We start from the raw sequence: 57671 nt of genomic DNA on the forward strand, positions 1-57671 counted from the left end.
AGACATCACCCAGGAGATCAGTGAGATCGTCGGCGGTTCCGACGCGCTGGTCTCGGCGAACGCAGACGACTGATCCAGGCAGGAGAGCCACCCATGACCGTCACCGAGGACCGTCCGACCACCCAGGCGACCGGGCGCGTCGTCCGGGTCACCGGACCGGTCGTCGACGTCGAGTTCCCCCGCGACGCGATGCCCGACCTGTACAACGCCCTGGAGGTCGAGGTCACCCTCGCCGACCTGGGCAAGACGCTGACCCTCGAGGTCGCCCAGCACCTGGGTGACAACGTGGTCCGCACCATCTCCATGGCCCCGACCGACGGCCTGGTCCGCGGTGCCGTGGTGACCGACCTCGGCCGCCCGATCTCGGTGCCGGTCGGCGACGTCACCAAGGGCCACGTGTTCAACGCCCTCGGCGAGTGCCTGGACACCCCCGGCTACGGGGTCGACGCGCTGCACTGGGGGATCCACCGCAACCCGCCGCGGTTCGACCAGCTCGAGGGTCGTACCGAGATGCTCGAGACCGGCATCAAGGTCATCGACCTGCTCACGCCCTACGTGGCCGGCGGGAAGATCGGCCTGTTCGGTGGGGCCGGTGTGGGCAAGACGGTGCTCATCCAGGAGATGATCCGCCGCGTCGCCCAGGAGTTCGGTGGCGTGTCGGTGTTCGCCGGTGTCGGTGAGCGCACCCGTGAGGGCAACGACCTCATCGCGGAGATGACCGAGTCCGGCGTCATCGAGTCCACCGCCCTCGTCTTCGGTCAGATGGACGAGCCGCCGGGCACGCGCCTCCGGGTCGCGCTGTCGGCGCTGACGATGGCGGAGTACTTCCGCGACGAGCAGAACCAGGACGTGCTGCTCTTCATCGACAACATCTTCCGGTTCACCCAGGCCGGCTCCGAGGTCTCCACGCTGCTGGGCCGCATGCCCTCGGCCGTGGGCTACCAGCCGACCCTGGCCGACGAGATGGGTCAGCTGCAGGAGCGCATCACCTCGACCCGGGGCCGTTCCATCACCTCGCTGCAGGCGATCTACGTGCCCGCCGACGACATCACCGACCCGGCGCCGCACACCACCTTCGCGCACCTGGACGCCACGACGAACCTGTCGCGGCCGATCTCGGAGAAGGGCATCTACCCGGCCGTCGACCCGCTGGACTCCACCAGCCGGATCCTCGACCCGCAGTACGTCGGGCAGGACCACTACCAGATCGCCCAGCGCGTGAAGCAGATCCTCCAGCGCTACCAGGAGCTGCAGGACATCATCGCCATCCTCGGCATCGACGAGCTCGGCGAGGAGGACAAGGTCACGGTCAACCGGGCCCGGCGCATCGAGCGCTTCCTCTCGCAGAACATGTTCGTGGCCGAGGCCTTCACCGGTCAGCCCGGTTCCTTCGTGCCGCTGTCGGAGACCCTCGAGGCCTTCAAGGCGCTCACCGAGGGCACCTACGACCACCTGCCGGAGCAGGCCTTCTTCATGTGCGGTGGGCTCGAGGACCTCGAGCGCAACGCGGACAAACTCAAGAAGGCGTAAGGACCCCGCCGCCCCCCGCCGCTCGCAGGCTCGCACCGGGCCCCTGCGGCGGGGCCGGTGGTGGTCGGTCCCCAGCAATTCAACGACGAATACCGAGGAGTGACGTGGCGACCCTGCAGGTCGAGTTGGTGGCCGTCGAGCGGACGATCTGGTCCGGCGAGGCGACCATGGTCATCGCGCGCACCACCGAGGGCGAGCTCGGCGTCCTGCCCGGTCACGCGCCCCTGCTCGGCCAGCTGGCCGAGGGTGGCGTCGTCATCGTCCGCACCACCGAGGGCGAGGACCTGGTGGTCGCGGCACACGGCGGCTTCCTGTCCGTGTCGCCGCAGGGGGTCTCGATCCTCGCCGAGACGGCGGAGATCTCCGCCGAGATCGACGTCGAGCGGGCCCGCGAGGCACTGCGCCTCGCGAAGTCCGAGGGCGAGGGCCTCGAGGCACTCGCCGCCGCACGCCGGGCCGAGGGCCGGCTACGCGCCGCCGGCCAGGAGGCCTGAGCTCCCTGCCGGACGTCGCGCAGCACCCCCGGCTCCCGGAACGGACGCCATGACCACCGCCCTCCTGGTGCTGGTCGGGGTGCTGCTGCTCGTCCTCGTCGTCGCGTTCCTGCTGCGGCGGCGGTTCCTGCTCTCCGGCCTCGGCGCGGTCACGATGTGGCTGCGCCCGGGTGGGACGTCGCGCTGGTCGGTCGGCGTCGCCTGGTACGGCGGGGACGCGCTGCTCTGGTACCGCGCCATCTCGCTGTCGGTGCGCCCGCAGCACCGGTTGTGCCGCGCCGAGCTCGAGGTCCAGGGCCGGCGCGCGGCAACCCGGGACGACGTCGCGCTCCCCGAGGACGTCGTCGTCCTCTCCTGCCGGACCGCCGCCGGGCCCCGCGACCTGGCGATGGACCCCTCGACGGTGACCGGCTTCCTCTCCTGGGTGGAGTCGGCGCCCCGCGGGCGCTCGGGCTCCTAGCCCCTCAGGGCTCAGGCCTCGCGGTCCTGGCGCCCGCCGCCGGGCCGCCACAGGACGTCGCCGCCGGGGTTGGCGACCCGGGCGAGGATGAACAGCAGGTCCGACAGCCGGTTGAGGTAGCGCGCGGTCTCCGGGTTGGTGCGCTCCGGATCGGCCTCGAGCAGCGCCCACACGCTGCGCTCGGCCCGCCGCGCGACCGTCCGCGCCTGGTGCAGCAGCGCCGCCAGCGGGGTGCCGCCGGGGAGGATGAAGCTGGTCAGCGCCTCGAGCCGCTCGTTGTGCTCGTCGCAGGCCGCCTCCAGCCGCGCGGTGTACTCGACGGTGACCCGCAGCGGCGGGTGGGCCGGGTCGGCGACGATCGGCGTCGACAGGTCGGCACCGACGTCGAACAGGTCGTTCTGCACGCCGCGCAGCAGCGTCGCGAGGTCGTCGCCCGGACCGCCCAGCGCGAGCGCGACCCCGAGCACGCTGTTGGTCTCGTCCACGTCGGCGTAGGCCACCAGCCGCGGATCGGTCTTGGCGACCCGGCTCATGTCGCCCAGGTGGGTCTGCCCCGCGTCACCGGTGCGGGTGTAGATGCGGGTCAGCCGGACGGTCATGGGGAGAGCCTATGCGGGGCCCGACCGCCGGACCGGCTCGCCCGGGACGGCCGCCGTAGGGTGATCACGTGGAGTGCTTCGAGGTCACCGGTGGCACTGCTCTCGCCGGGCGGGTCCGCGTGACCGGGGCCAAGAACAGCGCCCTGAAGCTCATGGCGGCCGCGCTGCTCGCCCCCGGCCGGACGACGATCGACGAGGTCCCGGACATCCTCGACGTCTCGATCATGAGCGAGGTCCTGCGGCGGCTGGGCTGCGGCGTCACCTACGATCGCATCCCCGGCACCGGCGGCGGGGGCCGGGTGACCATCGACGTCCCGGAGCAGCCGGGCACCGAGACCGACTACGACCTCGTCCGCAAGATGCGCGCCTCGATCAGCGTGCTCGGGCCGCTCGTCGCCCGCTGCGGCAGCGCCCGCGTCGCGCTGCCCGGCGGGGACGCGATCGGTTCGCGCGGCCTGGACATGCACATCTCCGGCCTCGAGCGGCTCGGCGCCACCATCGACAGCGAGCACGGGTTCCTCGTCGCCACCGCGCCACGGCTCGTGGGGACGACGATCTGGCTCGACTTCCCCTCCGTCGGCGCGACCGAGAACCTGGTGATGGCCGCGGTATTGGCCCAGGGCACGACCGTGGTCGACAACGCCGCGCGCGAGCCCGAGATCGCCGACCTCTGCGCCATGCTCAACGCGATGGGCGCCCGCATCGACGGCGCCGGCACCTCGACGATCACCGTCGAGGGCGTGACCGCGATGCAGCCGGTCGCCTACACGACCGTCACCGACCGGATCGTGGCCGGCACGTGGGCGATCGGCGCGGTGATGACCCTCGGCGACGTCGTCATCGAGCGGGCGGTGCCCGAGCACCTCACGGTCGCGCTCGACAAGCTGACCGACGCCGGCGCGACGATCGAGGTGGTGCCCGAGGGGCTGCGCGTCGTCATGACCGAGCGGCCGAGGTGCGTGGACATCGTGACGCTGCCGTTCCCCGGGTTCCCGACCGACCTGCAGCCGATGGCGGTGGCGCTGGCGGCGGTGTCGTCAGGGACGGCGCTGATCACCGAGAACGTGTTCGAGGGCCGGTTCATGTTCGTCAACGAGCTGGTGCGGCTCGGCGCGCACGTGCGGATCGACGGCCACCACGCGGTCGTCCGCGGACGGGAGCGGCTGTCCAGCGCCCCGGTGCTCGCCACCGACATCCGTGCCGGCGCCGGGCTGGTGCTGGCGGGGCTGGTCTCCGACGGGGTCACCGAGGTGGCCGAGGTGCACCACGTCGACCGCGGCTACCCCGACTTCGTCGACCAGCTGCGCGGGCTCGGCGCCACGATCGAGCGGGTCCCCCGACCCGACTAGGCCCCCGGGAAGGTCGCGGCCAGGGCGCGCGCCCGCTCGGCGTCCTCGGGGAAGACCAGCACCTCGGCCCGGTGCGGCGCGGGGACGCGGACGGTCGAGCGGATGCCGGCGTCGGAGAGGACCGCCCGCAGGGCCAGCGCGGACTCCCGGCTGGAGGCGGTGGCCACGCGGAGCAGCAGCCCGTCGTCGGACGGCGTGGCCGGCCGGCGCCGGGAGTCGCCGGTGCCGAAGGCCCAGCGCAGGAACAGGGCGAGCAGCGCGAGGACGGCGAAGGCCACCACCGGCCCGACGGCGTAGTGCACACCCACCGTTCGAGTGTGCCACCGGACGCACTCCCCGGGGCGGGGATGCTACTGGCCGGTAACCGCCCTATCCTCCCTCCATGCCGTTCCCCTCGTCGCCGGAGGAGCGCGACCGCCCCTGGGTCATGCGCACCTACGCGGGTCACTCCTCGCCTGCCGAGTCCAACGCCCTCTACCGCCGCAACCTGGCCAAGGGCCAGACCGGTCTGTCGGTGGCCTTCGACCTCCCGACGCAGACCGGTTACGACCCCGACGACGAGCTCGCCGTCGGTGAGGTCGGCAAGGTCGGCGTCCCGGTCACGCACATCGGCGACATGCGGGCGCTGTTCGACGGCATCCCCCTGGACGAGATGAACACGTCCATGACGATCAACGCCACGGCCATGTGGCTGCTCGCGCTCTACCAGGCGGTCGCCGAGGAGCACGGGCACGACGTCAGCAAGCTGGCCGGCACGACGCAGAACGACATCATCAAGGAGTACCTGTCGCGCGGGACCTACGTCTTCCCGCCCGGGCCCTCGATGCGGCTGATCACCGACATGGTCGCGTACACGGTGACGGCCATGCCGAAGTGGAACCCGACCAACATCTGCAGCTACCACCTGCAGGAGGCCGGCGCGACGCCGGTGCAGGAGATCGCCTACGCGCTCTCCACCGCGATCGCCGTCCTCGACTCGGTGCGCGACTCCGGCCAGGTGCCGCAGGAGGCCTTCGGCGAGGTGGTCGCCCGCATCTCCTTCTTCGTGAACGCGGGTGTCCGCTTCGTGGAGGAGATGTGCAAGATGCGCGCCTTCACCCAGCTCTGGGACGAGCTGACGGAGGAGCGCTACGGCGTCGAGAACCCGAAGCACCGCCGGTTCCGCTACGGCGTCCAGGTCAACTCCCTCGGCCTCACCGAGGCGCAGCCGGAGAACAACGTCCAGCGCATCGTGCTGGAGATGCTCGCCGTGACCCTCTCCCGGGACTCCCGCGCCCGCGCCGTGCAGCTGCCGGCCTGGAACGAGGCGCTCGGCCTGCCCCGCCCGTGGGACCAGCAGTGGTCGCTGCGGCTGCAGCAGGTGCTCGCCTACGAGACCGACCTGCTGGAGTACGACGACCTGTTCACCGGCTCGGTCGTCGTGGAGCAGAAGGTCGCCGACCTCGTCGAGGGTGCCCGCGCCGAGATGGCGCGGGTCGAGGAGATGGGCGGCGCGGTGGCCGCGGTCGAGTCCGGTTACATGAAGGGCCAGCTCGTGGCCTCGCTGGCCGAGCGGCGGCGGCGGATGGAGAGCGGCGACGACGTCGTCGTCGGCGTCAACAAGTTCGACAGCACCGAGCCCAACCCGCTCACCGCCGACCTCGACGCCGCGATCATGGTCGTCGACCCGGCGGTCGAGAACGCGGCCCAGGAGGCCGTCCGGACGTGGCGCGCCGAGCGCGACCCGGAGCCGGTGGAGCGGGCGCTGGAGCGGCTGCGGCAGGCCGCCGGCACCGACGAGAACCTCATGGCGGCCACCCTCGAGTGCGCCCGGGCCGGCGTGACGACGGGGGAGTGGTCCGGGGTCCTGCGCGAGGTGTTCGGGGAGTACCGGGCGCCCACGGGCGTCTCGGCGGCATCCGGCGGCGGGGCGGGCGAGGGCCTGGCCGAGATCCGCGAGCGGGTGCGGTCCACCGGCGAGGAGCTGGGCGGCCGGCTGCGGTTCCTGGTCGGCAAGCCCGGCCTCGACGGCCACTCCAACGGCGCCGAGCAGATCGCGGTGCGGGCCCGGGACGCCGGCTTCGAGGTGGTCTACCAGGGCATCCGGCTCACGCCCGCCCAGATTGTGTCGGCCGCCGTGGAGGAGGACGTGCACGTCGTCGGCCTGTCGGTGCTGTCGGGCTCGCACCTGCAGGTGGTGCCTGCGGTGCTGCGCGGCCTGAAGGAGGCCGGGCTGGACGACGTCCCGGTCGTGGTCGGCGGGATCGTGCCCGACAGCGACGCCCGGCGGCTGCGCGAGCAGGGCGTGGCCCGGGTGTTCACCCCGAAGGACTTCGGGCTGACCGACATCATGGGCGAGATCGTCGACGTCGTCCGCGCCGCCAACGGCCTCCCCGCCCACCCCGACGACCGGGTGCCCGCGCCGGCATAGAGTCCCGAGTTTTCGTGCCGGAACGTGTGTGCACGGTGACGCTCAGCGGTTAGCCTGACCGGGATGGAGTCACCCCGCAGCGCCGTCGCCGACCCTGCCCGGCTCGCGGCTCTCGCCAGCTACCGGCTGGACGGCCACGCCGGGGACGACGACCTGGACGCGGTCGTCGCCCACATGGCGCGGGCCCTCGACGCGCCGATCGCGGTGATCAACCTGGTCGGCCCGGACCTGCAGTGCTACGCGGCCGAGATCGGCGTCGGGACGCCGTTCACCGAGGTGCCCGACGAGCTGTCGTTCTGCGCCTACGTGGTGGCCACCGGGGAGCCGCTCGCGGTCGACGACGCCCTGGCGCACCCGGTGTTCGCCGACAACCCGGCCGTGGCCGCCGGGGCGATCCGGTCCTACCTCGGCGTCCCGCTGGTCGATGCGGACGGCTTCGTGCTGGGCTCGCTGGGGGTCTTCGACGACGACGTCCGCACCTTCGTCGACGCGGACCTCGAGATCCTGCAGATCCAGGTCCGGCTGGTGCGCAGCGTGCTGTCGCTGCGCCGGCAGGTGGCCGCGCACCGGTGGGACGCTCGGCTGCTGGCACTGCAGAGCAGGGCGTTGGAGTCGGTCGCGACCGGCTGCCCGCTCGAGGAGGTCCTCGACCTGGTCGCCGCCACCGTGCGCGAGCTGGCCCCCGAGGCGGACGGGCAGCAGCGGCTGGCCCTGGACGACACCGTGGCGCGGCTGTCCGCGATCGCCATCGACGCCGACGGCTGGCGCGGGGCCCTCACCCGTACCGCGCGCCAGGACCCGCTGACGGGGCTGGCCAACCGTGGTCACCTGCTGGAGGCCGGCCAGGAGGCGCTGTCGCCGCGCGGGGGCGCCGTCCTCTTCGTCGACGTCGACCGGTTCAAGGAGGTCAACGACCGCGCCGGTCACGCCGTGGGCGACCAGTTGCTCGCCCGGCTGGCCGGGCGCCTGGAGTCGGGACTGGCCACGTTCCCCGGCGCGGTGGTCGGCCGGCTCGGCGGCGACGAGTTCGCGGTCGTGCTGCCCGGCCTGGGCTGGGACGACGCCGCCGCGGTCGGCGAGCGGCTGGTCAGCGAGCTGGTGGACCAGATCGAGGTGGGCCGGCGGACCGTGCGGGTCTCGGTGAGCATCGGGCTGGCCGTGGCCGAGCAGGGGACCACCTTCACCGACGTCCTGGCCGAGGCCGACCTGGCCATGTACGGCGCGAAGGCCCGCGGGCGGGGCCTGCTGCACGCGGGGAGCCGCGACGGCGGACTGCCGATGCCGCGGTCCGGCGGGTACGGCGTGCCGTCGCTGCCGTCGCTGCCGTCGCTGCCGGCGCAGGGTGCCCCGGGGCCCGGCACTCGCTAGCGTCGGAGCATGAGCGAGGGCGCACCCCGGGTCGAGCGCGACGGCGACGTCGTCACCCTCACGATGTGCCGGCCCGCCCGGCGCAACGCGCTGTCCCGCGAGCACCTCACCCAGCTCCTGGCGGCGGTCACCGACGTCGGGGGGACCGACGCCGCGGGGCTCGTGCTGGCCGCCGAGGGGCCGGTGTTCAGCGCCGGCCACGACTTCGCCGACGTCTCCGGGCGCCCGCTGCCGGAGGTGCGCAGCCTGCTGGCGCTGTGCACCGAGCTCATGCAGACGCTGCAGCAGGTGCCGCAGGTCGTGCTCGCCCGCGTGCACGGGCTGGCGACCGCGGCCGGCTGCCAGCTGGTCGCCTCCTGCGACCTCGCCGTCGCCGCCGAGTCGGCCGGGTTCGCCGCTCCCGGCGGGAAGGGCGGCTGGTTCTGCCACACCCCGATGGTCGCGATCTCCCGCAACGTCGGCCGCAAGCGCGCCATGGAGCTGGCGCTGACCGGGGACGTGATCGACGCGCGGACCGCGCTGGAGTGGGGACTGGTCAACCGGGTCGTGCCCGACGGCGAGCTCGACGCCGCGGTCGCCGACCTGATGGCCCGGGCCACCCGCGGTTCCCGGGCCAGCAAGGCGTGGGGCCGGTCGACGATGTACGCCCAGCTGGACCGCCCCGAGCGCGACGCCTACGACGTCGCCGTCGAGGTGATGGCGGCGGCGAGCCAGTTGGACGGCGCCCGTGAGGGGATGGCCGCCTTCCTGGAGAAGCGCCCGCCGGTCTGGACCGACTGACGCGGGACCCTCGTGCCCGGCCGGGTCCGCTCGGACGTCGTCGGATAGAAAGTGCCGGTGACCGACGTGACCGAGTCCGACACCGGCTGGCTCTCCCCGGAGGAGATGGACGCCGCCCGTCAGCGGCTGCCGATCCTCTACGTGGACGCGGTGCCCGTGCGGGTGGACGCGCAGGGGACGGTCACCGCCGTCGGGCTGCTGCTGCGGATGGGCGAGGACGGCCAGGTCAAGCGGGCCCTGGTGTCCGGCCGCGTGCTGTACCACGAGCGGGTGCGCTCGGCGCTGCTGCGCCACCTGGAGAAGGACCTCGGTCCGCTGGCGCTGCCGAGGGTCCCGCCGGCGCCGCAGCCGTTCACGATCGCGGAGTACTTCCCGACGCCCGGGGTGACGCCCTTCCACGACCCGCGGCAGCACGCGGTGTCGCTGGCCTACGTCGTCCCGGTCGAGGGCGACTGCGCGCCGCAGCAGGACGCGCTCGAGCTGACCTGGTTCACCCCGGACGAGGTGCGGGACCCGGCCGTGCTGGCCGAGCTGGCCGGCGGGCAGGGCACCCTGCTGCTCCAGGCGCTGGCCCACCTCGGCGCCTGAGCGGGAGGGGCGGGGTCAGCCGCCGAGGTCGGCGCAGCCGGTCTCGTGCGGCAGGAGGGGGCGGAAGGTCAGCGCCCAGCGGGAGCCGTCCGCCGCGAGCCAGCCCGTGCGTGCGTTCGCACTGGCCGCCGCCTCCAGCACCGGTGCGAGGTCGGTGCCGGTCACGGTCAGGCAGGACAGGCCGAGCCCGGCCGCCAGCGGCTCGCCGGGAAGGGGCGGCCCGGGCCACGTGACGTCGGGCTGCGGCAGCTCCGGGTCGACGTCGCCGTCGGTCCACGGGCGGGTCACCACGGCCATGGTGGCGGGGGCGTAGGACTCGGCCGCCGCGTCGGTGGTCGCGGTCAGCGCGTCGAGCAGCTCCTGCAGCGCGGCGCGGCCCGCCCGCTGCTCGGGGGTCAGGCCGTCGTCGGCGCCGACGGACTCGGCGAGGGTGTAGACCTCGCGCACGTACGTGCCCTCGCCGGTGACCAGCGTGAAGCGGGTGGACGGCGCGTCCGCGATCGGCGGTGAGCCGAGGTCGGCGGTCTCCGCGACCCCGGCGGCCAGCGCCTGCTCGGCCAGCTGCTGGACGGTCTCCCCGGGGATCGGTGTCACCTGCACGTTGGGCAGCGCGGGTCCCGGGTAGATCGCGATGACCGGGCCCTCGGTGACGACCCGGCCGTCGGAGTAGACGCCGACCAGCGGCAGCCGGGAGGCCGTGGTGTCCGGGGTGACGAAGCCCCCGGTGTGCTCGACCAGGAGCACCAGGCTGCCGGCGGGCGGCAGGGACACCGGCGGGGACGACGACCCGGGGGACGCCGCGTCGCCGTCGTCGTCGGCCGGCCGGTCGGCGCAGGCGGCCAGCGCGAGCAGGGCGAGCACTGTGAGCGCCGCGCGCAGTGGGGTCCGGGTCACACCCGCAGGACGTCCACCGGCGCGTCCGGGTTCCCGCGGCGTCCCGGCCGCCCCGGGCGTCCCGTACCGTCGCTCCCCGTGCGTCTGGTCATCGCCCGCTGCTCGGTCGACTACATCGGGCGGCTCACCGCCCACCTCCCCATGGCCTCGCGGCTGCTGCTGGTCAAGGCCGACGGCTCGGTGTCGGTGCACGCCGACGACCGCGCCTACAAGCCGTTGAACTGGATGAGCCCGCCGTGCTCCCTGCGCGAGGAGCTCGCCGACGGGGCCGGCACCTGGACGGTCACGAACAAGGCCGGCGAGCAGCTGGTCATCACCATCGAGTCGGTGGAGCACGACTCCTCGCACGAGCTGGGCGTCGACCCGGGCCTGCAGAAGGACGGCGTGGAGGCCGAGCTGCAACGCCTGCTGGCGCTGCACGTCGAGACCTTCGGTGACGGCTGGTCGCTGGTCCGCCGGGAGTTCCCGACGGCGATCGGCCCGGTCGACCTGCTCTGCCGGGACGCGAGCGGAGCGACGGTCGCCGTGGAGATCAAACGGCGGGGCGAGATCGACGGCGTCGAGCAGCTGACCCGCTACCTCGAGCTGCTCAACCGCGATCCGCTGCTCGCGCCGGTGAAGGGCGTCTTCGCCGCGCAGGAGATCAAGCCCCAGGCCCGCGTCCTCGCCGCCGACCGTGGCATCGACTGCGTGACCGTCGACTACGCCGTCCTCAAGGGGACCGACGACCCCTCCCAGCGGCTGTTCTAGCCGCGAGGACCCCGAGCACCCGGTCGGCCACGTCGGCCACCGGTGCGCGGGTGTCGACCTCCGCGTCCGCCGTGGCCCGGAGCCGTGGCTCCACGACGGCGAGGTCGGCCAGGACGCGTCGCCGCTCGCCCGCCGTCCGCCCGAAGTCGTTGGTGGTCCGCGTGGCCAGCCGCTCCAGCAGCACCTCGACCGGCGCGCTCAGCAGGACGACGGCCGCGAAGCGGGAGCGGAAGACCCCCTGGTTGGAGACGCAGCCGGACACGAACAGCGGCTCGTCCGGCAGCTCCTGCTCGTGCCGGGTGAGCAGCGCGTCGATGCGGTCCTCGCGCCACACGGTCTCCGGCTGCGACTCCTCCGCGCACCACCGCTCGGTGCTGTAGCCGTCGTCGTCGGTGTCGACGACGCGGAAGCCGCGCGCGGCCAGCTCGGCGAGCACCGTGGTCTTGCCGGCACCGGACATGCCCGTGAGGAGGACGGCGACCACCCGCGCACCGTAGCCAGGCAGACGGGTCGGTGCTCGGGCCGGGACGCTCGTTACTCGCCAGTAACCCCGGTGAGCGGCGGGCTGCCCAGGGTGGGAGACTCCCGTCGATCAACGATCGGGAGGAGATGGCAGCGTGGCCAGAGAACTGACCGAGGTCGGCGTCGTCGGCCTGGGGACCATGGGCGCCGGGATCAGTGAGGTGCTCGCCCGCGCGGGCCTGTCGGTGACCGCCGTGGACGTCGACGACGACGCGGTCGCCCGCGGCCGGGGGCACGTCGAGCAGTCCACCGGGCGCGCGGTCAGCCGGGGCAAGCTGGAGGCGGCCGACCGGGACGAGATCCTGGGCCGCATCCGGTTCAGCACGTCGCTGGAGGACCTGGCGGAGGCCGAACTGGTCATCGAGGCCGTCCCCGAGCGGATGGAGCTGAAGACCGAGGTCTTCGGCAAGCTCGACGCGATCTGCCCGCCGGACACGATCCTGGCCACCAACACGTCCAGCCTCTCGGTCACCGAGCTGTCGGTGGCCACCGCCCGGCCCGGCCGCGTGATCGGGATGCACTTCTTCAACCCGGCGCCGGTGATGAAGCTCGTCGAGGTGGTGCGCACCGTCGTCACCGAGCCGTCGGTGGTCGAGGACGTCGAGGCGCTGGCCATCCGCCTGGACAAGGTCGACGTCACCATCGGCGACCGTGCCGGCTTCATCGCCAACGCGCTGCTGTTCGGCTACCTCAACCACGCGGTCTCCATGTACGAGGCCCGGTACGCCTCCCGCGAGGACATCGACGCGGCCATGCGGCTGGGCTGCGGCCTGCCGATGGGCCCGCTGGCGCTGATGGACCTGATCGGGATCGACACCGCCTACGAGATCCTCGACACGATGTACAAGCAGTCGCGCAACCGGCTGCACGCGCCCTCACCCGTCATCAAGCAGATGATGACGGCGGGGCTGCTGGGCCGGAAGTCCGGCCGGGGCTTCTACACCTACGCGCAGCGGGACTCCGCCGAGGTCGTCGCCGACGCGCTGACCCCGACGCCGGGCGGGGCCGCCGAGGGTGCACGGCCGGTGCAGCTGGTCGGCGTCATCGGCTCCGGGACCATGGCCACCGGCATCATCGAGGTCGTCGCCAAGGGCGGCTTCGACGTGGTCTTCCACGCCCGCTCGGCGGAGAAGGTCGCCGCCGTCGTCACGGCGCTGACCAAGTCGCTGGACAAGCAGGTCCAGCGCGGCCGTCTCGACGAGGCCGCCCGCGACGAGGCCCTGGGCCGGGTGCGGGGGACCACCGTCCTCGACGACATGGCCGACCGCGACCTCGTCATCGAGGCCGTCGTCGAGTCGCTGCCGGTCAAGGAGGCGCTGTTCGCCAACCTCGGCGAGATCGCCAAGCCCGGTGCCGTGCTCGCCACGACCACCTCGAGCCTGCCGGTCATCGAGTGCGCCCGGGCCAGCGGTCGCCCGGCCGACGTCGTCGGCATGCACTTCTTCAACCCGGCGCAGGTCATGAAGCTGGTCGAGGTCGTGTCCACGATCTCCACGGCGCCGGACGTGGCCGCCACCGTGCACGCGGTCTCGGCGAAGCTCAACAAGCACGCGGTCTCGTGCACCGACCGCGCCGGGTTCATCGTCAACGCGCTGCTGTTCCCGTACCTGAACGACGCGGTGAAGATGCTCGAGGCGCACTACGCGACCGCCGACGACATCGACGCCGCCATGAAGGTGGGCTGCGGGTACCCGATGGGGCCGTTCGAGCTCCTCGACGTCGTCGGCCTCGACGTCTCGCTGGCGATCGAGCGGGAGCTCTACACCGAGTTCCGCGAGCCCGGGTTCGCCCCGGCCCCGCTGCTCGAGCACCTGGTCACCGCGGGCTACCTCGGCCGCAAGACCGGGCGCGGCTTCCGCGACCACGCCAGCCGCTGACCCGTGCCCCGACGGCGCGCACGGGCCGGGTCCCGTCCTGCCCGGACGGACCCGGCCCGGCGTGCCGAACGGGTGGAGGAGGCCGCCGACGGTGACTGGGTCGTCCGCTCGCTCACCGGGGCGGCCAGCACCAAGAGCTACCGCTGCCCGGGGTGCGACCAGGAGATCCGGCCCGCGACGCCGCACCTGGTGACCTGGCCGGCCTACGCCCGTGACTCCGACCTGGACCCGTGGGACACCGACTCGGCCGCGGACACCCGCCGGCACTGGCACACCGCCTGCTGGCGCGCCCGGGACCGCCGCCGCTGACTCAGGTGGCGGAGGCGAAGACGACGACGTTGTCCCGGTAGCTGCGCACCGAGCGGTCGAAGTCGCCGCCGCAGGTGATGAGCCGCAGCTCCGCTCCGGTCGTGGGTCCGTACACCTCGTCGGTGGGGAACGCGTCCTTGGGGTGGCGCTCGACGCGGGTCACGGTGAACCGTCCCGTCGTCCCGTCCGCGCGGTCGACGAACACCTCGTCGCCGGGGACCAGGTCACGGAGCCGCCAGAAGACCGCGGGACCGCGGGTGGAGTCCACGTGCCCGGCCAGCACCGCCGGCCCCACGTCGCCGGGAGCCGGCCCGCCGGTGAACCAGCCGGCCAGGTCGTAGTCGGCGGGGGTCTGCAACGCGCCGCTGCCGTCGATGCCCAACCGCTCCAGCGGGCTGTCGACGCCGATGCCCGGGACGCGGACCCGCACCGGCTCGGCGACCGCCCGGGTGGTCACCGCCGAGAGGACCACCGGCGGACCCGGCCGGGCTCCCGCGGCGGCCGGCTCCTCCGGGGTACCGGCGGGGGAGGGGCCGGGGGCGAGCAGCGCGACCGCACCGGCCACCACGGCGACCACGGCGAGCAGCAGGCGCACGGTCGCCGGCCGCCGCCAGCGCGGCACCCGGTGCCGGGACGCCGGCCGGCGGTGCCGCGCGGACGCCCGCACCCGGCGCCTCAGGAGCCGGTCGAGTGCCGGCCGGCCGGAACGCGGCGGCCGGTCCGGCCGGCGAGCGCCAGCAGACCGGTGACGACGGCGAGCGCGACCAGGAGACCCGTCCCGATCAGTGGCCACGGCGACGTGGCCGCGGCGCCTCCGGCACCGGCCTCCACGCCCCCGGCCGGCACGGCCTCCGTGCCGGCGGCGTCGAGCGTGGGCCGGACGGTCAGGCCGCCGTCGGGGGAGTCGAGGACGAGGACGCTGTAGACCGAGCCGCCGGCGACGTCCACCGGCAGGGAGACGGGCTGGCCGCCCGCCGGGGTCACCTGCAGCGTCGAGGCACCGGCGGGCACCTCGACGTAGTCGCTGGTGTCGGCGAACGCCAGGTCGCCGGCCACGGACGTGCCGTCGGCGAGGGTGACCCCCAGCTGCTCGGCCGATGCCGCGGCGGCCACCACGCGCACGCGGGCCGTGCCGGGCGGCGGCGGGGTCAGGTCGTCCTCGAGCACCTCCAGGCCGAGGCTGGCGAACGGTCCGACACCGGCGACGGTGCGCGCCTGGCCGGCGTCGACCTCGACCGTGGTGGAGAGCACCGGCGGGCTGCCCGGGTCGGCGCCGGCCTGCCGCATGCTGACCGCATACGTGCCGGGCGGCACCTGCTGGTAGTCCGAGACGGTGCCGTAGCCGACCCCGGGGAAGGTCTGGCCCGCGCCCGGCGAGGACACCGAGTCGACGTACACGTCGACCTCGGGGGTGTCCGGCGAGAGGTGGGCGAGCCGCAGCAGCCCGGTGTCGGCGGCCTGCGCCGTGGTCAGTGGCAGGGCGGTGCACAGCGCCGCGAGCAGCGCGACGACGACGGCACGGGTGATCCGCACGATGAGTTCCCCCTGGAGATGGTCCCGGCCCCCGTGACCGCTGCGGTGCCGTGGCGTCCGCTGCCCAGGACAACGTGTACCCGCACGACGGCCGGTCCGCACGGCGACGGTCACGGGGTGACCGCCGCGACGACGGCGTCCGGGCCCGGGACGTAGTCGAACGCGATCAGGACGCCGTCCCCGGTGACCTCCACGACGTCCGGGGCGAAGGGGGGCAGCTGCGCGTCGAGCCAGGCCACCAGGCGCTGGGTGGCCGCCCCGTCGGCCGGGACCGGCTGCCCGCCCACGGAGTCGACGACGACCCGACGGGCGGGGGCGGCCCCCGGCTCCTCGCCCGGGAGCGGGGGGAAGGCCCACAGGCCGACGCCGTCCTGGGCGGTCAGGCCGGCGACGAGGGCCAGGAGGCGGGCATCGACGTCGGCGGTCTCCAGGACGGAGCGGGCGTTCCCCTCGACGCGCGTCGTGGGGTTCGCGAGCACGGCCGCGGCCAGGGTCTGCCGGCGCTCGAGCTGGTCGGCCGTCGGCTCGACGGGCGCCGGGTCGACGAGCAGCAACGGATCGGCCGACCCGTCCCCGGCGAAGCGGGCCAGGAGCCGGCTGCCCTCCGGTTGGGTCGTCGTCAGGGCCAGCGCCGGGGTGCCCGCGTCCCCGCGGCTGCCTGACTCCGGCAGGACGGTGGGGTCCACGCCCGCCTGCACGAGCGCTGCGCGCACGTCCGGCTCGGCCGTGACGGTGCCCCCGGAGGGCAGCTCGGTGGCCAGCCAGTCCGTCAGCTCCACCGGGGGGCCGCCCGCGGCGGGCGCGGGGGAGGACCCGCCGTCGTCGTCCCGGACGAGGCTCACGACCAGCACCACCGCGAGGGCGACCACGGCGGCGACCACGGCGGCGAGCAGCGCCCAGCGACCGCGGCCGGCTCCGGAGCCGCCGCGGCGGTGGCGTGTCGACCGGCTCCCGGAGGGCGTGCCCGGGCTCTGCCACGCGACGGCACCCGCCGGGAGCTCCTCGGGCGCCGCGTGCCGGGGCCCGGGAGGGCGGGGGGTCCCCGGCTGTGGCGCCGGTGCGGCCCCGGAGGGGTCGTGCACGGTTCCTCCGTACCGCACCGGCTCCGTCGGGGCGCGGTGGAGCTGGGGTGCCCGGCCGGACGGCCGGAACGGGTCAGCGACGAGCGGCGGGCGCGGAGGCGTCGTTCTCGGCGCCCTCGGTGCGGGTGGCACCGGCGGCGGGCTCCTCCGTGCGCTTCGCCGCGTCGGCGGCGACGTCGGCAGCCGAGACGGCCGGCTGGACGAGCGTCTGCGGCTCGGCCGGGCGCGAGGTCCCGGTGCCCGGCTGGGGGCGCACGACCGGCTGCGGGCCGCTGACCGGGCGGATGACCTGGGTCTGCTGGGCCGGGGGAGTGCTGACGTGGTCGCCGCTGACCGTCTGCATGGCGACCTGCGTGGTCGGCCCCTGCGGGGTGACGGCGGGCTGCGCACCGGTCTGCGTGCGGTGCGCTCCGGTGCGCTGGACGGCGGGCTGCGCCGGCGGTGCGGGCGGACGGACGGGCTGACGTGCGGCGGCGGCCTCACCGGCTCCGGTGGCGGGCCCGCGGGCCGGTGCCGGCTGGTCCGGGGTCGCCTGCGCCGGAGCCCCCTGCTGGGGAGCCGTCTGCTGCGGGGGCGTCGGGGTGGGGGAGGTCTGGTGGGGGCGGGTCTGGTCACCGCTCGGGCGGGCCGGCTGCGGGGTCTGCTCGGCCGGGCGGTCACCGAGATCGGGCAGCGAGCCCAGCAGCCGGCGGGCCTCGAGCAGCCGGCCGGTCAGCTCGTCGCGGACGTTCCGGATGGCCTGGGCCGCGGCCTCGGCCTCGGCGACCATCTGGGCCGCGTGCTGCTCGGCAGCGGCCACCCGCTGGCGGGCGGCCTCGGTCGAGGCGCGGTCGCGCTCCTCCTCCAGGCGGGCGGCCTCCGTACGGCGCGCACGCTGGGTGAGCTCGAAGTCCTCCTCGACCTTGGCGCGGCGGGCCTGGGACTCGGCGTCCAGCCGGGCGACCTTCTCCTGCGCCTTGGCGACGAGCTCGTCGGCCCGGATCTGGGCCTTGGTGGCGATCTGCTCGGCGTTGTGCCGGGCCTCCGACAGCAGCCGCTCGACCTCGGCCTGCCCGGCGGCGTGCCGCTCGAGCATGGCGCGCTCCTCGGCGGCGGTCTGCTCGCGCAGTGCCTGGGCCTCCTGGGTGGCGGCCTGCCGGATCTCCGCGGCCTCCTCCTCGGCCAGCCGGAGCATGTGCGAGATCCGCTCGCTCATGTTCTCGAACGTCGTGGGACCGGCGCTCGCGGCCTTGCGGCGCAGCTGGTCGATCTCGCCGTGCATCGCCTGGAGCTGGCCGGCGAGGTCCGTCGAGCGGGTCATCGCCGCGTCGCGGTCGGCGAGCGCGACCCGGATGTCGGCCTCGAGCCGCTCGATCGTCTCCGCCACCTGGTGGCGGTCGAAGCCCCGCAGGACCACGTCGAACGAGTGCTGGGCCTCGCGCATCAGGTCGCGGCGGGGATCGGTCATGCGGTCATCCTCGCAGAGTCTTCGGTGCTGGGCGGCGTGTCGGTCCGGGCCCGGCCCGGTCGCCGTGCCTCGACGATAGAACGTGGAACTGTGAGGGGAGGTGCTCCCGGAGGAGCACCTCCCCCTTCGTCACACGCCGCGGAAGCGGTTGATCGCGTCGATGTGCTTCTCGCGCTTCTCTGCGTCCTTGACGCCCAGGCCCTCCTCGGGGGCGAGGGTCAGGACGCCGACCTTGCCCTGGTGGGCGTTGCGGTGGACGTCGAGGGCGGCCTGGCCGACCTGCTCCATCGGGTAGACCTTCGACAGGGTCGGGTGGACGAGGCCCTTGTCGATGAGCCGGTTGGCCTCCCACGCCTCCTTGTAGTTGGCGAAGTGCGAGGAGAGGATCTTCTTGAGGTTCATCCAGAGGTAGCGGTTGTCGTACTGGTGCATGTAGCCGGTCGTGGACGCGCAGGTGACGATCGTGCCGCCCTTCTTGGCGACGTAGACGCTCGCGCCGAAGGTCTCCCGGCCGGGGTGCTCGAAGACGATGTCGACGTCCTCGCCGCCGGTCAGCTCACGGATCTTCTTCCCCAGCCGCTGCCACTCCTTGGGGTCCTGGGTGTTCTCGTCCTTCCAGAACTTGTACTGCTCCGCCGACCGGTCGATGACCAGCTCGGCGCCCATCGTGCGGACGATCTCGGCCTTCTCCGGGCTGGAGACCACGCAGACGGGGATGGCGCCGCCGTTGAGGGCCATCTGAGTGGCGTAGGACCCCAGGCCACCGGAGGCACCCCAGATCAGGACGGTGTCGCCCTGCTTCATGTTGGCGCCGTTGCGGCTGACCAGCTGCCGGTAGGCGGTGGAGTTCACCAGCCCGGGCGCGGCCGCCTCCTCCCAGGACAGGTGGGCGGGCTTGGGCATCAGCTGGTTGGACTTCACCAGGGCCAGCTCGGCCAGCCCGCCGAAGTTGGTCTCGAAGCCCCAGATCCGCTGCTGCGGGTCCATCATCGTGTCGTCGTGGCCGGCCGGGTCCTCCAGCTCCACCGACAGGCAGTGGGCGACGACCTCGTCACCGGGCTTCCACTTGTTCACGCCCGGGCCCACGCGCAGCACGACACCGGCCAGGTCGGAGCCGACGACGTGGTAGGGCAGGTCGTGCTTCTTGGTGAGCTCGGAGACCCGGCCGTAGCGCTCCAGGAACCCGAACGTGGAGACCGGCTCGAAGATCGACGTCCACACGGTGTTGTAGTTCACCGAGGACGCCATGACGGCCACGATCGCCTCGCCCGGGCCCAGCTCCGGGGTCGGCACCTCCTCGACGTGCAGCGACTTGCGCGGGTCCTTGTCCTTGGTGGCCAGCCCCTCGAACATGTCCTGCTCGTCCTTGCGGACGAGGACGGCACGGTAGGACTCCGGTACGGCCAGCCCTCCGATGTCGCTCAGCTGGTCGGCGAGGATGGCGTCCCTGATCTGGTCCACGGTGTCTCCCGGGTCTTCGTCGGCTCGGAGGAGGGGGTGCGGTGGGGGCAGATGTTACTGACGGGTAGCGAGCGGGGCGAGACGAGTCCTCGCGACCTTCGCCACTGGGCGGGCGGACCGGGTCCCTACGCTGCGCCCGTGGACACGGCCGCGGTGAGCCAGGACCAGGTCGAGCAGTTCGCCCGCGACGGGGTGGTCTGCGTGCGCGGGGTGTTCGACCCTGCCGAGGTGGCGCGTGCCGAGGCGGCGATCGAGGAGGTGCTGCGCCGGCCGGGCGACCTGGCCCTGGTCGCCAGCGGCGAGGACGACCCCGGCCGCTTCGTCGAGGACTTCCGCCGCTGGACCGACGTCCCGGGGATCGAGCAGCTGGCGCGGCACTCGCGGGTCCCGGAGATCGCCGCCGCGCTGCTGCGCAGCCCGCGGGTGCGGCTCTACCACGACCACGTGCTGGTCAAGGAGGGTCGGACGGCGCAGCGGACGCCGTGGCACCAGGACCAGCCGTACTACGACGTCGACGGGCGCGGCGTGAGCGCCTGGATCCCGGTCGACCCGGTGCCGGCGGCCGGCAGTCTGGAGCTGCTGGCAGGCACTCACGCCGGACCCTGGCTGATGCCCCGGACGTTCCTGACCGGCGAGGCCCGCTGGTTCCCCGAGGGGTCGCTGGAGGAACTGCCCGACGTCGAGGCCGACCGTGCGGCGTTCGACATCCGGGCCTACGAGCTGGAGCCCGGCGACGCGGTGTTCTTCGACTTCCTCACCGTGCACGGCGCTCCCGGTTTCCCGTTCCCCGGCCGCCGTCGGGTGCTGTCGCTGCGCTACCTCTCCGACGAGGCGCGGCATGCGCCGCGGTCGTGGCGGACGTCGCCGCCGTTCGAGGAGCTGGCCGGGCAGCTGCCCGCCGGGGCGGAGCTGGACCACCCGCTGTTCCCGGTGGTCTGGCCGCGCTGACCCGGCGGGCGAGCGGTGCGTCAGTGCGCCGGCGTCGCAGCGGGCTGGACCAGCTCCACGAGCACGCCGCCGGCGTCCTTGGGGTGCACGAAGTTGACCCGGCTGTTCGAGGTGCCGCGCTTGGGGGCGTCGTAGAGCAGGCGCATCCCGCGCTCGCGCAGGGTCTGGCTCACCGCCTCGACGTCCTCCACGCGGAACGCCAGCTGCTGCAGCCCGGGGCCGGAGCGCCCGATGAACTTGGCGATCGTCGACTCCGGCGTCAGCGGCGCGAGCAACTGGATGCGGGTGTCGCCGTCGCCGACGGCGAGCATGGCCTCGCGGACGCCCTGCTCCTCGTTCACCTCCTCGTGCACGGAGTGCACGCCGAAGGTCTTCGCGTAGAAGGCCAGGGCCTCGTCCAGGTCGGGGACGGCGATGCCCACGTGGTCGATCGTGGTGAACAGCTCCGCGGGCAGGCCGGTCTGGGTCTCGGTCACGGCGGCATCCTCCCGCAGGACGTCCCGGACGTCAGGTCCGGGTGACCGGAGGGCCGCCCGGACGGGTGTGGCGCAGGCGACAGTGGCCGTCCGCCCGGTCCCCTCGTTGCATCGGGCGTCCTATTCTGTCCGTCAGCCCACCCGGTTCGCGGCGGCATCGGCCGCTCCACCGGATCGCACCGACCCGGTCGCCAGCGTCGGCGCCCGGCGCACCTGGAGGCCCTCATGAGCCAGCCCACCCAGTCCCGTTCGGTCATCGTGTCCGGAGCCCGCACGCCGATGGGTCGGCTGCTCGGCGGCCTCAAGGACTTCTCGGCCGCCGACCTCGGCGGTGTCGCGATCAAGGCCGCGCTCGAGCGGGCCGGCATCTCCGGCGACCAGGTCGACTACGTGATCATGGGTCAGGTCATCCAGGCCGGTGCCGGCCAGAACCCGGCGCGTCCGGCCGCGGTCGCCGGCGGCATCCCGATGTCGGTGCCCTCGTTGACCATCAACAAGGTCTGCCTCTCGGGTCTGTCCGCGATCGCGATGGCCGACCAGCTGATCCGCGCCGGGGAGTACGACGTCGTCGTCGCCGGGGGCATGGAGTCGATGACCCAGGCCCCGCACCTGCTGGCGAACGGGCGCACCGGCACCAAGTTCGGCAACTCGACGCTGATCGACTCGATGGCCCACGACGGCCTGTCCGACACCTTCGACCAGGTGGCGATGGGCGAGCTGACCGAGCAGGCGAACTCCCGCTACGACCTGACCCGCGAGGAGCAGGACGAGTTCGCCGCCGGCAGCCACCAGAAGGCCGCCCGCGCCCACAAGGACGGCATCTTCGCCGAGGCGATCACCCCGGTGCTGATCCCGCAGCGCAAGGGCGACCCGATCGAGTTCACCGACGACGAGGGCATCCGCCCCGACACGACCGCGGCGAGCCTGGCCAAGCTCAAGCCGGCGTTCGCCAAGGACGGCACCATCACCGCCGGCACCGCGTCGCAGATCTCCGACGGGGCCTGCGCGGTCGTCGTCATGAGCGCGGCCAAGGCCGCGGAGCTCGGCATCACCCCGATCGCCGAGATCGGCGCCCACGGTGTCGTCGCCGGGCCGGACGCCACGCTGCAGTCCCAGCCGTCGCGGGCCATCCAGAAGGCCTGCGAGCGCGAGGGCATCGACCCCAAGGAGCTCGACCTGGTCGAGCTCAACGAGGCGTTCGCCGCCGTCGCGCTGGTCTCCACCCGCGAGTTGGGCATCGACCCGGAGAAGGTCAACCCCAACGGTGGTGCCATCGCCCTGGGTCACCCGGTCGGCATGAGCGGCGCCCGCGTGGTGCTCGACGTCGCGCTGGAGCTGCGCCGCCGCGGTGGCGGCGTGGGCGCCGCCGCGCTGTGCGGTGGCGGTGGCCAGGGCGACGCCCTGATCCTGCACGTGCCCGCGCCCGCAGCGTGACCTCGGGGGACCTCGGGGGAACCGCGGTCCAGACGCCCGGCCCCGCCGCCCCCTCGGGGAGGCGGGGCCGGCGTGCTGTCGACGTCCCCGCACTGGTCGACGGCGCCCGCGCGGGGGACCCGCGGTCGGTCGCGCGGCTGATCTCGCTCGTCGAGGACGCGAGCCCGGCGCTGCGCGAGGTGGCTGCCGCGCTGGCGCCGCACACCGGCTCGGCCCGCGTGGTCGGGCTCACCGGCTCCCCGGGCGTCGGGAAGTCGACGACGACGACGGCGCTGGTGACGGCGCTGCGGGCCCGCGACCTGCGGGTGGGCGTGCTGGCCGTCGACCCGTCCTCGCCGTTCTCCGGCGGTGCGCTGCTCGGCGACCGCGTGCGGATGCAGGACCACGCCGGCGACCGCGGGGTCTACATCCGCTCCATGGCCTCCCGGGGCCACCTCGGCGGGCTGTCGTGGGCGACGCCGCAGGCGCTGCGGGTGCTGGACGCCGCCGGCTGCGACGTGGTGCTCATCGAGACGGTCGGTGTCGGGCAGTCCGAGCTCGAGATCGCCTCGCTGGCCGACACCACGGTGGTGCTCGTCGCGCCCGGGATGGGCGACGGCATCCAGGCGGCGAAGGCCGGCATCCTCGAGATCGCCGACCTCTTCGTCGTCAACAAGGCCGACCGGGACGGCGCCGCGCAGACCGCGCGCGACCTGCGCGCGATGCAGTCGCTGGGCGGCCGGCACGACCGGCCCGGCTGGTGGCGCCCGCCGATCTGCCGCACGGTGGCCAGCCGGGACGTCGACAACGGCATCGACGAGGTGGTCGAGCAGCTGGACCGGCACGCCGAGTGGCTGGAGTCCTCCGGCGAGGGGCCGCGCCGGCGCACCGAGCGGGCGGCCCGCGAGATCGAGGCGATCGCGCTGGCGGGGCTGCGCGAGCGGATCGGCGACGTGCGCGGTTCCGCGGCGCTGGATGCCCTGGCCGCGCGCGTGGTGGCGGGGCAGAGCGATCCGTTCCGCGCGGCGGACGAACTCCTCGCGCAGCTCTGACCCGACTCGGCGAGACTGGGCCGATGTCAGGCAAGCCGGACGCCGTCGTCGTCGGAGCGGGACCCAACGGACTGGCCGCCGCCCTGCGGCTGTCGGCCGCCGGACTGCGCGTGCAGCTCGTCGAGGCCGCCGACCGCCCGGGCGGGGGCATGCGCACCGAGGAGCTGATCACCTCCGGCGTCCGGCACGACGTCTGTTCCACCGTGCACCCGATGGCAGCGGTCTCGCCGTTCTTCCGCGAGTTCGACCTGGCCAGCCGCGGGGTGAACCTGGTCCACCCCGAGGTCCAGTACGCCCATCCGCTCGACGGCGGCCGGGCGGCGGTCGCCCGCCGCTCCCTGGAGGAGACGGCGGCCGGCCTGGGCGATGACGCGGCCGCCTACCGCCGGCTCTTCGAGCCGCTGGTCGAGCACCGCGAGGACGTCGTCGACTTCTTCCTCTCGAGCATGCTGCGCCGGCTGCCCCTGCACAGCCCCGTCCAGGTGGCGCGGTTCGGGCTGACCGGGCTGCCGAACGTGCGGTGGCTGGCCCGGCGGAACTTCTCCACCGAGGAGGGGCAGGCGCTGCTGGCCGGGGCGGCCGCGCACGGGATGCTCGACCTGTCCCGCCCGCTGACGTCGGCCCTCGGCATGCTCCTCGGGATGCTGGCCCACCACGGCGGCTGGCCGCTGGTCGAGGGCGGGTCGCAGGAGCTGGCCGACGCCATGGTGCGGGCCTTCGAGCAGCAGGGCGGCGAGCTGGTCACCGGGCACGAGGTGACCGACCTGCGCGAGTTCGAGGGCGTGCCCGCGGTCCTGCTCGACACCACCCCGCGGGCGTTCGTGCGCATGGCCGGGGACCGGGTGAACGACGGCTACCGGCGCTGGGTGTCGCGCTACAAGCACGGGCCGGGCGTCTTCAAGATCGACTGGATCCTCTCCGAGCCGGTGCCGTGGACCAACCCCGACGTCCGCCGCGCGGGCACCATCCACGTCGCCGGCAACCTGGAGGAGACCATCGCCGGCGAGGACGGCCCTGCCCACGGCCGGCCCGCGGAGAAGCCCTACGTCCTCGCGGTCCAGCCGACGGTCGTCGACCGCACGCGGGCGCCCGGCGGGGAGCACGTGTTCTGGGCCTACGTGCACGTGCCGCACGGCTCCGACGTCGACATGACCGAGGCGATCGAGGCACAGGTCGAGCGGTTCGCGCCCGGCTTCCGGGACACGATCGTGGCGCGCGTGACGAAGGACGCCGGTCAGATGGAGCAGTGGAACCCCAACCACATCGGTGGGGACATCTCCAACGGCGAGGCGTCGCTGCGGCAGATGCTCGCCCGGCCGGTGCCGCGGTGGAACACGTACAAGACCCCGGTCGAGGGCACCTACCTCGCGTCGGCGGCGACCCCGCCCGGCCCCGCGGTGCACGGGATGTGCGGCGACAACGCCGCCAAGCTGGCGCTGCGCGAGGTGTTCGGCCTGCGCTCGGTCCCGGCGCTACGCCCCGCCCCGGTCGCCTAGCCTGCCCGCTCGGCCCCCGTACCGCGGCACTGCCGCGCCACGGTGCCCGGTGCCGCGCTGCAGCGCGGCACCCGGCTCACCACGGCGGCACTTCCGCGGCGCGTCACGCGGCGGCGGGGACGGCGGTGTGGGGACGGCGGTGTGGGGGACCGAGGGCACCCGCCGCCACGCCCGCGGCCAGGGTGGGATCATCGGGGGCATGCAGCCCACTCGCCCCGGACGCCCCGACCCGCGCGCGCAGGCCCAGCAGGCACAGCTGGCCGCCGCGATGTCCGGCGCCGTCGACCTCGCCGCCGTCAAGGCCCGGTCCGACGCCGCCGCCCGCGCCCAGGCCGCCCCGCCGCCGAATGCCACCGCACCGGCCGGCGCCCCGGGAGCAGCCGTCGTCGACGTCACCGAGGAGACCTTCCAGAGCGAGGTCCTGGACCGGTCGTTCCAGGTCCCGGTCGTGCTCGACCTGTGGGCCGAGTGGTGCGGCCCGTGCAAGCAGCTGTCCCCGGTGCTGGAGCGACTGGCCGGCGAGGGCGGCGGCTCCTGGGTGCTGGCGAAGGTCGACGTCGACGCCAACCCGGCGCTCGCCCAGGGGCTGCGGGTGCAGGGCATCCCCGCGGTGAAGGCCGTGTGGCAGGGGCAGCTCGTCGCCGAGTTCACCGGCGCGATCCCCGAGGACCAGGCCCGCCAGTTCGTCGCCGAGCTCGTCCGCGCCACCACCGGCGGCGGCGTCCCCGGCGAGGGGGAGGCCGCCGAGCCGGAGGCCGAGGACCCGCGGCTCGATGCCGCCGAGGCGGCGCTCGAGCAGGGCGACCTGGCCGGCGCCGAGGCGGCCTACCAGGCGATCCTCGACGTCGAGCCCGACCACCCGGTCGCGGGCCTGGCGCTGCGGCAGGTGCAGCTGTTCCAGCGCGCCGAGGCCGCGGGCCCGGATGCGCTCGCCCTCGCCGACGCCGCTCCCGAGGACGTCGCCGCCCAGACCCGGGCGGCGGACTTCCTCCTCGGGATGGGCGACATCGAGGGTGCCTTCGCCCGGCTGGTCGACACCGTCCGGCGCACCGCGGGCGACGACCGGGACGCCGCGCGCCAGCACCTCGTGGAGCTGTTCGCCGTCGTCGGGGACGACGACCCCCGCGTGGCCGCCGCCCGCCGCCAGCTGATGATCGCGCTCTACTAGAGGACTACGCGCCCACGCTGCAGGCGGAGGCGCCCTCGAGGAAGCCGGCGCGGAAGAGGTCGACCAGCTCGAAGCCGGAGATGTCGAGGCCCGGGAGCACCGCCTCGTCCCGCGCCCGGGTGAGCAGGAACTGGACGCTCTCGTCGACGTCGCCCGGGGAGATGACGATCCCGGACAGCTCGCCGTCGGCCACCGCGGCGGCGTACCAGCCGGTCAGGCAGATCGCCGAGCGCCGGGCGTCGTCGTCGTCCGTGGAGAGGCCCAGCTGGTCGCGGGCGACCAGCGCGTACGGGAGCGAGACGGCGGTCAGCACGGCGAAGTCGCCGATCTCGTCGTAGAGCGGCCGGGCGAGATCGGTGTCGTCGTAGCCGACCACCCCCTCGCCCGGGCACGCGACGAGGTCCAGGTCGGGGTCGTCGGCGCAGGCGGGCGGGCTGCCGTCGAAGGGCTCGAGGGCCGGCGGGTCGAACTCGCCGTCGAGCACCTCGTCGAACGCGCGCGTCCAGAACTCCGGCAGCGATGAGGCCGCCAGCGTCCCGACCTCGGGGTAGGGCGCGTCCCCGCCGGAGGCGAGGTCCTCGTCGCGGAGGAACTCGGCCTGCGTGAAGGGGCGGGTGGGTCCGAAGTCGTCCCGGCACGCCTCGGTGCCCGCGTCGAACCCCTCCTGGAACGCCGAGACCCGGTCGAAGAAGGAGCCGTGGGCCTGGTCGTTGCGCTGCCCGGTGCCGACCGGGTCGCGCAGTTGCAGGTAGCCGCCGAGCACCTGGTCCAGCTCGGACTCCCGGATGCGGGTGTGCTCGGCCTCGCCGTCGGCGACCCACGCGGTCCACGCCCCGGCCAGGCAGTCGGCCTGCGTCTCGGTCAGGATCGACGTCCGCGGGTAGCCGACCCGCGACTGGATCGCGTGGCCGAACTCGTGGGCCATCACCAGTGCCGGCAGGAACCGGCCGGACCCGTCGGCGAGCTCGGCGAGGAAGGCGCGGTCCCAGCTGATCGAGTCCGAGTTCGCGACGCCCTCGGCCTGGCAGTAGAAGGCGTTGTCCTCCACGTCGCGCGGATCGGTGCCGCAGCCGGCCCCCTGCGGGTAGACGGCCGGGTCGACGTCGTCGGGGTCCACGCTGAAGAAGCCGCCGCTCAGCGGCTCGAAGTCGCTGCCGAAGACCTGGGGCAGCTGCTCGTCCCAGAAGTCCTGGAGGTCGGCGAGCGCGTTGGCGGCCAGCTGGTCGACCTCGCCGCCGTCGCTGCCCATCACCTCCACCACCCCGGCGCGGACGTCGGAGCGGGGCGGTTCGGCGGTGCTGGGCACCCCGCCGACGGACACGACGCAGCCCGCCGACAGGAGGGCGCCGATCAGCGCGCAGGTCGCTCCGTAGGTGCGTCGTCCCACCGGTGCGGGGTGCCCGCACCGGGAGGACGGCAACCGCGGGTCAGCCGCTGATGCCGCACTCCGGCGCGCCGGCCCCCTGGAGGAAACCGGCCCGGAAGGCGCCGACCAGCTCGAAGCCGGTGGCCGTCGTGTTCGGCAGCACGCTGTCGGTCTGCCCGTAGCTGAGCAGGAAGAGGATCGCCTCGTCGACGTCGCCCGGGCTCAGCTGCACGCCGCCGTCGTCGGTCGTGAAGTCGCCGTTGAAGAAGGCGGCCGCGTAGCTGCCGGTCAGGCAGACGCTGGACACGGTCGACTCGTCGTCGTTCGTGGAGAGCCCGAGGCTGGCCCGCGCCGCCTCGGCGTAGGGCAGCGCGATCGCCGTCGCCACGGCGAAGTCGCCGATCTCGTCGTACGCCGGCTGCAGCAGGTCGGTCTCGTCGGCGTAGACCGTGTCGTCGTCGGCGCAGAACCCCACGTCGCGGTTCTCCGCGCCCATGTCGCCGCAGCCGGGCGCGGTGCCGTCGAAGAGCTCGACGGAGGGCTGCTCGAAGCCCTCCAGCCAGTCGCCCTCGTAGAACAGCGGCAGCGACTGGTCGATGATGCTGAAGATCTCCTCGTAGGACGCGTTGCCCTCGTTCTGGTAGTCCTCCTCGGTGGTGAACTCGTCGACGGTGAACACCCGGTCGGCGCCGAAGTCGTCGCGGCAGCTGCCGACCCCGCCGCTGTAGCCCTCGTAGAAGCCCGACGCCCGGTCGAAGCCCGAGCCGTGCGCGCCCTCGACGTCGGTGTCGGTCTCCCCGACAGGGTCGCGGAGCTGGATGAACGCGGCGAGCACGTTGTCGAGGTCCTGGATCCGCAGGGTGGTGTGGGGCGCGTTGCCGTCGGCGACCCAGCGGGTGAAGGCGCCGGCGAAGCAGTCGGCCTGCGTCTCGTCGCGGATGGTCACCTCGCTGAACCCGAAGCGGCCCTGCATCGCGTGGCCGAACTCGTGGGCCATGACCGCCGGCCCGCTGAACGAGCCGGTCTCCTCGGTCAGCTGCCGCAGCAGGGCGGTGTCGTAGACGATGACGTCGCAGTCCTGCTGGTAGAACGCGTTGCCCTCGACCTCGGCCGGGTCGATCGGCAGCTCCTCGCAGCCCACACCCGTGTCGGACGGGTAGAGGTCGTAGTCGAGGTCCTCGGTGTCCACCGACCAGTAGCCGCCCGCCAGTGGGGTGAAGTCCTCGCCGTAGAACTCCGGGTAGGCCGCCGACCAGAAGTCGTTGAGGTCGGCCAGGGCGTTCCGGGCGAGCCGGTCGACGTCGCTGTCGGTGGCGCCCGTGATCGGGAACTGGTCGGCCGCCACGTCGGAGACCGGGGGAGCGGGGGTTCCGTCGATGCTGGTGGTGCAGCCGGTGAGCAGCGCGCTGCCCACCGCTGCCGCGACGACCGCGCGGCGCGAGACGTGCCTCATGGAGCGTGGTTCCTCGTCTGCTGGTGGCGCCGCCCGTGCGGCCGTCCGGAGCCGGGCCATGATGCACGGTCGATGCGGACCGGGGAACCGGGACGCGCGCGCCTCCTCCGGGAAGGGGAGGAGGCGCGCGGCGTGGTCATCCCTCGTGCAGCAGCCAGACGGTCCCGAGCGGCGGAGCGGAGAGCGTCACCGAGAACGGCTGGCCGTGCCACGGCTGCTCCTCGGCGACCACCGCCCCGGCGTTGCCGACCCCGGAGCCGCCGTAACCCTCGGCGTCGGTGTTCAGCACCTCGCGCCAGGTGCCACCGCGGGGCAGGCCGATCCGGTACCCGTGGTGCGGCTGGCCGGCGAAGTTGGTGACGACGGCGAGCGCTTGGCCCGCCGTCCCGTCGCCGCCCGGCCGCCCGAAGCGCAGGAAGCTCAGCACGTTGCCGGTGGCGTCGTTGGCGTCGATCCACTGGAAGCCGGCCGGGTCGACGTCCAGCGACCACAGCGCCTCGAGCTCGCGGTACCGGCCGTTGAGGTCGGTCACCAGCTGCAGGATGCCGCGGTGCGCCGGGTCGTCGAGGTGCCACCAGTCCAGCGACCGGCTCTCGGCCCACTCGGAGTCCTGCGCGAACTCCGACCCCATGAACAGCAGCTGCTTGCCCGGGTGGGACCACATGTAGCCGAGGTAGGCGCGCAGGTTGGCCAGCTGCTGCCACCGGTCGCCGGGCATCTTCCGCAGCAGCGAGCCCTTGCCGTAGACGACCTCGTCGTGGCTGATCGGCAGCACGTAGTTCTCGGAGTAGGCGTAGATCATCGAGAACGTCATCTGGCCGTGGTGGTAGCTGCGGTGCACGGGCTGCTTGCTCATGTACTCGAGCGAGTCGTGCATCCAGCCCATGTTCCACTTGAACCCGAAACCCAGGCCCCCGAGGTGGGTGGGCCGGGTGACGCCCGGCCACGCGGTGGACTCCTCGGCGATGGTGACGACGCCCGGAACCTCTCGGTAGACGGTCGCATTCATCTCCTGCAGGAAGGCCACGGCCTCGAGGTTCTCCCGGCCGCCGTGCACGTTCGGCGCCCACTCGCCGTCCTTGCGCGAGTAGTCGAGGTAGAGCATGGAGGCGACCGCGTCGACGCGGATGCCGTCGATGTGGAACTCCTTGCACCAGAACAGCGCGTTCGCGACCAGGAAGTTGCGCACCTCGGTCCGGCCGAAGTCGAAGACGTAGGTGCCCCAGTCCGGCTGCTCCCCGCGACGGGGGTCGGGGTGCTCGTACAGCGGCGTGCCGTCGAACCGGGCCAGGGCCCAGTCGTCCTTGGGGAAGTGCGCCGGGACCCAGTCGACGATGACGCCGATGCCGGCCTGGTGCGCCTTGTCGACCAGGTAGCGGAAGTCGTCGGGGCTGCCGAAGCGGGACGTCGGGGCGTAATAGCTGGTGACCTGGTAGCCCCAGGACCCGCCGAAGGGGTGCTCGGCGACGGGCATGCACTCGATGTGGGTGAACCCGGCGGCCGCGACGTAGTCGACCAGCTCGTCGGCCAGCTGCCGGTAGGACAGGCCCTGCCGCCAGGAGCCGAGGTGCACCTCGTAGACGCTCATCGGCCGCTCGTGCCAGTTGCCGGCCGCCCGGTCGGTGAGCCACGCCTCGTCGGCCCACTCGTGGGTGGACTCGGTGACGACGGAGGCGTTCAGCGGTGGCACCTCGGTGGCGAAGGCGAGGGGGTCGGACTTCTCCCGCCACGTCCCGTCGGCACCCAGCACGTGGTAGCGGTACCGGCTGCCGGCCTGCACGCCGGGGATGTAGATCTCCCAGACGCCGGAGGAGCCCAGCGCCCGCATCGGGTACGCGCGCGCCTCCCAGTAGTCGAAGTCGCCGGTCACCTTGACCCCGCGGGCGTTGGGTGCCCAGACGGCGAACGAGACGCCCTCGACCGGGCCCCGGGGGGTGTCGTAGCGGCGGACGTGCGCGCCGAGCACCTGCCACAGCTGCTCGTGCCGGCCCTCGCGGATGAGGTACTGGTCGAGCTCACCGACGGTGGGCAGCCAGCGGTAGGGGTCGTCGACGGTGAAGGTGTTGGTGCCCCCGGCGCCGTCGCCGTAGGTCACCTCGATGCGGTAGTCCCCGGGCTGCTCCGGCAGCAGGGCCTCGTAGATGCCGCCGCCGTGCAGCTGGCGCGCCTCGTAGCGGCTGCCGTCCTCGTCGGTGACGGCGACGGAGACGGCCTCGGGCCGCAGGGTCCGGACCGCCCAGCCGTGCGCCGTCTCGTGGGCACCGAGCACGGCGTGCGGGTCGTGCGACCAGCCCTCGACGACCGCGCGGAGGTCGTCCCCGCCGACGTCGCGCGGCGCGGTGTCCCCGGAGGGAGGAGTGGGCGTCGGCGCCGCGGCGGTGGTCTCCGCCGGCGCCTGCGGCTCGTCCGCTGCCGCCGGGTCGGGGTCCGGGGCCTGCGGCTGACCGGCCGGGGCACCCGACGGGGAGCCGGGCTCGGCGATGGGCGCCGGCGCGACCACCGGCGTCGCGGTGCCGCCCTGCTCGGCGATGACGTCGGCCTGCGGCTCGGCGGTCGCCGCGGGGGCCGCCTTCTTGCGCGGCGCGCGCTTGGCCGGCGCCTTCTTCGCCGCCGCCGGGGCGCCGGGGACCGGGGCGTTCTGCGCGGACACCGCGTCGGCGTCGGCAGCGGGCTCCACCTCGGCCACGGCACCCTGCGCGGCCACCGTCTTCTTGGTCGCCTTCCGGGTGGCCTTCTTCGCCGGGGCGCCGTCGCTGCCCGCGGCCGCCTTCTTCGCGGGAGCCTTCTTCGCCGCCGGCGCGCGCTTGCGGGCCGGCGCGGCGTTGACGACCGGCTCGGCCTCGGCGGCCCGGGCCTGCTCGGCCATCGCGTCGACCGCCTGCTCCAGCTCCTCGCGCGTGGCCGGGCTGTCGGGCGTCTCGGGGGTGGGGGGGCCTTCGGGGGTGGTCATCGCGTCGTCGTCCTCTTCATGGCGTGGGGTGCGGGCTGGGGGAGCCGGGCCGTCATCAGCCGGCGGCCGCGAGCCGCGCCAGCGACTGCAGCGGGATCATCAGCCAGTGGGGGCGGTTGCGCGCCTCGTAGAGGCACTCGTAGACGGCCTTGTCCGCCTCGAACGCGCGCAGCACGGGGGAGCCGGCGCACGGGTCCAGCCCGCTGGCCGCGGAGTACCCGGCGCAGAAGGCACTGCGGTTGCGCTCGGCCCACTCCTGCGCGCGGTAGGCGCGCTGGGTGTCCTCCGGCTGCTCGACCAGCATGTGCCGGGCGGCGTAGTCGAAGCTGCGGAGCATGCCGGCCACGTCGCGCATCGGGCTGTCCAGCTGCCGGCGGGCGGCGAGGGGGCGGGCCGGCTCGCCCTCGAAGTCGAGGATGATCCAGCCGGTCGCGGTGCGCAGCACCTGACCGAGGTGCAGGTCGCCGTGCACCCGCTGGCGGGTGACCGGCTCCTCGGCCTCGGCCAGCCCGGCGTAGAGCCGGCGCAGCCCCTCGGCGTGCTCCTCCAGCTGCGGGACCGCCGGCAGGGCCGCCTCCAGCCGGCCGGTCATCTCCTCGGCCGCGGCGGCGAACCACTCGCGGTCGGCGGGCCGGGTCGGCAGCACCCGGGCGAGGTCGCCGTGCACCGACGCGGTCGCCGCGCCCAGCCGCTCGCTGTCCGCGGCGAAGTCACCACCCACCTCGTCGGCGTGCAGGTCGCCCTCGGCGTAGAGGTCGCGCACGCTCGCGGTGGCCAGGCGCCAGCCGTCGCTGGCGTTGGGCACGAACGTCTGCAGCATCGCGACCGTGGCCGGGTCGTTCGCCGGGTCGAGGTCGTTGATCTCGATGTGCCCGAGCAGCGGGGCGATGTGCTCGTTCCGGGCCTCGCTGAGCGCCGCGTGGATCTCCACGTCCGGGTTGAGGCCGGGCTCGAGCCGCCGGAACAGCTTGAGGATCGCCTCCTGGCCGTAGACCAGGGAGGTGTTGCTCTGCTCGGTGGAGACGATGTCGCCGGGCACGCCCTCGGGGATCGGGGCGATGCCGGCGGGGTGGAAGTGCATCGGCCCGACCGTGTCGGCCGCGACGAGGTGCACCAGCCAGGGCGGCGTGGCGTCCCGGTCGCGCAGGGCGTCGTAGGCGTAGTTCTCGCGGTCACCGCTGGACACCGCGCCGACGAACGCCGAGGAGAGCTCCTCGTTCGCGTGGTCGCGCCACGACAGCGGTACGAGGTAGGTGTCGCTGCCGCCGTCGGCGTAGGTCACCCGCACCCGGTGCACCGACAGCGCCGGGTCCGACCGCTCGAGGAAGAAGCCGTCCTCCTCGACGCCGGACCACTCCCGGCCCTTGCCGCCGAACCACCGCTGGTGCGGCATCCACTCCCGCAGGATGTCGGTGAGCGCGCTCATCGTTGCCCTCCCCGGTCGGAGACGTCCGTGCCGATGTCGTGGGCCTGGCTGACCACACCCGCGGCCAACAGGGAGTCGGCCACCGCGCTGCTCGGCTCCAGCTCCTCGGCCTCGGCCGGCTCGGTGTGCGGAACGGCCGGCTTGGCGAGCTCGAACCAGTAGAAGCCGTGCCCGGGGAGCGTGAGCATGTAGGGCAGGACGCCGATCTGCGGGAACTCCACCCGGCCGGTGAGCTCGATCGGCGTGTAGCCCTCGAAGCGGCGCAGGTCCAGCTCCACCGGCTGCGGGAAGCGCGAGAGGTTGTTGACGCAGAGCACGATGTCGTCGCCGAACTCGCGCACGAACGACAGCACCGTGGGGTTGCGGGAGCCGATCTCGGCGTAGCTGCCCAGGCCGAACGTCGGGTGCTGGCCGCGGACGCGGAGCATCTCCCGGATCCAGTGCAGCAGCGAGTTCGTGTTGCGCAGCTGCGACTCGACGTTGGTGACCTGGTAGCCGTAGACCGGGTCCTGGTTCAGCGGCAGGTTCATCCGCTGCGGGTCGGCGGTGGAGAAGCCGCCGTTGCGGTCCGGCGTCCACTGCATCGGCGTCCGGACGCCGTCGCGGTCACCGAGCCAGATGTTGTCGCCCATGCCGATCTCGTCGCCGTAGTACAGGACCGGCGAGCCGGGCAGGCTCAGCAGCAGGGCGTTGAACAGCTCGAGGGTGTCGATGTCGTTGTCCAGCAACGGCGCCAGCCGGCGGCGGATGCCGATGTTGGCCTTCATGCGGGGGTCCTTGGCGTACTCGCCCCACATGTAGTCGCGTTCCTCGTCGGTGACCATCTCGAGGGTCAGCTCGTCGTGGTTGCGGAGGAAGACGCCCCACTGGCAGTTGTCGGGGATGTCCGGCGTCTGGGCCATGATCTCCGAGATCGGGAAGCGCTGCTCCCGCCGGACGGCCATGAACAACCGCGGCATGACCGGGAAGTGGAACGCCATCTGGCACTCGTCGCCGTTCTCGCCGAAGTACTCGACGACGTCGGCCGGCCACTGGTTGGCCTCGCACAGCAGCACCCGGTCGGGGTAGTCGCGGTCGACCACCTTGCGGACCTGCTTGAGCAGCTCGTGGGTCCGGGGGAGGTTCTCGCAGTTGGTCCCCTCCTCCTCGAACAGGTAGGGGACGGCGTCCAGGCGGAAGCCGTCGATGCCCAGGTCCAGCCAGAACCGCAGCGCGTCGAGGACGGCCTCGACCACCGCCGGGTTCTCGAAGTTCAGGTCGGGCTGGTGGGAGAAGAAGCGGTGCCAGAAGTACTGCTTGCGCACCGGGTCGAACGTCCAGTTCGAGGACTCGGTGTCGACGAAGATGATCCGCGCGTCCGGGTAGCCGGTGTCGTCGTCGGCCCACACGTAGAAGTCGCCGTAGGGCCCGTCGGGGTCGCTGCGGCTGGCCTGGAACCAGGGGTGCTGGTCCGAGGTGTGGTTCATGACGAAGTCGATGATCAGCCGCATGCCGCGGGAGTGCGCCTCGTTGAGCAGCTCGCGGAAGTCCTCGATGTCACCGAACTCCGGCAGCACCGCGGTGTAGTCGCTGACGTCGTACCCGCCGTCGCGCAGCGGCGAGGCGAAGAACGGCGGCAGCCACAGGCAGTCGACGCCGAGCCACTGCAGGTAGTCGAGCTTGTCGATCATGCCGCGCAGGTCGCCGACGCCGTCGGCGTTGCTGTCGGCGAAGCCGCGCACCAGGACCTCGTAGAAGACCGCGCGCTTGTACCACTCGGGGTCGGTGCCGGGCGGCGGGAGCGCGGAGCGGCGCGGGTGGTCGGGAACCGGAACGGTCATCGGGAGGAGTGCCCCTCGGTAGTGCTGTACGGGTGGCGGGTCACGTGCGCGGGAGGGGAGCTCAGGGAACCGGCGGCGGCCAGCTGACCGGCCGGGGGAACGTGAGCGAGAAGACGTGCGCCGGCTCGTGGTACGGGTCGAGCTCGACGTAGTTGAACTGGCCCCAGTCGTACTCGGCGCCGGAGAGCTCGTCGCGGACGGCGAAGCGCTCGTGCCAGTCGAGGCCGAAGACGCCCAGGTCCAGCGCCGTCGTCCCGATCTGCCGGTTGTGGCTCTCCAGGGCGACCACCACGAGGACGGCGTCCTGGGAGCCGGGGTCGGTCTTGGAGAAGCAGATCAGGTTCGGGTTGTCGACCGGGTGGAAGCGCAGCGTGCGCAGCTGCTGCAGCGCCGGGTGCGCGCGGCGGATCTCGTTGAGCCGCGTCAGGTACGGCGCGAGGCTGCGGCCCGAGGCCTCGGCGGCGGCCCAGTCCCGCGGCCGCAGCTGGAACTTCTCGGTGTCGAGGTACTCCTCGCTGCCGGGCCGGACGGCCACGTGCTCGAACAGCTCGTAGCCGGAGTAGACGCCCCACGTCGGGCTCATCATCGAGGCGAGCACCGCGCGGATCTTGAACATCGGCGGGCCGCCGAACTGCAGCGACGCGTGCAGGATGTCCGGGGTGTTCACGAAGAAGTTGGGCCGCATGTAGTGCGCCGTGGACGCGAGGTCGCGGCCGTACTCCTCGAGCTCGCCGCGCTCGGTCCGCCACGTGAAGTACGTGTAGCTCTGCGTGAACCCGACGCGGGCCAGCTGGTGCATCATCGCCGGCCGGGTGAAGGCCTCGGCGAGGAACAGGACGTCGGGGTGGCTCTGCTTGACGTCCCAGATCAGCCAGTGCCAGAAGTTCAGCGCCTTGGTGTGCGGGTTGTCGACGCGGAAGACCTTCACCCCCGCGTCGATCCAGACCTGGAGCACCCGCCGGCACTCGGCGTAGATGCCCTCGGGGTCGTTGTCGAAGTTGATCGGGTAGATGTCCTGGTACTTCTTCGGCGGGTTCTCCGCGTAGGCGATCGTGCCGTCGGGCCGGGTGGTGAACCACTCCGGGTGCGACTGCACCCACGGGTGGTCGGGTGCGGCCTGCAGCGCGAAGTCCAGCGCCACCTCCATGCCGAGGGAGCGGGTGCGGTCGACGAAGGCGCGGAAGTCCTCCATCGTGCCCAGCTGCGGGTGGACGGCGTCGTGGCCGCCCTCGGCGGAGCCGATCGCCCACGGCGAGCCGACGTCGTCGGGCTCGGGGGTCAGCGTGTTGTTGCGGCCCTTGCGGTTCACGGTGCCGATCGGGTGGATCGGCGGCAGGTAGACGACGTCGAAGCCCATGTCGGCCACCGCGGGCAGCCGGTCGGCCGCCGTGGTGAACGTGCCGTGCGTCGGGACGCCGCCCACGACCGGGCCGGTGGAGCGCGGGAAGAACTCGTACCAGGAGCCGTAGAGCGCGCGCGGGCGGTCGACCCACACCTCGTACTCGGGGGATGCCGTGACCAGCTCCCGGACCGGGTGGTCGTGCAGGTACTCCTGCACGGCCGGGGCCAGAGCGGGGGCGACGCGGGTGGTGAGCTCCAGGCCCGTGTCGCGCAGTGCCGCCGCGGCGTCGGTCAGGCGGGGGCGCCACTCCCCGTCGGAGTCGGCGGCGACCCGCTCGATCAGCCGCGCACCCTCCTCCAGGTCGTTGGCCAGCTCCTCGGCGCCCTGCCCGGCCTCGATCTTGACCTCGACGGCGTGGTGCCACGTGGCCAGCGGATCGCTCCAGGCCTCGACACGGAAGGTCCAGCGGCCCTCCCGGTCGGGGACGACCGTGGCCAGCCAGCGGTCGGGCTCCTGGCTGTAGGGCGCCATGCGGGTGACGTCGGACTCGGTGCCGTCCGGGCCGACGAACACGACGTCCGCGGCGACGGCGTCGTGGCCCTCGCGGAACACGGTGGCGGTGATCGGCAGGTGCTCACCGACCACGGCGCGGGCCGAGAAGGACCCGCAGGACACGACGGGGGCGACATCGGTGATGCCGAGGCGGAGGTCAGCGCGGCCAGTCATCACGATCACGCTAGCGAGATCACCCAGGTCGGGCATGTCGGAGCAGGGGGACGTCAGCCACACGGGTTGCTCTCCGGAGCCCGACTGCGGTGCGTGAGGAGGGGCGCACGGACGGGCTCCCGTCGCTAGGGTCGCTCCGTGCGTGCTCTCCGACGGTTCACTGTCCGGGCATCGCTCCCCGAGGAGCTGATGCCGCTCGCCCAACTCGTGATGAACCTCCGGTGGTCCTGGCACCCGGAGACGCGGGACCTCTTCGAGGCTCTCGACCCCGACCTGTGGCAGACCTGCGGGGGTGACCCGGTCAAGGTCCTCGGCGAGGTCTCGGCCGCCCGGCTGGCCACGCTGGCCAAGGACCGGCGCTTCGTGCGCCGCATGCAGGACGTCGTCGAGGACCTCGACGACTACTTGTCCGCGCCGCACTGGTACCAGTCGCTCGGCGAGGAGGCCCCCGCCTCGATCGCCTACTTCAGCGCGGAGTTCGGCATCACCGAGGTGCTGCCGCAGTACTCCGGCGGCCTCGGCATCCTCGCCGGGGACCACCTCAAGGCCGCCTCCGACCTCGGCGTCCCGCTGATCGGCGTCGGGCTGCTCTACCGGGCCGGCTACTTCGAGCAGGGCCTCTCGGCCGACGGCTGGCAGCTCGAGCACTACCCGGCGCTGGACCCCAACGGCCTGCCGGTGAAGCTGCTCCGCCAGTCCGACGGGACGGCGGTCGTGATCTCCGTGCCGCTGCCCGAGGGCCGCACCCTGTACGCCCACGTCTGGCGGGCCCAGGTGGGCCGGGTGTCGCTGCTGCTGCTCGACAGCGACATCGAGGAGAACGCGCCGGCCGAGCGCGGTGTCACCGACCGGCTCTACGGCGGCGACGAGGACCACCGGCTGCGCCAGGAGATGCTGCTGGGCATCGGCGGCGTGCGGGCGCTGCGGGCGTACTGCCAGCTCAGCGGCACCCCGGCACCCGAGGTCTTCCACGCCAACGAGGGCCACGCCGGCTTCCAGGGCGTCGAGCGGATCCGCGAGCTCACCGAGTCGCACGGGCTGTCGTTCCCCGAGGCGCTGCAGGCGGTGCGCGCCGGCACGGTGTTCACCACCCACACGCCGGTGCCGGCCGGCATCGACCGGTTCCCGCGGGCGCTGATCGAGCGCTACTTCGCCGGGTTCGGCGTCCCGCTCGAGCACCTGATCCCGCTCGGTGCCGAGGCGGACGCGACCAAGTTCAACATGGCCCACATGGGGCTGCGGCTGGGTCAGCGCGCCAACGGGGTCAGCCAGCTGCACGGCCACGTCAGCCGGGGCATGTTCAGCTACCTGTGGCCCGGGTTCGACGAGGACGACGTCCCGATCTCCTCGATCACCAACGGCGTGCACGCACCCACCTGGACCGCCCGGGAGCTGGTCGACCTCGGCACCCAGAGCTCGCGCAACGGCGACCCGTTCTCCGCCGAGCAGCCGGTCTCCTTCGACGGCGTCGACCGGATCAGCGCCGGGGAACTGTGGGGCATCCGGCGGATGCTGCGCGTCCGGCTGGTCGAGGAGGTGCGCCGCCGGCTGCGGGAGACCGCGCTGTCGCGTGGTGCCGCCCCGGCCGAGGTCGGCTGGACCGACGCGGCCTTCGACCCCGACGTGCTCACCATCGGGTTCGCCCGGCGGGTGCCCAGCTACAAGCGGCTGACGCTGATGCTGCGCGACCCGGAGCGGCTGCGGGCGCTGCTGCTGGATCCCGACCGGCCCGTCCAGCTGATCATCGCCGGCAAGAGCCACCCGGCCGACGACGGCGGCAAGCAGCTGATCCAGCAGATGGTGAAGTTCGCCGACGACCCGGCCGTCCGGCACCGCATCGCGTTCCTGCCCGGCTACGACATCGGCATGGCCCGCTACCTCTACTGGGGCTGCGACGTCTGGCTCAACAACCCGCTGCGCCCGCTCGAGGCGTGCGGCACGTCGGGCATGAAGGCCGCGCTCAACGGCGGGCTGAACCTCTCCATCCGCGACGGCTGGTGGGACGAGTGGTTCGACGGCCAGAACGGCTGGGCCATCCCCACCGCCGACGGCGTCGCCGACCCCGACCGCCGCGACGACGTCGAGGCCCACGCGATCTACGACCTGCTGGGCACCCAGGTGATCCCGCGCTTCTACGAGACCGACCGCGACGGCATCCCCAGCCGCTGGGTCGAGATGGTGCGGCACACCCTCCGCGAGACCGGGCCGAAGGTGCTGGCCACGCGGATGGTCCGCGACTACGTGCAGCGCCTCTACGTGCCCGCCGCCGGCTCGGCCCGGGACATGGCCCAGAGCGGTTACGCACCCGCCCGCGACGAGTCGGCCTGGCGGGCCCGCGTGCAGGAGCGCTGGAGCAGCATCCGGGTCGCCCACGTGGAGGCCACCGGCGCGGGGGACACCCCGGAGATCGGCACCACGCTCGCCCTGCGCGCCGAGGTGGAGCTGCCCGGTCTGGCGCCGGACGACGTCCAGGTGCAGGCGGCCTACGGACGGGTCGACGACGCCGACGGGTTGCACGACGTCACGACGGTGCCGATGACCCACGAGCAGGCGGACGGGTCCCGGCACTGGTTCACCGCGACCGTCCCGCTGGAGCGCACGGGCGCGTTCGGCTACACCGTGCGGGTGCTGCCGCAGTCGGCGCACCTGGCCGATCCGGCCGAGCTGGGTCTGGTCGCCAGCGCCTGACCGCCGCCCTCCCGGGCTCGCCGCGGAGCCCGGGAGGAGGCGGCCGGTACCCCACCCGTCACGCCCTGCTCACCTCTCCCTGCAGGTCAGAGCGGACACGGCGTGGCGGGACGGGCGGACCCGCCGAGTTCCGCCCGCGGTCACTAGGCTGGCGGGCATGCCCGACCGCTGTGAAGTCCTGCCCGGAGACTCCGTCGTCGCCCGTCGCGGCGGCGGTCTGCTGTGGGTGGACGCTCCCGGTTCCCCCGCTCTGGCGGCAGCTCTGCACGCCTGCCTCGGCGTGTCCGGCCCCGGTGCCGACCGGGTCCTGGCCGCGGTCGCCGGACAGGTCGCCGCGCTCAGCGGCGGCTCCGCATCCTTCGCCCTCGTCCTCGTCGACACCGCCGGTGGCTCCGGTACCGGGGTGGCCCTGTGGTCCGGCAAGGGCCAGCCCGCCGTCGACGGCGTCCCCGTCGCCGGGCACCAGGTCGAGGGCGGCTGCACGCTCGCCGCCGGCTTCCAGCTCGGTGCCAGCCTCTACGTCGGCCCCGGCCAGCCGGTCCCGACCATGCCGCCCGGCGTCGCCTACGACCTCGTCGAGGGCACCGTCCCCGGCAGCGGCGCGATGCTGCAGCTGGCCGCCGTCGCGCACTCGTCAGCGGCCGTCGTCCCCAGCGCCACGCAGGCGCCCTCCTCCTTCTCCGCGCCCTCCGACGCCGGCTTCGGCTCGGCGAGCGGTGGCTTCTCGGCCCCCGCCGCCACCCAGGGCCCCGGCACCGACGGCGGCGAGGCCACGGCCTTCTGGAAGCCGGACTCGGCCGCGGTGCCGATCCTCCGCTTCGACGACGGCCTGGTCGTCAGCGTGGACGAGGACCTCGTCCTCGGCCGCCGTCCCGACAGCCACGAGCTGGTCGCCGCCGGCACCGCGCGTCCCGTGCCGATCGCCGACACCCAGAACGTGCTCTCCTCCGCGCACGCCGCCGTGCAGCGCCAGGGCCGCGAGGTGTCCCTGGTCGACCTCGGCTCGCTCAACGGCACCCACGTCGCCGGCCCCGAGGCCACCGAGTGGACGCAGCTCGAGCCCGGCGTCGCGCACCCGCTCTCCGACGGCGACCGCCTGCTGCTGGGCTGGACCGTCATCACCTTCGAGCAGCCCCAGGACTGACCTCCCGCACCGCCAGGGGACTCTTGCGGTTCTCCTCGTGCTCGTGCGGCGCTACAGCACCGCAGGAGCCGGGAGAACACCGCACGAGGCCGCACCGCAGCAGCTCAGGGCTGGCGGAGCACCCGCAGCAGCCAGACCGTGCGCGCGGGGAGCTCGATCGGGCCCGGTGCGACCACCGTCGGCCGCGGCGGGGCACCGGTCGGGTACTCGGTGGAGACGACGAACTCGTAGCCGTCGCTCCACGGAGCGCCCGGCAGCGTCACCTCGACCGGCTCGGGCCCGGCGTTGAGCTGCACCAGGTAGGACTCGTCCTGCACCGGGTGGCCGTGCTCGTCGCGGTGCCGGATGCCGCGCCCGTCGAGGTACATCCCGATCGTCTGCAGGTCGGTGTCGAACCAGTCGGCGTTGGTGAGCTGGCCGCCGCCGGGAGCGAACCAGGCGAGGTCGCGGGTGCCCCCGGTGCCGGGGATCTCCTTGCCGTCGAAGAAGGCGACCTGCCGCAGCACGGGGGAGGCCCGGCGGATGCCGACCAGGCGGGAGGCGAAGGCCAGCAGGTCGCCGTCGACGCTGCTCCAGTCGATCCAGGAGATCTCGTTGTCCTGGCAGTAGGCGTTGTTGTTGCCGCCCTGGGTCCGGCCGAGCTCGTCTCCGGCGGTGAGCATCGGGACGCCGGTCGACAGCAGCAGCGTGGCCAGCATGTTCCGCACCTGCCGGGCGCGCAGAGCGTTGACCGCCGGGTCGTCGGTCGGCCCCTCGACGCCGCAGTTCCAGTTGCGGTTGTGGCTCTCGCCGTCCCGGTTGTCCTCGCCGTTGGCCTCGTTGCGCTTGTGCTCGTAGGTGACCAGGTCGCGCATCGGGAACCCGTCGTGCGCGGTGATGAAGTTGACGCTGGCGAACGGACGGCGGCCGTCGGCGCGGTACAGGTCCGAGGAGCCGGTCAGCCGGTAGGCGAGGTCGCGGACGCCGACGTGCGCGCCGGACCACACGTCGCGGACGGTGTCGCGGTAGAGGCCGTTCCACTCCGTCCACAGCGGCGGGAAGTTGCCCACCTGGTAGCCACCCTCGCCGACGTCCCAGGGCTCGGCGATGAGCTTGACCTGGCTGACGACCGGGTCCTGGTGGATGACGTCGAAGAAGGCCGACAGTCGGTCGACGTCGTGCATCGAGCGGGCCAGCGCCGCGGCGAGGTCGAACCGGAACCCGTCGACGTGCATCTCGGTGACCCAGTAACGAAGCGAGTCCATGAGCAGCGCGAGCACCTGCGGACGGCGGACGTCGAGGGTGTTCCCGCAGCCGGTGTAGTCGGTGTAGCGGGCGGGGTTGGCGCCGTCGAGGCGGTAGTAGCCGTGGTTGTCGATGCCCTTGAACGACAGGGTGGGGCCGGTCTGGTCGCCCTCGGCGGTGTGGTTGTAGACGACGTCGAGGATGACCTCGATCCCGGCCGCGTGCAGCGCCTTGACCATCGCCTTGAACTCGGTGACCTGCCGGCCGTCCGAGCCCGAGGAGCTGTAGGCGGCGTGCGGGGCGAAGTAGCCCAGGCTGTTGTAGCCCCAGTAGTTGGTCAGTCCGCGGCGCAGCAGGTGCGGCTCGCTGACGAAGTGGTGCACCGGCAGCAGTTCCACTGCGGTCACGCCGAGCGCCTGCAGGTGCTCGACGAAGGCCGGGTGGGCGAGGCCGGCGTAGGTGCCGCGCAGCGCCGGGGGGACGTCGGGGTGGCGCATCGTGGCCCCGCGGACGTGCACCTCGTAGATGACGGTGTCCGACCACGGGATGCCCGGCGGGGCGTCGCCGTCCCACGGGAACGGGTCGTGCACCACGACGCCGCGCGGCACGTACGGCGCCGAGTCGGTGGTGTCCGGGACGCCGGAGTCGACCGCGTCGCCCGGGTGGCCGAACAGCGACGGGTGCAGCGTCAGCTCGCCGTCGACCGCCCGGGTGTAGGGGTCCAGCAGGAGCTTCGCCGGGTTGTGGCGCAGCCCGGAGCCCGGGTCGTAGCCGCCGTGCACCCGGTAGCCGTAGCGCTGCCCGGGGCCGATGCCGAGGACCCGGCCGTGCCACACCTGGTGGGTGTTCTCCTGCAGGCGGTGACGGTGCTCGGTGCCGTCGGGGTCGAACAGGCAGAGGTCGACCGCGTGCGCGCCGGCCGACCAGAGCGCGAAGTTGGTGCCGGTGCCGTCCCAGTGCGCACCCAGGGGGGTGGGAGAGCCCGGCCAGACCTCGAGGACGTTCCCTGCGGCGCTCATCGCCCGATCCTGCCAACCCGGGCCGAGGGGCGGGTTGGTTGGATGGGGTCGTGTCGTCTCCCGCTCCGTCCGAGCCCGTCCTCGAGCTCCGGGGGGTGGACGTCGTCCGCGGCCAGACCCACCTCCTGCGCGGGGTCGACTGGACCGTCCGGGCCGACGAGAGGTGGGTCCTCCTCGGCCCCAACGGCGCCGGCAAGACGACGCTGCTGCAGCTGGTCTCCGCGCACATGCACCCGACCCGGGGCGAGGTGCGGCTGCTCGGCGAGACGCTGGGCGCCGTCGACGTCTTCGAGCTGCGCCCGCGGATCGGGCTGACCAGCGCCGCGCTGGCGCAGCGGATCGCCCCGGCCGAGCGCACCGGCGACGTCGTCGTCTCCGCGGGCTACGCCGTCGTCGGCCGCTGGCGCGAACGCTACGACATCGCCGACCTCACCCGCGCGGCGATGCTGATGCGCCAGTGGGGCGTGGACGGGTTCGCCAACCGCCCGTTCGGCACGCTCAGCGAGGGCGAGCGCAAGCGCGTGCAGATCGCCCGCGCGCTCATGCCCGACCCGGAGCTGCTGCTTCTCGACGAGCCCGGCGCCGGGCTCGACCTCGCCGGCCGCGAGGACCTCGTCGCCCGCCTGTCGGACCTCGCCGGCTACCTGTACGCGCCGGCGCAGGTGCTGGTCACCCACCACGTCGAGGAGATCCCGCCCGGCTACACCCACGCGCTCCTGCTGCGGAGCGGCGAGGTGGTCGACGCCGGCCCGCTGGAGCGGGTGGTCACCGCGGAGGGGCTGTCGCAGACGTTCGGGCTGCCGCTGAGCCTGGACCGCGCCGACGGCCGCTTCACCGCCCGCCGCGCGAGCTGAGCGGCCGTCCTCGTTAGGGTCGCCGCGACGACGACGTCCCACCTCCGGAGGTGCCCGTGAGCGAGCCCGAGTTCGTGACCCTGCAGGTCGAGGACGGGGTGGGCACCATCCGCCTCGACCGGCCGAAGATGAACGCGATCGACGACCAGCTGCACCGCGAGGTCCGCGCCGCCGCGATGGAGGCGACCGCCCGCGAGGAGGTCCGCGCGGTCGTCATCTACGGCGGCGAGCGGGTCTTCGCGGCCGGCGCCGACATCAAGGCGATGGCCCAGCTCGACGCCCGGGGCATGGCCGCCTGGGGCCGCGAGCTGCAGGACTCGTTCATCGCCGTCCAGCGCATCGCGAAGCCGGTCATCGCGGCCATCACCGGGTACGCACTCGGCGGCGGCTACGAGCTGGCGCTGTGCGCCGACTTCCGCGTGATGGGTGCCTCGGCCAAGGTCGGCCAGCCCGAGATCCAGCTCGGCGTCATCCCCGGCGCCGGCGGCACGCAGCGGCTGGCGCGGCTCGTCGGCCCGGCCAAGGCCAAGGACCTCGTCTTCACCGGCCGGCACGTGGGTGCGGAGGAGGCGCTGGAGATGGGCCTGGCCGACGCCGTCGTCCCCGACGACGAGGTCTACTCCACCGCCCTGGCCATGGCGCGCCGGTTCGCCGCGGGCCCGACGGCGGCGCTGGCGGCGGCCAAGCAGGCCATCGACGAGGGCCTGGACCTGCCCCTGCCGCAGGCGCTGGCGCTGGAGACCCGGCTGTTCTCCGGCCTGTTCGGCACCGAGGACCAGCGGCACGGCATGCAGTCGTTCCTCGAGAACGGGCCCGGGAAGGCCACCTTCACCGGCCGCTAGGCCGGGCCGGCGATCGCCCGTTCGCGGACTGTTCTCCCGCCGGTCGCCGTTCCGGCCGCCCGGACGGCACCGCGTCTGTCACCATCCCGGAGGCCGCCCGAGCGAGCCCCTGGGCGGAACGGACAAACGGAGGAACCCCGTGCGACGCAGCACCTCGACGACCGTGGCCCTGCTCACGGCCGCCCTCACCCTCGCCGCCTGCGGAGGCAGCGACGACGGCGACGGCGGTGGGAGCGGCAGCGACGCGGCCGAGGCGACCTCGCTGTCGGACTTCGGCTCGATGGACGACCTGATCGAGGCCGCGAAGGCCGAGGGCGAGCTCAACGTCATCGCCCTGCCGCCGGACTGGGCCAACTACGGCGAGATCATCTCCGCCTTCGAGGACAAGTACGGGATCACCGTCAACAGCGCCTCGCCCGACATCTCCAGCCAGGAGGAGCTCAACGCCGTCGACCAGCAGCGGGGCCAGGACCGGGCCCCCGACGTGGTCGACCTGGCCACCGCCTTCGCCCGCCAGGCGCAGGCGCAGGACCTGCTCGCGCCCTACCAGGTGGAGACCTGGGACGAGATCCCCGAGGGCCAGAAGGACCCCGAGGGTCATTGGTACAACGACTACGGCGGCTACATGTCGATCGGTTGCAACGCCTCGATCGTCGCCGAGTGCCCGCAGACGATGGCGGACCTGCTCGACCCGCAGTACGCCGGTCAGGTCGCCCTCAACGGCAACCCCACCCAGGCGGGCGCGGCGTTCGGCGGTGTGTGGGCGGCGGCGCTGTCCAACGGCGGTGACCTCGACGACATCGGCCCGGGCATCGACTTCTTCGTCCAGCTCAAGGACGCCGGCAACTTCAACCCGGTGGAGAGCACCCCGGCGACCATCGAGAGCGGCGAGACCCCGATCGTCATCGACTGGGACTACCTGAACGCCGCCTACAAGGACGGTCTGGCCGAGGTCGGCACCGAGTGGGAGGTCGTCGTCCCCGCCGACGGGCTGTTCGGTGGCTTCTACAGCCAGGCGGTCAGCGCCTACGCCCCGCACCCGGCGGCCGCCCGCCTGTGGCAGGAGTTCCTCTACAGCGACGAGGGCCAGAACCTGTGGCTGGCCGGCGGCGCCCGGCCGGTGCGCCTGCCCGCCATGCAGGACGCCGGGACCGCCGACGCCGAGGCGCTGGCGGCCCTGCCGCCGGTCGAGGACGAGGTCGACTTCCCGACCGAGGAGCAGGAGAGCGCTGCCAAGGAGGTCGTGACGGCCCGCTGGAACGAGGAGATGTCCGGCTGAGCACCACCCTCCCGGACGCATCCGGCGCGCCGGCCCCCCGCACCCAGGGGGGCCGGCGCGCCGGTGCGCACCGCGCCACTCTCACGGCCGTGCTCGGCACGCTGCCGTTCTTCGTCTACCTCGCGGTCTTCCTGCTGCTGCCCATCGGCCTGCTGGCGGTGGAGGCGTTCCGCGTCACCGACCCGGTCACCTTCGAGGAGGGCTGGTCCACCGACAACATCGGGCGGATCACCGAGGGCGCCTACGGGCGGGCCTACATGGGCAGCCTGCAGCTCTCGGCGACCACCGCGGTGCTGGCCGCGGTCCTGGGTCTGGCACTGGCCGTGGCGATCCAGCGGTCCCGCCGCGGGCTGCTGCTGCGCCGGCTGGTCTTCACCGCCGCCGGTGTCCTCGCCAACTTCGGCGGCATCCCGCTGGCGTTCGCCTTCCTGGCCGCGATCGGCAACGCCGGCGTCGTCACCTCGCTGATCACCGACGTCTTCGGCTTCGACGACTTCTCGCTGGCCTCGATGGCCGGTCTGGGCCTGGTCTACCTGTACTTCCTCATCCCGCTGATGGTCCTCACCATCGTCCCGGCGCTCGAGGCGCTGCGGCCGCAGTGGCGGGAGGCCGCCGACAACCTGGGCGCGAGCGGCTGGCAGTACTGGCGCCACGTCGGCGGTCCGGTGCTCGCCCCGCCGGTGCTGGGCGCGACGATGCTGCTGTTCGCCTCCTCGTTCGCCGCCTACGCCACAGCCCGGGCCCTGGTGGGCAGCAGCGTGCCGCTGGTCACCCTGCAGATCGCCGACTCGCTGTCGAGCAACGTCGTCGTCGGTGCCGAGAACCTGGGCAAGGCGCTGGCGCTGGGCATGGTCGTGCTCATCGGCCTGGTGATGGTCTTCTACGCGTGGGTCCAGCGGCGCGCCCAGCGGTGGCTGGGATGACGGCCATGACCACCGGCGTCACCGGCGCCGGAAGCGTCGCCCCGGAGACGCCCGGCCGGCCGGGACGCCGGCGGGGCACCGGGTGGTGGCGCTGGGTCGTCTTCGCCGTCCTCGGGGCCTACTTCCTGATCCCGCTGGGTGCCTCGATCTGGTACACGCTCGAGAACCGCCGCGGCGGTGGGATCACCGTCGAGCCCTACACGCGGATCCCCGGCGCGGAGGGCTTCGCCGAGGCGTTCGGCCGCTCGCTGCTGCTGGCGCTGCTGACCGTGCTCATCGTGCTCGCGCTGCTCCTGCCGCTCGTGATGCTGGTCGAGCTGCGGCTGCCCCGGCTGCGGACGACGGTCGAGGTGCTGACCCTCCTGCCGCTGGTGCTGCCGCCGATCGCGCTCGTCGTCGGTGTCCGCAGCGTGCTGGCGTGGGCGCCGGACTACTTCCTCGGCACCCCGGTCGCGGAGTTCATGTTCGCGCTCCAGGAGCCCGAGCTGCCCTGGATCCTCGTGCTGGTCTACGTGGTGCTGGCGATGCCGTTCGCCTACCGCGCCTTGGACGCCGGGGTCCGCGGCGCCGGCCTGCGCACCCTCACCGAGGCCGCCCGCAACCTCGGTGCCTCGTGGCCGCAGGTGATGGCCTCGGTCGTGCTGCCGATGCTGCGCACCTCGGTGCTCAACGCCGCCTTCCTGACCGTCGCGCTGGTGCTCGGCGAGTTCACGGTCGCCAACATCCTCGGCTTCGAGACGTTCCCCACCTGGATCGTCAAGGCCGCGGCCGCCGAGCCGCAGCTGTCGGTGGCGGTGTCGGTGCTCTCGCTGATGCTCACCTGGGCGCTGCTGCTGCTGATCTCCGCGCTGGACCGCCGGCGCGGGGGAGAGGACCCCGCATGACCGCCGTCCCGTCCACCCCGGCCGCCGCGCTCCCGCGGGAGGGCGCCGCCGCGGAGCTCCGCCGCCGTCCGGGGGTCGCCGTCCGGCTCTCCGGTCTCACCCGGCAGTACGGCTCCGTGCTCGCCCTCGACGGTCTGGACCTCGACATCGCCGGCGGGGAGTTCCTCGCCCTGCTCGGGCCCTCCGGCTGCGGGAAGACGACGGCCCTGCGCGCCATCGCCGGCTTCGAGCGCCCCGACAGCGGCAGCGTGCTGCTCGACGGCGAGGACGTCACCGGCGTCCCGGCCAACAAGCGGGACATGGGCATGGTCTTCCAGGCCTACAGCCTGTTCCCGAACCTCACCGTCGCCGACAACGTCGCCTTCGGGCTGCGGGTGCGCCGGCGCGGGAGCAAGGCCGAGCGGCGCGACCGGGCGGCGGAGCTGCTGGAGCTGGTCGGCCTCGCCGACCGGGCCGGCCGGTACCCCCACCAGCTCTCCGGCGGCCAGCAGCAGCGGGTGGCGCTGGCCCGGGCGCTCGCCGTCGAGCCGCGGGTGCTGCTGCTCGACGAGCCGTTGTCGGCGCTGGACGCGCAGGTCCGGCTCCAGCTGCGGGAGGAGATCCGGCGCCTCCAGCTCGAGCTCGGCATCACCACGGTCTTCGTCACCCACGACCAGGCCGAGGCGCTGTCGGTGGCCGACCGGGTCGGCGTCATGCGGGCCGGCCGGCTCGAGCAGGTCGCCACGCCCGACGAGCTCTACGAGCGGCCCGCCACCGCCTTCGTCGCGGGCTTCGTCGGCACGATGAACCGCATCCCCGCCGTGCTCGGCGACGGCGACGTGGAGTTCCTCGGCGTCCGTCGCGAGATCCTCGGCGCCACACCGCCGCCCGGTGCCGCCGTGGCGCTGGTCCGCCCGGAGGGGCTGCTGGTGACCGCCGACGACCGCGGGCACGGCCGGGTCGTCACCCGGACGTTCTCCGGCGCCGTCACCCGGATCGCCGTCGCGCTGCCGGACGGGCTGGAGGTCCTGGTCGACGTCCCCAGCGTCGAGAGCCAGGCGCTCACCCCCGGCACGGCGGTGACCGTCACCCCGGCCGAGCGGCCGGCGCTGGTGGCCGCCGCCGAGCCGTCGGTGGAGGCCTGACGGGCCGTCAGCCGGTCAGATCGAACACCCGGACCGTGGCAGTCGCCAGGTCGGTGACGTAGGCGTGGCTCCCATCCGGGGAGACGCCGACGCTGGTCGGATCGTCACCGGCCGGCACGCTCGCGGTCACGGTGAGGGTGTCTGCGGTGACCACCGACATCGTGTTGCCGTCGACGTCGGCGGTATAGAAGCGGCGCCCGTCCGGCGCCCACGTGACGTCCTGCGGGCGCAGGCCCACTGGTCCAGTGGCCACCAGCTGGTCGGTCGCCGTGTCGACGAGCCGGACGTCGCTGCTGTCGTAGGAGACGACGGCCACTCGGCTGCCGTCGGGTGAGAGGGCCACGCTGTGCGGTGAGTCGCCCGCCGGCAGAGTGCCCAGGACCCGGCCGCCGGCGGTGAGGTCGAGGACGGTGATGACGTCGGACTCGTGATTGGCCGTGTAGGCGCGCGTGCCGTCAGCGCTGATCGCGATCCAGTGCGGGTTGGGTGGCACCTCGTACGAGTCGACCTCCTGCGCGGTTGCGGTGTCGAGCACCTCGACCCGGCCCTCGTTGTGCAGCGGGATGAAGAGCCGGTCGCCGTCGCGCGAGGTCGCGGGCGCGAACGGGCGATGCCCGACCGGCACGGTCGCGGTGACCTCGTTGCTGGCCGTGTCGACGAAGACGACCGCGTTACGGGAGTAGTCGGCGTTGTAGACCGTGATGTAGGCCCGGTCGCCGCTCGGCGAGAAGGTGACGAAACGCGGGGGACCCGCCTCGATGGGGATGGTCGCGTTGATCTGCAGTGATGTCAGGTCCAGCACCGACACGACGCCTGCTTCCCCGTGAGTGATGTAGGCGTAACGGCCGTTGGGGGCGACAGCGAGGAAACCGGGCGTCGGAGGCACCGCGATGGGGACGCCGACCGCCGTGGGCACCGCGATGCTCGGTAGCGGGGCCGGCGGTGGTGCCGCCGACGTGGCTGGGGCGCTGCTGCTGCTCTCGGGCTCCACGGGGGGCTCGGCGGTGCTCCCGGCGGTGTCGCCGTCGCCGTCCCCCGCGGGCCACAGCAGGTAGGTGACCAGGCCGGCCACGAGGAGGAGCGTGAGGAGACCGGCGATGAGAGCCGTCCGGCGCCCCGGCCCGTCTCCCGCGCGCCGCTCCTGGGCGGGCGGCGACGCCGGACCGCCCGGTCCCCAGGAGGGCGGCGGCAACTGCTCCACCGACTTGTGCACGCCGCCCGCCGAGACCACGCCCATCTTGTGCGCGGCCGCCCCCAGGTAGCCGCCGTGGACCTGCTGCGCGGCGACCCAGGGATCGGGGACGGCGGTCCGGATCGTCTCGGGGGCCATCGGGTGTGCCTGCACGTGTGCCACGTCGTGTGCAGCGGCGTCTGCGGTCAGAGCGCGGCGCGCGGCGGACATGAGCTCGACGGGGGTGCTGTACCGGTCCTCCGGCTTCTTGGCCATGCCCTTCCGCACGACCTCGTCCATGCCGGCCGGGACCGTGGGCACCACCTTGCTCGGGCACGGCGGGTCGGTGTACAGGTGCGCGTACAGCAGGGCGGGGAGGTCGTCGCCGCGGAAGGGGCGGACGGCGGTGAGGCACTCGGAGAACACGCAGGCCAGGGAGTAGACATCGACCCGTCCGTCGAGCGGCTGGTTGGTGAACCGCTCGGGCGCCATGTAGTCGAGGGTGCCGACGGTCGCGCCGGTGATGGTCAGGGACGTCCGGGTGCTGCCGATCGACCGGGCGATGCCGAAGTCGACGACGTAGACGAAGTCGTTCGCGGTCACCAGGACGTTGCTCGGCTTGACGTCACGGTGCACGAGCGCGTCGGAGTGCGCGGCCTCGAGCGCGTCGGCGACCTGCGAGAGCAGGCGGACAGCACGTTCGGCCGGCAGCGGGCCCTCCTTGAGGAGCTCGCCGAGGTCGGGGCCGTCCACCAGGCGCATGTCGATGAACATCCGACCGTCGATCTCGCCGTAGTCGTGGATGGGGATGACGTGCGGCTCGCGGAGCCGGGCCGCGACGTGGGACTCGCGACGGAAGCGGGCCCGGAACTCCGGGTCCTGGCCCAGGGACTCCGGCAGGAGCTTCAGTGCGACCGAGCGCTCGCGCCGGGTGTCGTGGGCTCGCCACACCTCGCCCATCCCGCCGACACCGAGAATCTCCTGGAGTACGTACGGACCGAATCGGCGCTCAGTCATGGCGTGCGCTCCCCTGACGACCGGGCCGCCGGCCGCCCCCCGTCCGGTGAGCTGGGCGCTCACGGTGGGCGGAGGATAGGAGCCGCGCAGCGGCCGGAGAAGGTCCTTCCGCGTCCGGCGCGGCTCGGCATCGCGCACCGGAGTCGGGGGGCGACACGGGTGTGGCGTCGCCCGGGTCCGGACATCGGCCGCCTCGTCCGTCACCATGGCCCGGTGAGCGTCCCGGGCAGCACGGATGTCGACCGGTCGGACCCGGCGCGGCGCGCCTGGGTGGACCGCGCGGTCGCGGTCGTGGAGGCCGACGCGCACCGCAGCGCCGACACCCACCTGCTGAGCTATCCGCTGCCGCCCGAGTGGGGCATCGACCTCTACCTGAAGGACGAGTCGACCCACCCGACCGGCAGCCTGAAGCACCGTCTCGCCCGCTCGCTGTTCCTCTACGGCCTCTGCTCCGGGCAGATCTCCGAGGGCACCACCGTGGTCGAGGCCTCCAGCGGGTCGACGGCGATCAGCGAGGCCTACTTCGCCCGGATGCTCGGGCTGCCGTTCGTCGCGGTGATGCCGGCGTCGACGAGCGAGGAGAAGGTCGCGCTCATCGAGTTCCACGGCGGCCGCTGTCACTTCGTGGCCGACCCGCCGGAGATCTACGAGGAGGCGCGGCGGCTCGCCGCGGAGTGCGGCGGGCACTTCCTGGACCAGTTCACCTTCGCCGAGCGGGCCACCGACTGGCGCGGCAACAACAACATCGCCGAGTCGATCTTCGAGCAGATGGCGCTGGAACGTTCCCCGGTGCCGGAGTGGGTCGTCGTCGGTGCGGGCACCGGCGGGACGAGCGCCACCATCGGCCGCTTCATCCGCTACCGGCGCTTCCCCACCCGGCTGGCCGTCGTCGACCCGGAGAACTCGGCGTTCCTCCCGGGCTACACCTCCGGGGACCGGGACTGCACGACCGGCATCTCGTCGCGGATCGAGGGCATCGGCCGGCCGCGGGTCGAGCCGTCGTTCGTCCCCACGATCGTCGACCGGATGATCGGCGTCCCCGACGCGGCCTCCCTGGCTGCCATGCGGCACCTCGCCGAGGCCACCGGCCGGCGCGCCGGGGGCTCCACCGGCACCAACCTGTGGGGCGCCTTCGCGCTGGTCGCGGAGATGCTGCGGGCCGGGGTGCAGGGCAGCGTCGTCACCCTGCTGTGCGACGGCGGCGAGCGGTACGCGCACACGTACTACTCGGACGAGTGGGTCGCCGGGCAGGGCCTGGACCTCGCTCCGGCCGCCGCCACGCTGCGCCGTTTCACCGAGACGGGGGAGTGGGCACCCCCCGGGTGACCGGGCTCACCGGCCTCCGACAGCCCCGGCGTCTTTACCTGGAAGTAACCTCCATGATCGGAGCCAGGCGGGCCGTCGGGCTCGCGTCCCCCGCACGTACTCGGAGGTAGGTCTGGCGATGAACATCGTCGTTCTGGTCAAGCAGGTCCCGGACTCGGGTACCCAGCGCACGCTGGACCCGTCGGACAACACCGTCGCCCGTGCCGGCGCGGACAACGTCGTGAACGAGATCGACGAGTACGCCATCGAGGAGGCGCTCACGGTCAAGGAGGCGCAGGGCGGTGAGGTCACGGTGCTGACCGTGGGTCCCGCCAGCGCCACCGACGCGATCCGCAAGGCGCTGTCGATGGGTGCCGACAAGGCCGTCCACGTCGTCGACGACGCGATCCACGGCTCGTGCGCCATCCAGACCTCGGCGATCCTGGCCGCGGCGCTGCAGCAGATGGAGTACGACCTCATCCTCACCGGCGCCACCTCGACCGACGGGCAGGTGGCGGTCATGCCGGCCCTGCTGGCCGAGCGCCTCGGGCTGCCGCAGGTGTCGGGCGCGCAGAAGCTGACCGTCGAGGGCTCGACGGTGAAGGTGAACCGGCAGACCGACGGTGGCTACTGGGCGCTCGAGGCCCCGCTGCCGGCGATCGTGTCCACCTGGGACACCATCAACGAGCCGCGCTACCCCTCGTTCAAGGGGATCATGGCGGCGAAGAAGAAGCCGGTCGAGACCAAGACGCTGGCCGACCTCGGCATCGACCCCTCCACGGTGGGTCTCGGCAGCGCCACCAGCTCGGTGGTCGACTTCGCCGGCCGCCCGCCCAAGGGCGAGGGCGTCAAGGTGACCGACGAGGGCGACGGCGCCCAGAAGTTCGTCGACTACCTCGCCGGCCAGAAGATCGTCTGACCCGGATCGACGCGGAAGAGGAGACGAACAGTCATGGCAGAGGTCCTGGTCCTGGCCGAGGTCAACGCCACCGGTGACGGTGCGCGCAAGACGACGCTGGAGGCGCTCACCGCCGCCCGCGCCCTCGGTGACGTGTCCGCAGTGGTGATCGGCGCCCCGGGCGTCGGCGCCGTCCTGCGCGAGAAGCTGGCCGAGTACGGCGCGGCGACGGTCTACGTCGCCGAGAGCCCCGAGGTCGACGAGTTCCTCGTCGCCCCCAAGGCCGAGGTGCTCGCCCAGCTGGTGGGCGAGAAGTCGCCGGCCGCCGTGGTCATCCCCTCCTCGCCGGAGGGCAAGGAGATCGCCGCCCGTCTGGCGCTCAAGACCGGCAGCGGTTTCCTGACCGACGTCACCGAGATCCAGCCCGACGGCACCGCGACCCAGCTGGCCTTCGCCGGCCAGGTCATCGTGCACTCGAAGGTGAACGTCGGGACGCCGATCTACACCCTGCGCGGCAACTCGGTCACCCCCGAGCCGGCTCCGGCCGCGGGCACCGAGCAGCAGGTCACCGTGTCGATCTCCGACGCCGCCAAGGCCACCCGCGTGGTCGACCGCGTCGTCGAGCAGAAGTCCTCGCGGCCCGAGCTCACCGAGGCCGGGATCGTCGTCTCCGGCGGTCGCGGCGTCGCCTCGGCGGAGAACTTCTCCATCATCGAGGCCCTCGCGGACTCCCTCGGTGCCGCCGTCGGTGCCTCGCGCGCCGCCGTCGACTCCGGCTTCTACCCGCACAGCTTCCAGGTCGGGCAGACCGGCAAGACGGTGTCGCCGCAGCTCTACGTCGCGGTCGGCATCTCCGGCGCCATCCAGCACCGGGCCGGCATGCAGACCTCGAAGACCATCGTGGCCATCAACAAGGACCCCGAGGCCCCGATCTTCGAGCTGGCGGACTTCGGTGTGGTCGGCGACCTGAACGTCGTCGTCCCGCAGGCGACCGAGCAGATCACCGCGCGCAAGTAACGCAGCACCCGTTCCGATCGGGCGCCGGTCTCCTCCCAGGAGGCCGGCGCCCGATCGCGTCCGGGGCCGGACCGGCAGGGGAGGGAGGCACCGGTGGCCGACGAGGGGATCTTCGGCCCGCGGCTGCGGCTGCGGACCACGGGCCTGCTGATGCTCGTCACCCTGGTGGCGTTCGAGGCGATGGCCGTCGGGACGGCGATGCCGACCGCGGTCGCCGAGCTCGACGGGCTGGCCTGGTACGGCTGGCCGTTCTCCGCCTACCTCGTGGCCTCGGTCCTGGGGATGGTCGTCGGCGGCGACGTCGGGGACCGGCGCGGACCGCGGACGGCGCTGCTGGCCGGCGTCGTCGTGTTCGCGGTGGGCCTGCTCGCCGCGGGGGTCGCCGGGTCGATGGCTGCGCTCGTCGGCGGCCGGGCCGTCCAGGGGCTCGGGGCGGGACTCATCGCCGTCTCGCTGTACGTCGTCGCCGGTCAGGGCTTCCCGGCCGCCCTGCGACCGGCCCTGTTCGGCGCCTTCTCCACCGCGTGGGTGGTGCCCTCGCTCGTCGGGCCGGTCGTCTCCGGGCTGGTGACCGAGCACGCCAGCTGGCGGCTGGTCTTCCTCGGGCTGCTCCCGCTCGTGCTGCTGGGCCTGCTGCTGATGCTGCCGTCCCTGCGGGTGCTGCCGGTCCCCGACGGCACGGCAGCGGCCGACCCGGCCCGGAAGTGGTGGGCCGGTCTGGCCGGTCTGGGCATCGCCGCGTTGCAGTACGCCGGTCAGCGGCTCGACGGCCCCGCCGTGGTCCTCGCGGTGGCCGGGGTGGGAGCCCTCGTCCTCGGGCTGCGTCCCCTGCTCCCGCCCGGCACGGCCCGCGCCCGCCGGGGCCTGCCGACGGTCGTCGCCTCCCGCGGTCTGCTGGCCGGGGCGTTCTTCGGCGTCGACGCGCTCCTGCCGCTGAGCCTGATGCACCTGCACGGCTACTCGCCGGTCGCGGCCGGTGTCCCGCTGACCGCCGGGTCGCTGGGCTGGGCGCTGGCGTCGTACTCCCAGGGCCGGCGTCCCGGGCTCTCCCGCGTCCGGCTGCTGCGTGCCGGGTTCGTGCTGCTCACCCTCGGCGTCGCCGGCACCGCCCTGGTCGCCGTCCCGGGGCTCGGCGGCTGGCCGGCCTACGTCACGTGGGCGGTCGCGGGACTCGGGATGGGGCTCGGCATGCCCAGCGTGGGCGTGCTGCTGTTCGAGCACTCTCCCGAGCACCGGCGGGGCGCGGACTCCGCGGCGCTGCAGATCGCCGACGTCACCACCGGGGCGCTGTGCGTGGGGGTCGTGGGCGTCCTCGTCGGGGCGTCGTCGGAGGGGTCGCTGTCGCTGTCGGCCGCGGTCCTGATCGCCGTCGCGCTGCTGACCGCCGTGTCCACGACCGGCGCGCTGGTGGCGCCGCGGGCCGGTGGCTCCCCGGCCCGACCGGCGGTCCCGTCGCCCGCGACTACATTGGGGACGGCGACCGAGCGCGGACCGCGCGAGGGACGCGCATGACTGTCACGTGGCCGACGAGCGCCAGCGAGGAGGGCCAGTGACGTACCTGGACCACGCGGCCACGACGCCGCTGCTCCCCGAGGTGCTGGCGGCGATGACCGAGCAGCTGGGCCGGGTGGGCAACGCGTCCTCGCTGCACGCCAGCGGCCGCGCGGCCCGGCGCACCGCGGAGCAGGCCCGCGAGCGGCTGGCCGCGGCGCTGGGCGCCCGCCCGTCGGAGGTGCTGTTCACCGGTGGCGGCACCGAGAGCGACAACCTCGCCGTCAAGGGCATGTTCTGGGCCCGCCGCGAGGCCGACCCGCAGCGCCGCCGGATCGTCACCAGCCCCCTCGAGCACCACGCGGTGCTCGACAGCGTCGAGTGGCTGGCCAAGCACGACGGCGCCGAGGTCACCTGGCTGCCGGTGGAGCCGACCGGCCGGATCAGCCCCGCGGCGCTGCGCGAGGCGCTCGGCGACGGCGCCGACGTCGCGCTGGTCAGCGTCATGTGGGCCAACAACGAGATCGGCACGGTGAGCGACCTCGCGGCCCTCGCCGCCGTCGCGCACGAGGTCGGGGTACCGGTCCACACCGATGCGGTGCAGGCGGTCGGGCAGGTGCCGGTCGACTTCGGCGCCAGCGGCGTCGACGCGCTCACGCTCACCGGGCACAAGCTGGGCGGCCCCATGGGCGCCGGCGCGCTGCTGCTGCGCCGCGACGCGCCCTGCATGCCGCTGCTGCACGGCGGTGGGCAGGAGCGCGACGTGCGCTCCGGCACGCTGGACGTGGCCGCGATCGTCGGCCTGGCGGTCGCCGCCGACGTCGCCGTCGCCCGCCGCGAGGACCGCGCCGTCCGGCTCGCGGGCCTGCGCGACCGGCTGGTCTCCGGCGTGGTGGCCCAGGTGCCCGACGCGCAGCTCAACGGCGCCCCGCTGGACGACGAGCTCGCCGGCGGCCCCGGGCGGCTGCCCGGCAACGCGCACCTGTCCTTCCCCGGCGCCGAGGGCGACGCGCTGCTCATGCTGCTCGACGCCCGCGAGGTCGAGTGCTCCACGGGCTCGGCGTGCAGCGCCGGCGTCGCCCGGCCCAGCCACGTGCTGCTCGGGGTGGGGGCCGACCCCGACCGGGCCCGCAGCTCGCTGCGGTTCTCGCTGGGCTCGACCTCGACCGAGGCCGACGTCGACGCCGTGCTCGACGTGATCGCGCCGGTGGTGGAGCGGGCCCGCCGGGCGGGGATGAGCCGGGCGTGAGGTGTCTGTCGTGAGGGTGCTCGCGGCCATGAGCGGCGGCGTGGACTCGGCGGTCGCCGCGGCGCTGGCGGTCGACGCCGGCCACGATGTCACCGGCGTGCACCTGGCGCTGTCGCCGGACCGGCAGACGCTGCGCAGCGGCGCCCGCGGGTGCTGCAGCGTCGAGGACGCCCACGACGCCCGTCGCGTCGCCGACGAGCTGGGCATCCCCTTCTACGTGTGGGACCTCGCCGAGCGGTTCGCCGCCGACGTCGTCGAGGACTTCGTGGCCGAGTACGCGGCCGGCCGCACGCCCAACCCGTGCCTGCGCTGCAACGAGAAGATCAAGTTCAGCGCCGTCCTGGACCGGGCCCGGGCGCTGGGCTTCGACGCGGTCGTCACCGGCCACCACGCCCGGCTGGCCGAGGGGCAACTGCGCCGCTCGGTCGACGCCGCCAAGGACCAGTCGTACGT

49 protein-coding genes (2 of these 49 only partly in view) are annotated in these 57671 nt (G+C 73.6%); 31 read left to right on the forward strand and 18 right to left on the reverse strand.

Going from position 1 to position 57671, the window contains the following annotated elements:
* The 4 genes from N555_RS0117465 to N555_RS0117480 form a co-directional block, all read left to right on the forward strand.
* A protein-coding gene (locus tag N555_RS0117465) for a F0F1 ATP synthase subunit gamma (protein WP_029432787.1) crosses the window boundary here: on the forward strand, positions 1-73 show its end. 902 nt of this gene lie to the left of the window's left edge; the window shows 73 of its 975 coding nt (coding positions 903-975); its start codon lies off the left edge, out of view; it ends in the stop codon at positions 71-73.
* 20 nt (positions 74-93) lie between these two features.
* Positions 94-1530, forward strand: a complete 1437-nt coding sequence (gene atpD / locus N555_RS0117470; protein ID WP_029432788.1) for a F0F1 ATP synthase subunit beta — start codon at positions 94-96, stop codon at positions 1528-1530.
* A gap of 104 nt (positions 1531-1634) precedes the next feature.
* Complete coding sequence (locus N555_RS0117475; RefSeq protein ID WP_029432789.1) at positions 1635-2024, forward strand: F0F1 ATP synthase subunit epsilon; 390 nt, start codon at positions 1635-1637, stop codon at positions 2022-2024.
* 49 nt (positions 2025-2073) lie between these two features.
* A complete protein-coding gene (locus N555_RS0117480; RefSeq protein ID WP_029432790.1) occupies positions 2074-2484 on the forward strand; it encodes a DUF2550 domain-containing protein in 411 nt (136 codons plus the stop codon).
* Between the two features lie 11 nt (positions 2485-2495).
* Here the strand turns inward: N555_RS0117480 and N555_RS0117485 are convergent, their stop codons facing one another.
* Entirely contained in the window at positions 2496-3083 is a 588-nt protein-coding gene (locus N555_RS0117485; protein WP_029432791.1) for a cob(I)yrinic acid a,c-diamide adenosyltransferase, read from the reverse strand.
* Positions 3084-3151: 68 nt separating this feature from the next.
* Here N555_RS0117485 and murA point away from each other — a divergent pair, with 68 nt between their 5' ends.
* Positions 3152-4432 (forward strand): UDP-N-acetylglucosamine 1-carboxyvinyltransferase, encoded by a 1281-nt coding sequence (gene murA / locus N555_RS0117490; protein WP_029432792.1) that lies wholly within the window; start codon positions 3152-3154, stop codon positions 4430-4432.
* Here the strand turns inward: murA and N555_RS0117495 are convergent.
* A complete protein-coding gene (locus N555_RS0117495; protein WP_029432793.1) occupies positions 4429-4740 on the reverse strand; it encodes a hypothetical protein in 312 nt (103 codons plus the stop codon). The genes murA and N555_RS0117495 overlap by 4 nt on opposite strands.
* A 74-nt stretch (positions 4741-4814) precedes the next feature.
* Between N555_RS0117495 and N555_RS0117500 the strand changes: the two genes are divergently transcribed.
* The 4 genes from N555_RS0117500 to N555_RS0117515 all read left to right on the forward strand — a co-directional run bounded on the left by N555_RS0117500 (position 4815) and on the right by N555_RS0117515 (position 9578).
* Positions 4815-6842: a protein meaA gene (locus N555_RS0117500; protein ID WP_034511250.1), complete on the forward strand. Its 2028-nt coding sequence runs from the start codon at positions 4815-4817 to the stop codon at positions 6840-6842.
* 63 nt (positions 6843-6905) lie between these two features.
* Positions 6906-8210 (forward strand): GGDEF domain-containing protein, encoded by a 1305-nt coding sequence (locus N555_RS0117505; RefSeq protein WP_029432795.1) that lies wholly within the window; start codon positions 6906-6908, stop codon positions 8208-8210.
* A 9-nt stretch (positions 8211-8219) separates the two neighbouring features.
* Entirely contained in the window at positions 8220-8990 is a 771-nt protein-coding gene (locus N555_RS0117510; RefSeq protein ID WP_029432796.1) for an enoyl-CoA hydratase-related protein, read from the forward strand.
* Positions 8991-9047: 57 nt separating this feature from the next.
* Positions 9048-9578, forward strand: a complete 531-nt coding sequence (locus N555_RS0117515) for an NUDIX hydrolase family protein (protein WP_029432797.1) — start codon at positions 9048-9050, stop codon at positions 9576-9578.
* Between the two features lie 15 nt (positions 9579-9593).
* Here the strand turns inward: N555_RS0117515 and N555_RS0117520 are convergent, their stop codons facing one another.
* On the reverse strand, positions 9594-10472 hold the full coding sequence (locus tag N555_RS0117520) for a hypothetical protein (RefSeq protein WP_029432798.1): 879 nt from the start codon (positions 10470-10472) through the stop codon (positions 9594-9596).
* Positions 10473-10550: 78 nt separating this feature from the next.
* Between N555_RS0117520 and nucS the strand changes: the two genes are divergently transcribed.
* Complete coding sequence (gene nucS, locus N555_RS0117525; RefSeq protein ID WP_029432799.1) at positions 10551-11222, forward strand: endonuclease NucS; 672 nt, start codon at positions 10551-10553, stop codon at positions 11220-11222.
* Here the strand turns inward: nucS and N555_RS0117530 are convergent.
* Positions 11185-11706, reverse strand: a complete 522-nt coding sequence (locus N555_RS0117530) for an AAA family ATPase (protein ID WP_197029057.1) — start codon at positions 11704-11706, stop codon at positions 11185-11187. The genes nucS and N555_RS0117530 overlap by 38 nt on opposite strands.
* 133 nt (positions 11707-11839) lie before the next feature.
* On the opposite strand from N555_RS0117530, the gene N555_RS0117535 reads away from it, so the two are divergent.
* Entirely contained in the window at positions 11840-13621 is a 1782-nt protein-coding gene (locus tag N555_RS0117535; RefSeq protein WP_029432801.1) for a 3-hydroxyacyl-CoA dehydrogenase family protein, read from the forward strand.
* A gap of 72 nt (positions 13622-13693) precedes the next feature.
* The gene (locus N555_RS26150; RefSeq protein WP_029432802.1) at positions 13694-13930 is read left to right on the forward strand and encodes a hypothetical protein; all 237 of its coding nucleotides are present in this window, start codon (positions 13694-13696) and stop codon (positions 13928-13930) included.
* A 1-nt stretch (position 13931) separates the two neighbouring features.
* Here N555_RS26150 and N555_RS0117545 read toward each other — a convergent pair whose 3' ends face one another.
* The 5 genes from N555_RS0117545 to ccrA all read right to left on the reverse strand — a co-directional run bounded on the left by N555_RS0117545 (position 13932) and on the right by ccrA (position 19453).
* A complete protein-coding gene (locus N555_RS0117545; RefSeq protein ID WP_231502959.1) occupies positions 13932-14597 on the reverse strand; it encodes a class F sortase in 666 nt (221 codons plus the stop codon).
* Between the two features lie 8 nt (positions 14598-14605).
* Positions 14606-15463 (reverse strand): DUF4397 domain-containing protein, encoded by an 858-nt coding sequence (locus N555_RS0117550; protein WP_081866312.1) that lies wholly within the window; start codon positions 15461-15463, stop codon positions 14606-14608.
* 110 nt (positions 15464-15573) lie between these two features.
* A complete protein-coding gene (locus N555_RS0117555; protein WP_156036402.1) occupies positions 15574-16344 on the reverse strand; it encodes a hypothetical protein in 771 nt (256 codons plus the stop codon).
* 274 nt (positions 16345-16618) lie between these two features.
* Positions 16619-17992 (reverse strand): coiled-coil domain-containing protein, encoded by a 1374-nt coding sequence (locus N555_RS26155; protein ID WP_197029058.1) that lies wholly within the window; start codon positions 17990-17992, stop codon positions 16619-16621.
* Between the two features lie 129 nt (positions 17993-18121).
* Positions 18122-19453, reverse strand: a complete 1332-nt coding sequence (gene ccrA / locus N555_RS0117565; RefSeq protein ID WP_029432807.1) for a crotonyl-CoA carboxylase/reductase — start codon at positions 19451-19453, stop codon at positions 18122-18124.
* Positions 19454-19591: 138 nt separating this feature from the next.
* Here ccrA and N555_RS0117575 point away from each other — a divergent pair, with 138 nt between their 5' ends.
* Positions 19592-20401: a phytanoyl-CoA dioxygenase family protein gene (locus tag N555_RS0117575; protein WP_029432808.1), complete on the forward strand. Its 810-nt coding sequence runs from the start codon at positions 19592-19594 to the stop codon at positions 20399-20401.
* Positions 20402-20421: 20 nt separating this feature from the next.
* Here the strand turns inward: N555_RS0117575 and mce are convergent, their stop codons facing one another.
* On the reverse strand, positions 20422-20877 hold the full coding sequence (mce, locus tag N555_RS0117580; RefSeq protein ID WP_029432809.1) for a methylmalonyl-CoA epimerase: 456 nt from the start codon (positions 20875-20877) through the stop codon (positions 20422-20424).
* A 225-nt stretch (positions 20878-21102) separates the two neighbouring features.
* Here mce and N555_RS0117585 point away from each other — a divergent pair, with 225 nt between their 5' ends.
* The 4 genes from N555_RS0117585 to N555_RS0117600 all read left to right on the forward strand — a co-directional run bounded on the left by N555_RS0117585 (position 21103) and on the right by N555_RS0117600 (position 26006).
* Complete coding sequence (locus N555_RS0117585; RefSeq protein ID WP_029432810.1) at positions 21103-22311, forward strand: acetyl-CoA C-acetyltransferase; 1209 nt, start codon at positions 21103-21105, stop codon at positions 22309-22311.
* A complete protein-coding gene (gene meaB, locus N555_RS0117590; protein ID WP_081866314.1) occupies positions 22308-23342 on the forward strand; it encodes a methylmalonyl Co-A mutase-associated GTPase MeaB in 1035 nt (344 codons plus the stop codon). Before N555_RS0117585 ends, meaB begins: the two co-directional genes overlap by 4 nt.
* A gap of 23 nt (positions 23343-23365) precedes the next feature.
* Positions 23366-24838 (forward strand): phytoene desaturase family protein, encoded by a 1473-nt coding sequence (locus N555_RS0117595; RefSeq protein ID WP_029432812.1) that lies wholly within the window; start codon positions 23366-23368, stop codon positions 24836-24838.
* 199 nt (positions 24839-25037) lie between these two features.
* The gene (locus N555_RS0117600) at positions 25038-26006 is read left to right on the forward strand and encodes a tetratricopeptide repeat protein (protein ID WP_029432813.1); all 969 of its coding nucleotides are present in this window, start codon (positions 25038-25040) and stop codon (positions 26004-26006) included.
* Positions 26007-26010: 4 nt separating this feature from the next.
* Here the strand turns inward: N555_RS0117600 and N555_RS0117605 are convergent, their stop codons facing one another.
* The 6 genes from N555_RS0117605 to N555_RS0117630 all read right to left on the reverse strand — a co-directional run bounded on the left by N555_RS0117605 (position 26011) and on the right by N555_RS0117630 (position 37089).
* Positions 26011-27393, reverse strand: a complete 1383-nt coding sequence (locus N555_RS0117605; protein WP_029432814.1) for a neutral zinc metallopeptidase — start codon at positions 27391-27393, stop codon at positions 26011-26013.
* Between the two features lie 40 nt (positions 27394-27433).
* Positions 27434-28825, reverse strand: coding sequence for a neutral zinc metallopeptidase (locus tag N555_RS0117610; RefSeq protein ID WP_029432815.1), 1392 nt, complete (start codon positions 28823-28825; stop codon positions 27434-27436).
* A gap of 136 nt (positions 28826-28961) precedes the next feature.
* Positions 28962-31775: a 1,4-alpha-glucan branching protein GlgB gene (gene glgB, locus N555_RS0117615; protein WP_029432816.1), complete on the reverse strand. Its 2814-nt coding sequence runs from the start codon at positions 31773-31775 to the stop codon at positions 28962-28964.
* Positions 31776-31830: 55 nt separating this feature from the next.
* Positions 31831-33201, reverse strand: coding sequence for a maltokinase N-terminal cap-like domain-containing protein (locus N555_RS0117620; protein ID WP_029432817.1), 1371 nt, complete (start codon positions 33199-33201; stop codon positions 31831-31833).
* On the reverse strand, positions 33198-35021 hold the full coding sequence (gene treS / locus N555_RS0117625) for a maltose alpha-D-glucosyltransferase (RefSeq protein ID WP_029432818.1): 1824 nt from the start codon (positions 35019-35021) through the stop codon (positions 33198-33200). Before treS ends, N555_RS0117620 begins: the two co-directional genes overlap by 4 nt.
* A 61-nt stretch (positions 35022-35082) precedes the next feature.
* The gene (locus N555_RS0117630) at positions 35083-37089 is read right to left on the reverse strand and encodes an alpha-1,4-glucan--maltose-1-phosphate maltosyltransferase (protein WP_029432819.1); all 2007 of its coding nucleotides are present in this window, start codon (positions 37087-37089) and stop codon (positions 35083-35085) included.
* Positions 37090-37227: 138 nt separating this feature from the next.
* On the opposite strand from N555_RS0117630, the gene glgP reads away from it, so the two are divergent.
* Together glgP and N555_RS0117640 are read left to right on the forward strand one after the other, a co-directional pair.
* On the forward strand, positions 37228-39777 hold the full coding sequence (glgP, locus tag N555_RS0117635) for an alpha-glucan family phosphorylase (RefSeq protein ID WP_029432820.1): 2550 nt from the start codon (positions 37228-37230) through the stop codon (positions 39775-39777).
* Positions 39778-39934: 157 nt separating this feature from the next.
* Positions 39935-40921 (forward strand): FHA domain-containing protein, encoded by a 987-nt coding sequence (locus N555_RS0117640; protein WP_029432821.1) that lies wholly within the window; start codon positions 39935-39937, stop codon positions 40919-40921.
* Positions 40922-41025: 104 nt separating this feature from the next.
* Here N555_RS0117640 and glgX read toward each other — a convergent pair whose 3' ends face one another.
* Positions 41026-43164 carry a glycogen debranching protein GlgX gene (gene glgX / locus N555_RS0117645; RefSeq protein WP_029432822.1) on the reverse strand — a complete coding sequence of 713 codons (2139 nt, stop codon included), beginning with the start codon at positions 43162-43164 and terminating at the stop codon, positions 41026-41028.
* A gap of 50 nt (positions 43165-43214) precedes the next feature.
* Here glgX and N555_RS0117650 point away from each other — a divergent pair, with 50 nt between their 5' ends.
* The 6 genes from N555_RS0117650 (at position 43215) to N555_RS0117680 (ending at position 49070) form a co-directional block, all read left to right on the forward strand.
* Positions 43215-44018, forward strand: coding sequence for an ABC transporter ATP-binding protein (locus N555_RS0117650; RefSeq protein WP_029432823.1), 804 nt, complete (start codon positions 43215-43217; stop codon positions 44016-44018).
* A gap of 56 nt (positions 44019-44074) precedes the next feature.
* Positions 44075-44860, forward strand: coding sequence for an enoyl-CoA hydratase/isomerase family protein (locus N555_RS0117655; RefSeq protein ID WP_029432824.1), 786 nt, complete (start codon positions 44075-44077; stop codon positions 44858-44860).
* Positions 44861-44999: 139 nt separating this feature from the next.
* Positions 45000-46139 carry an ABC transporter substrate-binding protein gene (locus N555_RS0117665; RefSeq protein WP_029432825.1) on the forward strand — a complete coding sequence of 380 codons (1140 nt, stop codon included), beginning with the start codon at positions 45000-45002 and terminating at the stop codon, positions 46137-46139.
* 89 nt (positions 46140-46228) lie between these two features.
* A complete protein-coding gene (locus N555_RS0117670; RefSeq protein ID WP_081866316.1) occupies positions 46229-47062 on the forward strand; it encodes an ABC transporter permease in 834 nt (277 codons plus the stop codon).
* Positions 47059-47946, forward strand: coding sequence for an ABC transporter permease subunit (locus N555_RS0117675; RefSeq protein ID WP_197029059.1), 888 nt, complete (start codon positions 47059-47061; stop codon positions 47944-47946). Before N555_RS0117670 ends, N555_RS0117675 begins: the two co-directional genes overlap by 4 nt.
* Entirely contained in the window at positions 47943-49070 is a 1128-nt protein-coding gene (locus tag N555_RS0117680; RefSeq protein ID WP_051684192.1) for an ABC transporter ATP-binding protein, read from the forward strand. Before N555_RS0117675 ends, N555_RS0117680 begins: the two co-directional genes overlap by 4 nt.
* Positions 49071-49077: 7 nt before the next feature.
* Here N555_RS0117680 and N555_RS26995 read toward each other — a convergent pair whose 3' ends face one another.
* The gene (locus N555_RS26995; protein ID WP_156036403.1) at positions 49078-51258 is read right to left on the reverse strand and encodes a serine/threonine-protein kinase; all 2181 of its coding nucleotides are present in this window, start codon (positions 51256-51258) and stop codon (positions 49078-49080) included.
* Positions 51259-51471: 213 nt separating this feature from the next.
* Here N555_RS26995 and N555_RS0117690 point away from each other — a divergent pair, with 213 nt between their 5' ends.
* The 6 genes from N555_RS0117690 to mnmA all read left to right on the forward strand — a co-directional run.
* Positions 51472-52584 carry an L-cysteine desulfhydrase Cds1 gene (locus N555_RS0117690; RefSeq protein ID WP_029432830.1) on the forward strand — a complete coding sequence of 371 codons (1113 nt, stop codon included), beginning with the start codon at positions 51472-51474 and terminating at the stop codon, positions 52582-52584.
* Positions 52585-52702: 118 nt separating this feature from the next.
* A complete protein-coding gene (locus N555_RS0117695; RefSeq protein WP_029432831.1) occupies positions 52703-53482 on the forward strand; it encodes an electron transfer flavoprotein subunit beta/FixA family protein in 780 nt (259 codons plus the stop codon).
* 33 nt (positions 53483-53515) lie between these two features.
* Entirely contained in the window at positions 53516-54478 is a 963-nt protein-coding gene (locus N555_RS0117700) for an electron transfer flavoprotein subunit alpha/FixB family protein (protein ID WP_029432832.1), read from the forward strand.
* A 93-nt stretch (positions 54479-54571) separates the two neighbouring features.
* Complete coding sequence (locus tag N555_RS0117705) at positions 54572-55990, forward strand: MFS transporter (RefSeq protein ID WP_051684194.1); 1419 nt, start codon at positions 54572-54574, stop codon at positions 55988-55990.
* A gap of 37 nt (positions 55991-56027) precedes the next feature.
* A complete protein-coding gene (locus N555_RS0117710; RefSeq protein WP_029432834.1) occupies positions 56028-57218 on the forward strand; it encodes a cysteine desulfurase family protein in 1191 nt (396 codons plus the stop codon).
* A gap of 10 nt (positions 57219-57228) precedes the next feature.
* Positions 57229-57671, forward strand: the start of a protein-coding gene (mnmA, locus tag N555_RS0117715) for a tRNA 2-thiouridine(34) synthase MnmA (RefSeq protein WP_029432835.1). 628 nt of this gene lie beyond the right edge of the window; 443 of the gene's 1071 nt are visible here — the first part of the coding sequence; its start codon is at positions 57229-57231; its stop codon lies beyond the right edge, outside the window.

It is taken from the genome of Blastococcus sp. URHD0036 (assembly GCF_000701365.1).
Lineage (GTDB): Bacteria > Actinomycetota > Actinomycetes > Mycobacteriales > Geodermatophilaceae > Trujillonella.

What these genes read in the sequence shown, in the direction of transcription:
- atpD (WP_029432788.1), top strand. Translation starts at nt 94, where the DNA reads ATGACCGTCACCGAGGACCGTCCGACCACCCAGGCGACCGGGCGCGTC.
- N555_RS0117480 (WP_029432790.1), top strand. Translation starts at nt 2,074, where the DNA reads ATGACCACCGCCCTCCTGGTGCTGGTCGGGGTGCTGCTGCTCGTCCTC.
- N555_RS0117485 (WP_029432791.1), bottom strand. Translation starts at nt 3,083, where the DNA reads ATGACCGTCCGGCTGACCCGCATCTACACCCGCACCGGTGACGCGGGG.
- N555_RS0117500 (WP_034511250.1), top strand. Translation starts at nt 4,815, where the DNA reads ATGCCGTTCCCCTCGTCGCCGGAGGAGCGCGACCGCCCCTGGGTCATG.
- N555_RS0117505 (WP_029432795.1), top strand. Translation starts at nt 6,906, where the DNA reads ATGGAGTCACCCCGCAGCGCCGTCGCCGACCCTGCCCGGCTCGCGGCT.
- N555_RS0117510 (WP_029432796.1), top strand. Translation starts at nt 8,220, where the DNA reads ATGAGCGAGGGCGCACCCCGGGTCGAGCGCGACGGCGACGTCGTCACC.
- N555_RS26155 (WP_197029058.1), bottom strand. Translation starts at nt 17,992, where the DNA reads ATGACCGATCCCCGCCGCGACCTGATGCGCGAGGCCCAGCACTCGTTC.
- N555_RS0117585 (WP_029432810.1), top strand. Translation starts at nt 21,103, where the DNA reads ATGAGCCAGCCCACCCAGTCCCGTTCGGTCATCGTGTCCGGAGCCCGC.
- N555_RS0117595 (WP_029432812.1), top strand. Translation starts at nt 23,366, where the DNA reads ATGTCAGGCAAGCCGGACGCCGTCGTCGTCGGAGCGGGACCCAACGGA.
- N555_RS0117600 (WP_029432813.1), top strand. Translation starts at nt 25,038, where the DNA reads ATGCAGCCCACTCGCCCCGGACGCCCCGACCCGCGCGCGCAGGCCCAG.
- N555_RS0117610 (WP_029432815.1), bottom strand. Translation starts at nt 28,825, where the DNA reads ATGAGGCACGTCTCGCGCCGCGCGGTCGTCGCGGCAGCGGTGGGCAGC.
- glgB (WP_029432816.1), bottom strand. Translation starts at nt 31,775, where the DNA reads ATGACCACCCCCGAAGGCCCCCCCACCCCCGAGACGCCCGACAGCCCG.
- N555_RS0117620 (WP_029432817.1), bottom strand. Translation starts at nt 33,201, where the DNA reads ATGAGCGCGCTCACCGACATCCTGCGGGAGTGGATGCCGCACCAGCGG.
- treS (WP_029432818.1), bottom strand. Translation starts at nt 35,021, where the DNA reads ATGACCGTTCCGGTTCCCGACCACCCGCGCCGCTCCGCGCTCCCGCCG.
- N555_RS0117630 (WP_029432819.1), bottom strand. Translation starts at nt 37,089, where the DNA reads ATGACTGGCCGCGCTGACCTCCGCCTCGGCATCACCGATGTCGCCCCC.
- N555_RS0117640 (WP_029432821.1), top strand. Translation starts at nt 39,935, where the DNA reads ATGCCCGACCGCTGTGAAGTCCTGCCCGGAGACTCCGTCGTCGCCCGT.
- glgX (WP_029432822.1), bottom strand. Translation starts at nt 43,164, where the DNA reads ATGAGCGCCGCAGGGAACGTCCTCGAGGTCTGGCCGGGCTCTCCCACC.
- N555_RS0117675 (WP_197029059.1), top strand. Translation starts at nt 47,059, where the DNA reads ATGACGGCCATGACCACCGGCGTCACCGGCGCCGGAAGCGTCGCCCCG.
- N555_RS0117680 (WP_051684192.1), top strand. Translation starts at nt 47,943, where the DNA reads ATGACCGCCGTCCCGTCCACCCCGGCCGCCGCGCTCCCGCGGGAGGGC.
- N555_RS26995 (WP_156036403.1), bottom strand. Translation starts at nt 51,258, where the DNA reads ATGACTGAGCGCCGATTCGGTCCGTACGTACTCCAGGAGATTCTCGGT.
- N555_RS0117695 (WP_029432831.1), top strand. Translation starts at nt 52,703, where the DNA reads ATGAACATCGTCGTTCTGGTCAAGCAGGTCCCGGACTCGGGTACCCAG.
- N555_RS0117700 (WP_029432832.1), top strand. Translation starts at nt 53,516, where the DNA reads ATGGCAGAGGTCCTGGTCCTGGCCGAGGTCAACGCCACCGGTGACGGT.